At 63.4% G+C, this 57,671-nt stretch carries 48 protein-coding genes and 1 tRNA gene (2 of these 49 running past the window's edge); 28 read left to right on the top strand and 21 right to left on the bottom strand.

Annotated elements, in window-relative coordinates; all coding sequences use genetic code 11:
• The 4 genes from dnaK to I6J26_RS04815 all read right to left on the bottom strand — a co-directional run.
• Window positions 1-1,211, bottom strand: partial view of a molecular chaperone DnaK gene (gene dnaK, locus I6J26_RS04800; RefSeq protein ID WP_115023785.1) — the 5' portion only. 634 nt of this gene lie to the left of the window's left edge; only the first 1,211 of its 1,845 coding nucleotides appear in the window; the start codon lies at window positions 1,209-1,211; its stop codon lies off the left edge, out of view.
• Between the two features lie 229 nt (window positions 1,212-1,440).
• Window positions 1,441-2,238, bottom strand: a complete 798-nt coding sequence (locus tag I6J26_RS04805; RefSeq protein ID WP_115023788.1) for an ABC transporter ATP-binding protein — start codon at window positions 2,236-2,238, stop codon at window positions 1,441-1,443.
• Window position 2,239: 1 nt separating this feature from the next.
• The gene (locus I6J26_RS04810) at window positions 2,240-3,241 is read right to left on the bottom strand and encodes a FecCD family ABC transporter permease (protein ID WP_239121834.1); all 1,002 of its coding nucleotides are present in this window, start codon (window positions 3,239-3,241) and stop codon (window positions 2,240-2,242) included.
• 2 nt (window positions 3,242-3,243) lie between these two features.
• Window positions 3,244-4,269 carry a FecCD family ABC transporter permease gene (locus I6J26_RS04815; protein ID WP_115024483.1) on the bottom strand — a complete coding sequence of 342 codons (1,026 nt, stop codon included), beginning with the start codon at window positions 4,267-4,269 and terminating at the stop codon, window positions 3,244-3,246.
• A gap of 65 nt (window positions 4,270-4,334) precedes the next feature.
• Between I6J26_RS04815 and I6J26_RS04820 the strand changes: the two genes are divergently transcribed.
• From I6J26_RS04820 to I6J26_RS04830, 3 genes are all read left to right on the top strand, one after another.
• A complete protein-coding gene (locus I6J26_RS04820; protein ID WP_115023794.1) occupies window positions 4,335-5,447 on the top strand; it encodes an ABC transporter substrate-binding protein in 1,113 nt (370 codons plus the stop codon).
• A 402-nt stretch (window positions 5,448-5,849) separates the two neighbouring features.
• Window positions 5,850-9,296: a bifunctional proline dehydrogenase/L-glutamate gamma-semialdehyde dehydrogenase gene (locus I6J26_RS04825; RefSeq protein WP_115023796.1), complete on the top strand. Its 3,447-nt coding sequence runs from the start codon at window positions 5,850-5,852 to the stop codon at window positions 9,294-9,296.
• A gap of 35 nt (window positions 9,297-9,331) precedes the next feature.
• Complete coding sequence (locus I6J26_RS04830; protein WP_239121835.1) at window positions 9,332-10,597, top strand: AI-2E family transporter; 1,266 nt, start codon at window positions 9,332-9,334, stop codon at window positions 10,595-10,597.
• Window positions 10,598-10,723: 126 nt separating this feature from the next.
• On the opposite strand, the gene I6J26_RS04835 is transcribed toward I6J26_RS04830, so the two are convergent.
• Window positions 10,724-11,290: a nucleosidase gene (locus I6J26_RS04835; protein WP_115023799.1), complete on the bottom strand. Its 567-nt coding sequence runs from the start codon at window positions 11,288-11,290 to the stop codon at window positions 10,724-10,726.
• A 110-nt stretch (window positions 11,291-11,400) separates the two neighbouring features.
• Between I6J26_RS04835 and I6J26_RS04840 the strand changes: the two genes are divergently transcribed.
• Window positions 11,401-11,898 (top strand): LppP/LprE family lipoprotein, encoded by a 498-nt coding sequence (locus I6J26_RS04840; RefSeq protein WP_115023802.1) that lies wholly within the window; start codon window positions 11,401-11,403, stop codon window positions 11,896-11,898.
• Between the two features lie 59 nt (window positions 11,899-11,957).
• Window positions 11,958-12,587 (top strand): LppP/LprE family lipoprotein, encoded by a 630-nt coding sequence (locus I6J26_RS04845; RefSeq protein ID WP_115023805.1) that lies wholly within the window; start codon window positions 11,958-11,960, stop codon window positions 12,585-12,587.
• Window positions 12,588-12,618: 31 nt separating this feature from the next.
• On the opposite strand, the gene I6J26_RS04850 is transcribed toward I6J26_RS04845, so the two are convergent.
• The 3 genes from I6J26_RS04850 to I6J26_RS04860 are packed head-to-tail and all read right to left on the bottom strand — an operon-like array spanning window position 12,619 to window position 15,574.
• Window positions 12,619-13,896: a sulfate adenylyltransferase subunit 1 gene (locus tag I6J26_RS04850; RefSeq protein ID WP_115023807.1), complete on the bottom strand. Its 1,278-nt coding sequence runs from the start codon at window positions 13,894-13,896 to the stop codon at window positions 12,619-12,621.
• Window positions 13,896-14,792, bottom strand: a complete 897-nt coding sequence (gene cysD, locus I6J26_RS04855) for a sulfate adenylyltransferase subunit CysD (RefSeq protein WP_115023810.1) — start codon at window positions 14,790-14,792, stop codon at window positions 13,896-13,898. The genes I6J26_RS04850 and cysD overlap by 1 nt, the downstream gene beginning before the upstream one ends.
• Window positions 14,792-15,574: a phosphoadenylyl-sulfate reductase gene (locus tag I6J26_RS04860; protein WP_115023813.1), complete on the bottom strand. Its 783-nt coding sequence runs from the start codon at window positions 15,572-15,574 to the stop codon at window positions 14,792-14,794. Before I6J26_RS04860 ends, cysD begins: the two co-directional genes overlap by 1 nt.
• Before the next feature lie 160 nt (window positions 15,575-15,734).
• Between I6J26_RS04860 and I6J26_RS04865 the strand changes: the two genes are divergently transcribed.
• The 3 genes from I6J26_RS04865 to I6J26_RS04875 all read left to right on the top strand — a co-directional run bounded on the left by I6J26_RS04865 (window position 15,735) and on the right by I6J26_RS04875 (window position 19,907).
• Window positions 15,735-16,151 (top strand): methylenetetrahydrofolate--tRNA-(uracil-5-)-methyltransferase, encoded by a 417-nt coding sequence (locus tag I6J26_RS04865; RefSeq protein WP_115023816.1) that lies wholly within the window; start codon window positions 15,735-15,737, stop codon window positions 16,149-16,151.
• A 111-nt stretch (window positions 16,152-16,262) separates the two neighbouring features.
• A complete protein-coding gene (locus I6J26_RS04870; RefSeq protein WP_115023819.1) occupies window positions 16,263-17,981 on the top strand; it encodes an ABC transporter ATP-binding protein in 1,719 nt (572 codons plus the stop codon).
• On the top strand, window positions 17,982-19,907 hold the full coding sequence (locus I6J26_RS04875; protein WP_115023822.1) for an ABC transporter ATP-binding protein: 1,926 nt from the start codon (window positions 17,982-17,984) through the stop codon (window positions 19,905-19,907).
• Between the two features lie 9 nt (window positions 19,908-19,916).
• Here the strand turns inward: I6J26_RS04875 and I6J26_RS04880 are convergent, their stop codons facing one another.
• The 3 genes from I6J26_RS04880 to I6J26_RS04890 are packed head-to-tail and all read right to left on the bottom strand — an operon-like array spanning window position 19,917 to window position 21,541.
• A complete protein-coding gene (locus I6J26_RS04880; protein WP_147279350.1) occupies window positions 19,917-20,531 on the bottom strand; it encodes a hypothetical protein in 615 nt (204 codons plus the stop codon).
• Complete coding sequence (locus tag I6J26_RS04885) at window positions 20,524-20,937, bottom strand: DUF6114 domain-containing protein (RefSeq protein ID WP_239121836.1); 414 nt, start codon at window positions 20,935-20,937, stop codon at window positions 20,524-20,526. Before I6J26_RS04885 ends, I6J26_RS04880 begins: the two co-directional genes overlap by 8 nt.
• A 31-nt stretch (window positions 20,938-20,968) precedes the next feature.
• Window positions 20,969-21,541 carry a DUF6230 family protein gene (locus I6J26_RS04890; RefSeq protein WP_070673283.1) on the bottom strand — a complete coding sequence of 191 codons (573 nt, stop codon included), beginning with the start codon at window positions 21,539-21,541 and terminating at the stop codon, window positions 20,969-20,971.
• 114 nt (window positions 21,542-21,655) lie between these two features.
• Between I6J26_RS04890 and I6J26_RS04895 the strand changes: the two genes are divergently transcribed.
• The 4 genes from I6J26_RS04895 to I6J26_RS04910 are packed head-to-tail and all read left to right on the top strand — an operon-like array spanning window position 21,656 to window position 27,536.
• Window positions 21,656-24,397: a (Fe-S)-binding protein gene (locus I6J26_RS04895; RefSeq protein ID WP_115023827.1), complete on the top strand. Its 2,742-nt coding sequence runs from the start codon at window positions 21,656-21,658 to the stop codon at window positions 24,395-24,397.
• Window positions 24,398-24,442: 45 nt separating this feature from the next.
• Window positions 24,443-25,672: a cation:proton antiporter gene (locus tag I6J26_RS04900; protein ID WP_115023830.1), complete on the top strand. Its 1,230-nt coding sequence runs from the start codon at window positions 24,443-24,445 to the stop codon at window positions 25,670-25,672.
• A 36-nt stretch (window positions 25,673-25,708) separates the two neighbouring features.
• A complete protein-coding gene (locus I6J26_RS04905) occupies window positions 25,709-26,302 on the top strand; it encodes a DUF1707 SHOCT-like domain-containing protein (protein ID WP_115023833.1) in 594 nt (197 codons plus the stop codon).
• A 10-nt stretch (window positions 26,303-26,312) separates the two neighbouring features.
• Window positions 26,313-27,536 (top strand): pyridoxal phosphate-dependent aminotransferase, encoded by a 1,224-nt coding sequence (locus I6J26_RS04910; protein WP_115023836.1) that lies wholly within the window; start codon window positions 26,313-26,315, stop codon window positions 27,534-27,536.
• 43 nt (window positions 27,537-27,579) lie between these two features.
• Here I6J26_RS04910 and I6J26_RS04915 read toward each other — a convergent pair whose 3' ends face one another.
• The gene (locus tag I6J26_RS04915; protein WP_115024499.1) at window positions 27,580-28,887 is read right to left on the bottom strand and encodes an HNH endonuclease signature motif containing protein; all 1,308 of its coding nucleotides are present in this window, start codon (window positions 28,885-28,887) and stop codon (window positions 27,580-27,582) included.
• Between the two features lie 120 nt (window positions 28,888-29,007).
• On the opposite strand from I6J26_RS04915, the gene I6J26_RS04920 reads away from it, so the two are divergent.
• Window positions 29,008-30,234, top strand: a complete 1,227-nt coding sequence (locus I6J26_RS04920) for a YibE/F family protein (protein ID WP_070673293.1) — start codon at window positions 29,008-29,010, stop codon at window positions 30,232-30,234.
• Here I6J26_RS04920 and I6J26_RS04925 read toward each other — a convergent pair.
• Together I6J26_RS04925 and dcd are read right to left on the bottom strand one after the other, a co-directional pair.
• A complete protein-coding gene (locus tag I6J26_RS04925; protein WP_115023838.1) occupies window positions 30,164-31,510 on the bottom strand; it encodes a UDP-glucose dehydrogenase family protein in 1,347 nt (448 codons plus the stop codon). The genes I6J26_RS04920 and I6J26_RS04925 overlap by 71 nt on opposite strands.
• Before the next feature lie 54 nt (window positions 31,511-31,564).
• On the bottom strand, window positions 31,565-32,137 hold the full coding sequence (dcd, locus tag I6J26_RS04930) for a dCTP deaminase (protein WP_115023841.1): 573 nt from the start codon (window positions 32,135-32,137) through the stop codon (window positions 31,565-31,567).
• Window positions 32,138-32,242: 105 nt separating this feature from the next.
• Between dcd and I6J26_RS04935 the strand changes: the two genes are divergently transcribed.
• The 3 genes from I6J26_RS04935 (at window position 32,243) to I6J26_RS04945 (ending at window position 33,071) form a co-directional block, all read left to right on the top strand.
• Window positions 32,243-32,316: transfer RNA gene (locus tag I6J26_RS04935), tRNA-Gly, on the top strand.
• Window positions 32,317-32,408: 92 nt separating this feature from the next.
• Window positions 32,409-32,597: a hypothetical protein gene (locus I6J26_RS04940; protein WP_070673297.1), complete on the top strand. Its 189-nt coding sequence runs from the start codon at window positions 32,409-32,411 to the stop codon at window positions 32,595-32,597.
• 9 nt (window positions 32,598-32,606) lie between these two features.
• Window positions 32,607-33,071 (top strand): hypothetical protein, encoded by a 465-nt coding sequence (locus I6J26_RS04945; RefSeq protein ID WP_239121837.1) that lies wholly within the window; start codon window positions 32,607-32,609, stop codon window positions 33,069-33,071.
• Here the strand turns inward: I6J26_RS04945 and I6J26_RS04950 are convergent.
• Genes I6J26_RS04950 through I6J26_RS04960 form a run of 3 tightly spaced genes read right to left on the bottom strand, consistent with a single transcriptional unit; the run spans window position 33,068 to window position 37,673 of the window.
• Window positions 33,068-34,840, bottom strand: coding sequence for an ABC transporter ATP-binding protein (locus I6J26_RS04950; protein ID WP_115023843.1), 1,773 nt, complete (start codon window positions 34,838-34,840; stop codon window positions 33,068-33,070). The genes I6J26_RS04945 and I6J26_RS04950 overlap by 4 nt on opposite strands.
• Window positions 34,841-34,843: 3 nt before the next feature.
• The gene (locus I6J26_RS04955; protein ID WP_395858310.1) at window positions 34,844-36,547 is read right to left on the bottom strand and encodes a VanW family protein; all 1,704 of its coding nucleotides are present in this window, start codon (window positions 36,545-36,547) and stop codon (window positions 34,844-34,846) included.
• Between the two features lie 34 nt (window positions 36,548-36,581).
• Complete coding sequence (locus I6J26_RS04960) at window positions 36,582-37,673, bottom strand: glycoside hydrolase family 3 N-terminal domain-containing protein (RefSeq protein ID WP_181815404.1); 1,092 nt, start codon at window positions 37,671-37,673, stop codon at window positions 36,582-36,584.
• 58 nt (window positions 37,674-37,731) lie between these two features.
• Here I6J26_RS04960 and I6J26_RS04965 point away from each other — a divergent pair, with 58 nt between their 5' ends.
• From I6J26_RS04965 to I6J26_RS12975, 3 genes are read left to right on the top strand one after another with little or no spacing between them, the layout of a single operon-like run.
• Window positions 37,732-38,223: a universal stress protein gene (locus I6J26_RS04965; protein WP_115023846.1), complete on the top strand. Its 492-nt coding sequence runs from the start codon at window positions 37,732-37,734 to the stop codon at window positions 38,221-38,223.
• Between the two features lie 11 nt (window positions 38,224-38,234).
• Window positions 38,235-38,432, top strand: a complete 198-nt coding sequence (locus I6J26_RS04970; protein WP_039672548.1) for a DUF2613 domain-containing protein — start codon at window positions 38,235-38,237, stop codon at window positions 38,430-38,432.
• 2 nt (window positions 38,433-38,434) lie between these two features.
• A complete protein-coding gene (locus I6J26_RS12975) occupies window positions 38,435-41,701 on the top strand; it encodes an alpha-(1->3)-arabinofuranosyltransferase domain-containing protein (protein WP_115023849.1) in 3,267 nt (1,088 codons plus the stop codon).
• 280 nt (window positions 41,702-41,981) lie between these two features.
• Here the strand turns inward: I6J26_RS12975 and I6J26_RS04980 are convergent, their stop codons facing one another.
• Window positions 41,982-43,154 (bottom strand): acyltransferase family protein, encoded by a 1,173-nt coding sequence (locus I6J26_RS04980; protein WP_115023851.1) that lies wholly within the window; start codon window positions 43,152-43,154, stop codon window positions 41,982-41,984.
• 20 nt (window positions 43,155-43,174) lie between these two features.
• Between I6J26_RS04980 and I6J26_RS04985 the strand changes: the two genes are divergently transcribed.
• Window positions 43,175-44,179, top strand: coding sequence for a DUF3068 domain-containing protein (locus I6J26_RS04985; RefSeq protein ID WP_239121838.1), 1,005 nt, complete (start codon window positions 43,175-43,177; stop codon window positions 44,177-44,179).
• Window positions 44,180-44,190: 11 nt separating this feature from the next.
• A complete protein-coding gene (locus tag I6J26_RS04990) occupies window positions 44,191-45,696 on the top strand; it encodes a hypothetical protein (RefSeq protein ID WP_239121839.1) in 1,506 nt (501 codons plus the stop codon).
• Here I6J26_RS04990 and I6J26_RS04995 read toward each other — a convergent pair.
• Complete coding sequence (locus I6J26_RS04995) at window positions 45,620-46,711, bottom strand: glycosyltransferase family 4 protein (protein WP_115023853.1); 1,092 nt, start codon at window positions 46,709-46,711, stop codon at window positions 45,620-45,622. The genes I6J26_RS04990 and I6J26_RS04995 overlap by 77 nt on opposite strands.
• Before the next feature lie 24 nt (window positions 46,712-46,735).
• Here I6J26_RS04995 and I6J26_RS05000 point away from each other — a divergent pair, with 24 nt between their 5' ends.
• Window positions 46,736-47,491 carry a class I SAM-dependent methyltransferase gene (locus I6J26_RS05000; RefSeq protein ID WP_115023855.1) on the top strand — a complete coding sequence of 252 codons (756 nt, stop codon included), beginning with the start codon at window positions 46,736-46,738 and terminating at the stop codon, window positions 47,489-47,491.
• 54 nt (window positions 47,492-47,545) lie between these two features.
• On the opposite strand, the gene I6J26_RS05005 is transcribed toward I6J26_RS05000, so the two are convergent.
• On the bottom strand, window positions 47,546-49,366 hold the full coding sequence (locus I6J26_RS05005) for a phosphoenolpyruvate carboxykinase (GTP) (RefSeq protein WP_115024506.1): 1,821 nt from the start codon (window positions 49,364-49,366) through the stop codon (window positions 47,546-47,548).
• Window positions 49,367-49,720: 354 nt separating this feature from the next.
• Between I6J26_RS05005 and trmB the strand changes: the two genes are divergently transcribed.
• From trmB to I6J26_RS05035, 6 genes are all read left to right on the top strand, one after another.
• Window positions 49,721-50,494 carry a tRNA (guanosine(46)-N7)-methyltransferase TrmB gene (gene trmB / locus I6J26_RS05010; RefSeq protein ID WP_115023857.1) on the top strand — a complete coding sequence of 258 codons (774 nt, stop codon included), beginning with the start codon at window positions 49,721-49,723 and terminating at the stop codon, window positions 50,492-50,494.
• On the top strand, window positions 50,494-51,105 hold the full coding sequence (locus I6J26_RS05015; protein WP_070673316.1) for an NYN domain-containing protein: 612 nt from the start codon (window positions 50,494-50,496) through the stop codon (window positions 51,103-51,105). The genes trmB and I6J26_RS05015 overlap by 1 nt, the downstream gene beginning before the upstream one ends.
• A 7-nt stretch (window positions 51,106-51,112) precedes the next feature.
• Window positions 51,113-53,428 carry an MMPL family transporter gene (locus I6J26_RS05020; RefSeq protein ID WP_115023860.1) on the top strand — a complete coding sequence of 772 codons (2,316 nt, stop codon included), beginning with the start codon at window positions 51,113-51,115 and terminating at the stop codon, window positions 53,426-53,428.
• Window positions 53,425-54,435 carry a lysylphosphatidylglycerol synthase transmembrane domain-containing protein gene (locus I6J26_RS05025; protein WP_115023863.1) on the top strand — a complete coding sequence of 337 codons (1,011 nt, stop codon included), beginning with the start codon at window positions 53,425-53,427 and terminating at the stop codon, window positions 54,433-54,435. Before I6J26_RS05020 ends, I6J26_RS05025 begins: the two co-directional genes overlap by 4 nt.
• Window positions 54,436-54,783 (top strand): DUF3054 domain-containing protein, encoded by a 348-nt coding sequence (locus I6J26_RS05030; protein ID WP_115023865.1) that lies wholly within the window; start codon window positions 54,436-54,438, stop codon window positions 54,781-54,783.
• 157 nt (window positions 54,784-54,940) lie between these two features.
• Window positions 54,941-55,954, top strand: a complete 1,014-nt coding sequence (locus tag I6J26_RS05035) for an HNH endonuclease signature motif containing protein (RefSeq protein WP_115023868.1) — start codon at window positions 54,941-54,943, stop codon at window positions 55,952-55,954.
• A gap of 267 nt (window positions 55,955-56,221) precedes the next feature.
• Here the strand turns inward: I6J26_RS05035 and I6J26_RS05040 are convergent, their stop codons facing one another.
• Window positions 56,222-57,671 carry the 3' portion of an acyl-CoA carboxylase subunit beta gene (locus tag I6J26_RS05040; protein WP_115023870.1) on the bottom strand. Its footprint extends 98 nt past the window's final position, so the window shows 1,450 of its 1,548 coding nt (coding positions 99-1,548); its start codon lies beyond the right edge, outside the window — the gene reads right to left on this strand; its stop codon occupies window positions 56,222-56,224.

The raw sequence follows: 57,671 nt of genomic DNA on the forward strand, positions 1-57,671 counted from the left end.
TCATCAGCCGTGGTGAAGGTCTCGGACTTCTTGGTCGGGATGGTGGTGTTGCGCTCGATGAGCTTGGTCATCACGCCGCCCTTGGTCTCGATGCCGAGGGAGAGCGGGGTGACGTCGAGAAGCAGCACGTCCTTGACCTCACCGCGCAGGACACCTGCCTGCAGCGCAGCGCCGACGGCCACGACCTCATCCGGGTTCACGCCCTTGTTCGGGTCCTTACCGGTCATCTCCTTGACCAGATCGGACACGGCCGGCATACGGGTAGAACCACCAACGAGGACCACGTGGTCAACCTCGGAGAGGGACAGGCCAGCGTCCTTGATGACCTGGTTGAACGGAGCCTTGGTGCGGTCCAGCAGGTCCTGGGTAATCTTCTGGAACTCGGTACGGGAGAGGGTCTCGTCCAGGAAGAGCGGGTTCTTCTCAGCATCGACCGTGATGTACGGCAGGTTAATGTTGGCGGACTGGGAGGAGGACAGCTCAATCTTGGCCTTCTCTGCAGCCTCGCGCAGACGCTGCACGGCACGCTTGTCCTTGGTCAGATCCACGCCCTGGGAAGCCTTGAACTTATCGACAAGCCAGTCAACGATGCGCTGATCCCAGTCATCACCACCGAGCTGGTTGTCACCAGCGGTAGCCATAACCTCTACGACGCCGTCACCGATCTCCAGCAGGGAGACGTCGAAGGTACCGCCACCCAGGTCGAAGACCAGGATGGTCTGCTCCTGCTCGCCCTTCTCCAGGCCGTAGGCCAGAGCAGCGGCAGTCGGCTCGTTCACGATACGCAGGACGTTGAGGCCCGCAATCTGGCCGGCCTCCTTGGTGGCCTGGCGCTGGGAGTCCTCGAAGTATGCCGGGACGGTAATGACGGCATCGGTAACGTCCTCACCCAGGTAAGCCTCGGCGTCACGCTTCAGCTTCATGAGCGTGCGAGCCGAAATCTCCTGCGGGGTGTACTTCTTGTCATCGATGTCGATGGTCCAGTCGGTGCCGATGTGGCGCTTGACGGAGCGAATGGTGCGGTCAACGTTGGTGACCGCCTGGTTCTTCGCGGACTGGCCGACGAGGATTTCACCGTTCTTGGCAAAAGCCACGACGGACGGGGTGGTGCGGGAACCCTCGGAGTTAGCGATAACGGTGGCCTCGCCACCTTCCAGAACGGATACGACCGAGTTGGTGGTACCGAGGTCAATTCCTACTGCGCGTCCCATGATGTTTCTCCTTGCTTGTTGGGGTTTGTTCTTAAGTTGATAGTGCGCGACTCAACTTCTGCCGCGTTCAGTCAGCGACTGTAGCAGAAGCAGCACCCGAAGTCATCCAAACCTGAGCGCCAGTCACTCAACCTACACAACGCAGACAAACTCAAAGTTGTTCCCGATCGACTCAACTTTTTTATTTATTGCCAGCACGCTGGGAAAACAAACCCGCTTTAGTGGAGACTCACCCCACAGGGACAATTGCCGGCTCACCGTCCACATCTACAACGCGGACTGTCAGCCCATAGAGTTCCTCAATAAGAGCAGGGGTAATGACCTCGCGCGGCACGCCCGCGTCCCACACCGTTCCACCTCTCATCGCCACAACATGATCCGCATAGCGCAATACATGCGCCAAATCATGAATGACCGCAATGAGGGTTTTACTTCCTGCCAGCTGCCGCATCAGCCGCATGAAGGAATGCTGGTATCCAATATCAAGAGCGCTCGTTGGCTCATCCAAGAAGAGCACAGGCGTTTCCTGAGCGAGGGCCATAGCCAGCCAAGCACGCTGGCGTTGACCACCAGACAATGCCGCTACCTCGGCCGTCTCCAGTTCTTCAAGGCCTACCTTTGCTAGCGCACGACTAACGGCACGCTCGTCCTCCTGACTCCTCCACCCCATAAATCCTTGGTGGGCGAAGCGCCCGCGCGCAACCAGTTCCCTGACATTGATCCCTTCTGGAGCTATGGATTGCTGCGACATCACGGCGACGCGCCGAGCGTAACTCCGCCGCGAAAATGCGGCTGCATCTTCTTCGCCAATGCGCACCGCGCCCGCGTTCGGCGTTTCCAACCGCGCAAGCGCCTTCACCAGGGTGGACTTTCCACAGCCATTCGGGCCGATAATGGCTGAGAATCTCCCGGCCGGAAAAGACACATCCACCGAGTCGAGAATTAACGGGGCAGTCCTCCCATAGGAAATGCTCAACCCCTCAGCCCGCACGCTCGGCGCACTGCCACATACTTTTAGCTGGTTCACTTTACTGACCTTTCATTCCAGCAGCTCGGGATTGCCACAGCAGCAGACCCGCCAGGTAGATGCCACCGCCGCAGACCGTAATAAGACCGGCAGGCAGAGTAATTGGGAAAAACAGCCGCTGCCCTGCTAAGTCGGCAGCGAGCAAGAAAAGAGCACCGAGGACTCCAGAAAGCAACACCGGTGTCCTGTCTGGACGCGAGAGCAACCGAGCCATATGCGGGGCCGCGAGGGCGATAAATGAGATTGGGCCCGCTATCGCCGTCGATACAGCGACAAGAACTGTGCCAACCAGAACCATCACCACACGTGCACGATTCACGTTCAACCCCAACGCACTCGCCGTGCTATCCCCCAGGGCAAGCGCGTCGCACCAGCCACGCAGCAGCAACCCAGCGACGCACGCCACGCCTCCCAGCACCCCCAAGGAGATAACGTAGCCCCAGGACACAGCATTCAATGTTCCAGCCGCCCAAGTCGCCGCACCTAAGGATTGCTCCAACTCGCCGCTTAGAATCAGCCACTTGTTTATTGCTGAAAGAAAGAACGTCACTCCAATCCCCACCACAATCAGCCTTGCTCCCGTGAGCCTTCCGGCAAATGAAAGCCACATGATGAGTAACGCAGTGACAGTCCCACCCACCAACGCGCCTAGCGCAATATTGAATGCGGAGCTAAAGCCCGCCAAGGATACCGCGATGACACCGGTATAGGCACCGGTATTGAACCCGATGATGTCGGGCGAGCCCAGAGGATTATGGGTGAGGATCTGAAAGATGGCGCCCGCTATGCCCAAACACATTCCTACGACAATCGCGGCAACCACCCGCGGAGCACGCCATTGCCACACGACGGTGGCCGCAAAGTCAGTGCTATTGGGATTCGTAGCCACGGACCACAACGCTGCGCTATCCTGCCCGGCACCAGGCGAGAAGAGCGAATAGGCAGCAATAGCTAGCGCGACGATCACAATGCCTGCAATGGACAAAACACTTCTCACGCTCACAATCACAACCTCCTTCCAGCGCGATGGGACAACGCAATCAATACTGGGGCACCAATGAGCGATACCGCGACGCCAGCCGGCAACTCAGCCGCGGTGAGGAAGCGGCCTACAATATCGGCGCCCAACAAAAACAAAGGCCCCACCACGGCAGCGGCGACAAGCTGTGCCCGCTCTTCATATACCCCGCACAGCCTGACCACATGCGGGATGACTAATCCAACGAACACAATCACCCCCGCTGCTGCGGTAGCGGTAGCAGCCAACACCGTTACCGCCGCGACAAGCCCCAAACGAGTCAGTTTGAGGTTGATGCCGAGACTCGCCGCAACGTCATCCCCCAGAGCAAGGGGCGGCAAGTGGCGAGCAAAGACAATCAACAGCACCACGCCTACTACTAGTCCGCCGGAGGCAATCACCACTGGCGTCCACGAAGCAACGTCAACGGAGCCCGTCACCCAAGCACGGATTCTCGCAAAGGCGTGAGGATCTATCAGGATCAGCGCGGAGGACAGGCCCTCACATACCGCCCCGATGGCTACACCTGCAAGAATCAGTCTCAGCGGATCAACATCGCCCGCTCTGCCACGTCCTACCGCGGTGACCAACAACATGGTCACTGCCGCACCGATGAACGCTGCGAACGAAAAAGCAAAAGGTGATTGCCACCCCCACCAGCCCAGAGCAATGGCCGCGGCCAAGCTAGCGCCAACGTTGATGCCAAAGACTCCGGTATCTGCCAACGGATTGCGAGTCATAATCTGCAGGACTGCGCCAGCGAGAGCCAAAGCACAGCCCGCACACACGGCAACGAGAGTACGGGGAAGCCGCCTCTCCCACACGATCGAGGAAGCGATACCAGGCTGCCCTCGAAGGGCAGCCAACACGTCACTGAAAGGAATGCTACGCGCCCCCAACGCCAGCGACAGCGCAACGCCGATACCGAGAATGGCAACGCCAGCAACCACTACCCAACCAAGACGCCGGGCACTTCCTTTGCCGGCGTACACCCCCTGCTCAATCACCAACACCACCCAAATACCTTCATATGCTCACGTTTCCTTAGCTCGACCTAATTTAGGTTAGGCTACCTTTTATGTATATTCGAAAGAAAATCGTATCGCGCACCCCACTTCTCCGACTCACCGCTGTTGGTCTTACCGCAGCGATAGGTCTCACCGGCTGCGCCAGCCTCGAAAACACCAACTCAAACGCTGACGCTTCCAACTCTGCATCCTCACCGTCAGAGAAAAAATCAGGAAACTCCAATTCAGCCTCGGGAAATGACTCCGTGGCCACCGGAGGCGAAGGCTTTGCCGGAGCAGGACAGAAAAGCCAAACCTTTGGCAGCGATGCAGCCCCTGGTCAATTCCCACGCACGGTCACGCATGCACGTGGAACGACCGAACTCAAAGAAAAGCCGCAGCGGGTGGTCGTTCTCGAAAGCGGTGAACTCGATTCCGTCCTAGCACTCGGCATGAAGCCAGTCGGCATGACCACGTCCAAGGGTCAGAACCCCGTCCCCGATTACATGGCCGACAAAGCAAGTGACATCGAAACGGTAGGCACGATCAACGAAGTCAATATGGAAAAGATTGCTTCACTCAACCCCGACCTCATCATCGGCTCGCAGCTGCGCATGGATAAGTATTTTGACCAGTTCAATTCCATCGCACCTACCGTTTTCTCGATTCGCCCTGGATACACCTGGAAAGAAAACTTCCGACTCATCGGCGAAGCCCTCGGAGAAGAAGAGCGCACCGAACAAGTCATGGCCGTCTATGACAAGAAAATCGAAGAAGTAAAGAAGGCCATTAAGGACGGGCCGGCTAGCGAAGACACCACCGTCACCATCCTGCGCTTCATGCCGGGCAAGGTACGCCTCTACGGGCGCCTTTCGCTCATCGGAACGGTGCTTGATGACGCCGGCCTCGCCCGCCCCGCCAACCAGGACATCGAAGAGCTCGCTACGGAAATCTCACCGGAGAACATTGACCAAGCGGACGCTGACTACATCTTCTACTGCAGCTACGGCGATCCTTCCGCCACCGGCCAAGACACTGCCATTGCCACTGAAGCTTTCCAGCAGCTTCCAGCGGTCAAAGATGGCCATGCCATCGAGGTCAGTGATGACACGTGGGCTCTCGGCTTAGGACCTCTGGGCGCACAGAAGATCGCTGCTGATCTCGCGGAGTATCTCAGCCACTAACACGGGGGTAGCGACCTCCCCTCAAAACAACACCTGTGGGATTGACTCACCCCAACTTAAGGGGCTAGCTTTCATGTAAGCGAGATGGGTTACACGTCTACGATTTCTGTGCGGCGGGCCATATCAAGGTCACCGATTTCTCGCTAATCAGACCAGGCCGCTGCCTGGCTGCTCCCCACATACAAGAAGGGTGGTCGCACATGAATGCTCACTTCATTAGGCAGCGTCGTTCTTCCGACCGGCCACCGGTTGTGTACGCCAGCGTTAAATAAGCACCTCTTTTTCATACAGACTGAACGGCACGGCGCAGAGTGTGCGCCCGTGTTGGACTAGAAAGTCTGCATTTTCCGCTTCCCGCAAGGCCGCACCAGTGCGCCTTGAGACCCATAAAGGTTGTAATCCATGACTAACGATGCTCACACCCCCGTGCCCGAATCCACTGACATTGATGCCGCGCTTGTCGACGCCTCCGCGGCCCAAGCCCACTCCTGGCTCGCCTCCACCGCTGATGAGCAGGACCCCGCCACGGAACAGCTTGCGGACCTCCTCCGCAACCCCGATGGCGTGGCCTTTACCATGGACTTCGTCGACCGCGTCATGCGCCCGGAAGATGACAAGGTGGCTGCCCACGCACTGAAATCAGTCACCGCCAGCTACGATGCCTCCTTCCTCGGCCTCATCAACGGTTCCCTCGTAGGCCTCGGCGGCTTCTTCGGCCCTATCCTTCCTAACCTCGTGATGCCGCTGGCACGCATGCGTATGCGCCAGATGGTGGGCCACCTGGTGCTCGATGCCGAGGGCGAAGCCCTCAACAAGACCCTGGACAAGGCTGCAGAATCCGGCGAGCAGCTCAACCTCAACCTGCTCGGTGAGGCCGTGCTCGGTGATAAGGAAGCCCGCTCCCGCGCTGACCGCACCTTGAAGCTCATCCAGAACCCGCGCGTGACCTACGTGTCTGTCAAGGCTTCCTCCATGGTGGCCCAGCTCAACCCCTGGGACATCGAGGGCTCGCTGGTCCGCCTCAAGGAGCGCCTGCGCCCGCTGTATGAAGCCGCGGTCAAGCGCCCGGACAAGGTCTTCATCAACCTGGATATGGAGGAGTACCACGACCTCCACCTCACCGTGCGCCTGTTTACTGAGCTCCTCAGCGAGCCGGAGTTCATGCACTTGGAAGCCGGCATCGTGCTGCAGGCTTACCTGCCCGATACTTTCGACGCCTTGGTCCACCTCGCGGAGTTCGCACAGAAGCGCGTGGCTGACGGTGGTGCGCACATCAAGATTCGCATCGTCAAGGGCGCCAACCTTTCCATGGAGCACGTGCAGGGAGAAATCCACGGCTGGCCGTCCGCTCCCTACTCCACTAAGGAAGAGGTGGACGCCAACTACTACCGCCTACTCGACTACATCCTGCGCCCGGAATTCGCCGAGTCCGTGCGCATCGGTGTGGCTACCCACAACCTCTACACCGCAGCTTTTGCCCACGAGTTGGGCAAGAAGCGCGGCGTGCTGTCCATGATGGATTCCGAGATGCTCCAGGGCATGTCCCCGGCCCAGCAGGCAGCCGTGCGCAAGGCCTTTGACGGCCGCCAGATCCTCTACACCCCGGTGGTGCACGCGGAGGACTTCGACGTCGCCGTCTCCTACCTGGTGCGCCGCTTGGAGGAGAACTCTGCACCGCAGAACTTCCTCTACGCCCTTTTCGCCCCGGAGGAGCAGGCGCTCAAGGACCAAGAGGAGGTCTTCCGCGAGGCCGTCGACCAGCGCTGGGATACCTTCGCCGGCCCGCGCCGCACCCAGAACCGCCTGGAGGAGGCCGAGCAGGCAGCCGGCCGCCAGGCACCGCGAACCGGGCGTTTTGCCAACGAGCCGGATACCGACCCGGCTCTGGAAGCCAACCGCGAGTGGGCGCTCAAGGCCCTGGCCACCGATCCGGGTGAACACGGGGTGGAGGAAGTAACGGATGCGGGGGTCGTCGACAAGCACGTGTCCCGTGCCGCCGAGCTCGGCGCCGAGTGGGGTGCGCGCTCTGCCGAGGACCGCGCCCGCGCGCTCGAGGCCGTGGCCGATGAGCTGGCCAACCGCCGCGGCGAGTTCATCTCCGTCGCCGCCTACGAGGCCAACAAGACCGTCACACAGACTGACCCGGAAATCTCCGAGGCCATCGACTTCTGTACCTATTACGCACAGTCCGCGCGCCTGCTGGAGCGCTACTCCGCCGAGTTCACGCCCCACCGCGTGACCGTGGTGACCCCGCCATGGAACTTCCCAGTGGCCATCCCCACCGGCGGCATTGCGGCGGCACTCGCCGCGGGTTCGGCCGTCATCATCAAGCCCGCGCCGCAGGTCGTACACTGCGCGAAGCTCGTCGTGGAAGCCTTCCGCACCGCACTGGAAGCCCAGGGCCTGGACCCGGATCTGGTCCAGCTCGTCTTCACCGATGAGGGCGAGGCCGGCCGCGCGCTCATTTCCCACGCCGACGTCGACGCCGTCATCCTCACGGGTGCGTCCGATACCGGCCAGCTCTTCCGCTCCTGGAAGCCGGAGATGAACATCATGGCGGAGACCTCCGGTAAGAACGCGCTCATCATCACCCCGTCTGCCGACCCAGACCTGGCCATCCAGGACCTCTACCTGTCCGCCTTTGGCCACTCCGGCCAGAAGTGCTCGGCGTCGTCCCTGGTCATCTTCGTCGGCGCGGCCGGCGATTCCCAGCGTCTGCGCTCACAGCTTGTCGACGCCGTCGAGACCCTCATCCCCGGCCCCGGTCACGAGATCACCACCACGATGAACGGCCTGGCCGAAGCCCCGAGCGAGAAGCTCCTGCGTGGACTTACCCAGCTGGAGCCGGGCGAGTCGTGGCTGATTAAGCCGAAGAAGCTCAACGAGGAAGGCACGCTGTGGTCCCCGGGTATCCGCGATAACGTGCGCCCGGGCTCCTGGTTCCACGTCAACGAGTGCTTCGGCCCGGTCCTCGGCATCATGCATGCGGAGACGTTGGACGAGGCCATCGAGTGGCAAAACTCCACCGGGTACGGCCTCACCGGCGGTATCCACACCTTGGATAACGACGAAATCGATTACTGGCTCGAGCGCGTCGAGGTGGGCAATGCCTACGTCAACCGCGGCATTACCGGCGCGATTGTCCAGCGCCAGTCCTTCGGCGGCTGGAAGCAGTCCGTCATGGGGCCGGGTGCCAAGGCCGGTGGCCCGAACTACGTGGCACAGTTCGGTACCTGGGCCGATGGCGCGCTGCGCCCCTTCGACGTCGATATCACCCAGCCGGTGGTGTCCCAGCTGCGTGCCTTCGCTAACCTGTCCCTTTCTGATGAGGACACCGCCTGGCTGTGGCGCGCTGCCGAGCTCGACGAGCTGGCCTGGCAGCAGGAGTTCGGCCGCGACCACGACCGTGCTGGCTTGGTCTGCGAGGCCAACGTCTTCCGCTACCGCCCGCTGCTAAGCCCGCTGCAGGTGCGCATTTCTGAGGATGCCCAGCTTCGCGACGTCGCCCGCCTCACCCTCGCCGCCACCCGCACCAACTCCCCGGTTCGCTTCAGCGCCACCCCGGAGAAGGCCGCGGAGCTGCGTGAGCTCGGCTTTGGCGTCGACGGCGTGGCTCTCGAGGCGTTCCTCCGGGAGGTCTCCAGTCTCGAGTCCGGCCGTGTGCGCTCGATAGGCTCCGTGGAAGAGGGCGTCTTTGAGGCAGCGGTACAGTCCAACTCGGTGGTGCTGGACCAGCCTGTGCTTGCCGACGGCCGCCGCGAGCTCCTCCCCTTCCTCCTCGAGCAGGCCGTATCGGTGACCATGCACCGCTTCGGCATCATCCGCGAGGTGGGCAGCATCCGCGCATAGTTAATTTCCTGCGCTCATATGAGAAGATGTAGCGCATGAGTCAAAACACCGGTGATGCCACCGCTTCGGACGCCCAGCACACTGAGGCCTCCGACGCGGTGGCGAAGCCCATCAATGAAGAAGCCACCCTTCACCCCTCAGAAACCGACGACAAGTCCCGTGTCCTCGGCCGCGATGCCATTTCCCTGGCGAAGATCTGCCTGATCTTCATCATCGTGGTCGCAGGCGTGGGCCTGGCCGGCTACCTGCTGAAATTCATTTGGGTGGGCCTCCTGCCCGTGATCCTTGCCATCCTGGTCTGCACGGTACTTTTCCCGGTGACCGCCTGGCTGCGGGGCAAGAAATTCCCCCGCGCCCTAGCCGCCATCACCACCCTGCTCGGCTTCCTGGCCATCATCGGCGGTGTCTTCGCCGCGATGGCACCGGTCGTGTCCACGCAAGGCGCGGCTCTGGTCAATCAGGCCGAGGACGGTCTGAACAAGCTCGTCGTCATGGCTAAGGATCTCCCCTTCGAGATTGATGCGGCGAAGGTGCAGGAAGTGCTTGATGACGCCATGGCGTTCATCAAGGGCCAGGCCTCCCAGATCGCTACCGGCGTCATTTCTGGTGTCTCCATGGCCAGCTCCATCGTCATGGCCTTGGCCATCATGCTGTTCGTGTCCTTCTTCATCCTCAAGGACGGCGATAAATTCCTGCCGTGGCTGCGCACCTACACCGGCTACTCCGCCGGCTGGCACGCCACTGAGCTGCTGACCCGCGTGTGGAATACGCTGTCCGGTTTCATCCAGGCCCAGGCTGCCGTGGCGGCTGTCGACGGCCTCCTCATCGGCCTCGGCCTCTGGGCCCTGCAGGTCCCGCTGGCCCTGGTTATCGGCGTGGTGACTTTCTTCGCCAGCTTCATCCCCGTCATCGGTGCGGTGACCGCAGGCGCCTTGGCCGTCATCATTGCACTGGTGTCCGACGGCCTCACCAAGGCCCTTCTTGCCCTGCTGCTCATCATCGTGGTCCAGCAGGTGGAGGGCAACGTCCTCCAGCCGATGCTCCAGTCGAAGGCCATGGGCCTACACGCTGCCATGGTGCTGCTCTCCGTCACGGTCGGCTCCGCCCTCGCCGGCATCATCGGCGCTTTCCTTGCCGTACCGGTCGCCGCCACCATTGCCGTCGTCTTCCGCTACCACCAGGAGATGGCCAGCCTTCGCGCCGGCGAGATCGCAGCTAAGAACATCAAGATCTCCACCACCGAGGGCCATGACACCGTCATGAAGCTCTTCGAGCACCTTGAGGCCAGCGGCGCCCGCTAGCCACACAACCGGCGCATGGCTCGAGCTTTCTCGGCCGTGCAACTGCCCTAGTTGCCAAACTTCTCCCCCGCCACCCGCGGCGGGAGCAATGGTTTTGGCAACTAGGGCACTTTCCATATGTAGGGCCTAATCTGCGGTGACCGTGCCGAAAGCCTCGGCCAGTTCTTCCGCCGCGCGGTCCAGCACAGACGCCCACGTGCCATAGGACTCCTCATTGGCGGTGTCCGAGACCTGCTTGAGCAACGTGCACGGCACACCAAACTTCCGGCACACCGCCGCGATGGCATAGCCTTCCATGTCGCACAGCTCGGAATCCTGGGCAAGGCGCGTGCGGGTTGGGGTATCGGAGATAAAGGAATCACCCGTCGCCAGCGACGCCGTGGGCAACTTACCGGAGGTCTCCAGCTCGATGACCTCCGGAAGGAGATAGCGGGAGACATCGCTGAGCACGTCCAAATGGAAGTCGTGCTTTCTCACGTGGGAGATCTCGAAGACGCCAGAGAGGTCGTCGACAAGCGCGCCCGCAGTACCAATGTTGATGACGCGCTCCGGCAGCACCTCAGCCGAGGCCAGCGCGTTCGTCAGCTCAATCGCGGCGGGAACCGTGCCGATCCCCGTGATGAGCAGCGGCGCGCCTTCCGGGACGTGAGAGGCTTCAGCGTCAACGGCGGCAACAAACAAGACATTCTCCATGCCTGCGAGACTACCCGGTGACCCGAGGAATGTTCTCCACAGCTCTAGTCCGGGGCCCTGGCCGCTTGTAGGGTCTGGAACCACACCGAGACCTCAGAAAGGAGAACACCATGTTCACACCACGAGCTTTCGCCGGAGCAGCACTACTCTGCCTCCCCCTTATCGCCTGCAGCAGCCCCGAAGAAGTCCAAGCCAGCCCCGTCGCTGAAGTCTGCGGGGTAAGAAACGCCCAAGCGGCTGTCAACGCCAACATCGCGCAGGTTCCGCAGTGGAATGGCCACAACTGGAAGGTTGTCGATAGCTCCCACTTCGACCCGTGCGCGGATCTGAGCTGGCAGACCATTTCCGTCGAGGGCGGCACTGCCTCCTCGCCGCACCACATCATGCTCTTCCACAAGGGCCACTACCTCGGCACCGCGACCGCTGAGCCCTATGGCTTCTTCCCCAGCATCGAGCAGGTCAACGGTAACGAGATTTCCGTGACCTACCACTGGCCACAGGCAGGCGACGCCAATGCCGCGCCAACGGGCCAGACCCATGCCGGCTTCCGATGGGACGCCGCCCAGCAGAAGGTCATCATGAACGGCGATGTTCCCCCGAAGGCCTAGATAAGATAGAGCCAGTCGTGCGCCCCACAAGAGGCGCACAATGCGAGGAAGGAACATCAATGTTGAGGCGTAGCTGTGCACTTGTGGGCGCTGCCCTTCTCTGCCTCCCGCTCGCCTCCTGCTCCGGCGACGCGGCGCAGGATAATTCGCCAACGTTCGATACCGTCCACAACAGCGCGACGGACAACGCTCCGGATGACACGGAGAGCACCGATGACCCCGAAGCACCGACCGCGGGCGCCTCGCCGACGCTTCCTGCTGAGGCCCCGGCAGAAGAAGAGGACGCAGAATCCTGCGAGACTATTGACGCCCACGCGGCCTATGAATCAGGAATCGGCACGATTCCTCCGTGGCAGGACAACAACTGGACGCTGGTGGATTTCTCACAGTTCGATCCTTGTGCGGAGCTGAGCTGGCAGATCATCACTATCGAGCGCGGAACGGCCTCTTCGCCTTACCACATCATGCTCTTCCACAAGGGCGACTACCTGGGCACCGCGACCGCCGAGCCCTACGGTTTCTTCCCCACCGTCGAGCAAGTCAGCGGCACTGAGATTGCTGTGACCTACCACTGGCCGCGCGAGGGCGAAGCCAATGCGGAACACACCGGAACTACGGAGGCCGGCTTCCGCTGGGACGACGCCCAGCAGAAGGTCATCATGAGCGGCGACGTCCCGCCGGGAAGCTAAGCGCGGCGGTTCGGCCGCCGCAACGCAACCTTTAACGTAGCCGCTGGCCCACAAACCCTGCGGCCAGCGTGTTGCCGCTGGAGGCATCGATGAGCAAGAAGTTGCCCACCGCGCCACGCGCGGCATAGTCCTCCACCGGCAGCTCCGTCTGGGTCTGGATGGTGACGTAGGCGATGTCGTTGAGCGAGGCCTTCTCCGGCGACTCGTCGTCGGCCACACCGTCGAGGTCGAGGATGCGATCCACCGACGCGATACGGGCCTTGACCAGGTCGGTGCCGTAGCGCAGCTTGAGCATCTGGCCTGGTGTGAGGTCCTTGTCGGTAAGCACGACCGCAGTCGCGGCGAACTCGCGGACCGCCTCGGGGCGCTGCGAGCCGGCGAGGAGATCACCGCGAGCAAGATCGATGTCATCAGCCAACAACAGCACGACGGAATCCCCAGCCGTGGCCTGCTTGCCTTCAGCGAGCGGGCCATCAGCGGTATCGATACCCGTTACGGTGGTGGAACGCCCGCCCGGTGTTTTCACGGTATCCCCCACCGCCACGTGACCGGCCTTCACGCGGCCGGCATAGCCGCGATAATCGGAGGCGTGCTCACGGATGACGTACTGAATGGGGAAACGGAAGTCCAAGTCATCGGCGCGCCCGGTTGCCACGGGGACGGTCTCCAAAACATCCAGGACGGTCGGCCCGGAGTACCAGTCCATGTTCGTGGAGCGCTCCACGACGTTGTCGCCCTTAAGCGCAGAAATCGGAATAGCCACCGAATCGCTAAGCCCCAGGCGCGCGGCGAGTTCGGAGAACTCATACTCAATGGAGCGGAAGGTGGCCTCGTCATAGTCCACCAAGTCAATCTTGTTCACGCCCAGCACCACGTGGCGCACACCCAAGAGCGCTGCGACGTTGAGGTGGCGGCGGGTTTGCTCGACGACGCCATGGCGGGCGTCGATAAGCAGCACCACCACCTGGGACGTCGACATGCCGGTGACCGTATTGCGCGTGTACTGCACATGTCCCGGGGTATCGGCGAGGATGAAAGTGCGCTTATCAGTGGCGAAGTAGCGGTAGGCCACATCGATGGTAATACCCTGCTCGCGCTCGGCGCGGAGGCCGTCGACAAGCAGCGAGAGGTCCATACCGTCAAAGCCGCGGTCGGCGGAGGAGCGCTCCATGGATTCCACCTGGTCCGCCAGCACGGACTTGGTGTCATAGAGCAGGCGGCCGACAAAGGTGGACTTGCCGTCATCGACGGAGCCAGCGGTGCACAGGCGGAGGGTGTCGCGCTGCTTAAGCGCGGAAACGTTGCTCATCAGAAGTAGCCTTCCTTCTTGCGGTCCTCCATGGCGGACTCAGAGAGTTTGTCGTCGGCGCGGGTAGCACCCCGCTCGGAGAGGGTAGACACAGAAATCTCGGCGAGGATCTCATCCGTCGTGGAAGCCGTGGAATCCACCGCGCCGGTGCAGGACATGTCACCTACGGTGCGGTAGCGCACAGTCCGGGTCTCCAGCGACTCGTCCTCGCGGGGCCCGCCCCACTCGCCCGGGGTCAGCCACATGCCGTTGCGCTTGAACACCTCGCGCTGGTGGGAATAGTAGATGGACGGCAGCTCCAGGTTGCGGGCGCCGATGTACTCCCAAATATCGGACTCGGTCCAGTTAGAAATGGGGAACACGCGCACGTTTTCGCCGGCCATCTTGCCGCCGTTGTAGAGGTCCCACAGCTCGGGGCGCTGGCGACGCGGGTCCCAGCCGCCGAAGGAATCGCGGATGGAGAAGATGCGCTCCTTGGCGCGGGCGCGTTCCTCGTCGCGGCGCGCGCCGCCCAGGACGGCGTCGTAGCCGCGCTCCGCGATAGTCTCCACGAGCGGCACGGACTGCAGCGGGTTGCGGGTGCCGTCGGGGCGCTCCTGGAGCTCGCCGCGGTCAATCCAGTCCTGGACCAGGGCCACATGCAGGCGGGCGCCGGATTCCTCAATGAGGCGGTCGCGGAACTCGATGACCTCCGGGAAGTTGTGGCCGGTATCGACGTGGATGAGCTCAAACGGCACGGTGGCGGGGGCAAAGGCGCGGCGGGCGAGCTCGAAGACGACGACGGAGTCCTTGCCGCCGGAAAAGAGCAGTCCTACCTTGTCGAATTGCCCGGCGACTTCGCGCAGGATGTGGAGGGATTCGTTCTCTAAGTCTTTAAGGTGTGGTGAAAGAGTCATTATTCGTGCAACCCGCATTCTGTCTTGCCGTCAGCGAATACGCGCCCGGAGCGCGCGTCCTCACCTTCGCCCACCGGGAACGTCAGCGGCGCGCAGCCGATGGAACGGTAGCCCTGAAGGGTAAGGGGATGAATGATGAGGTCGTGGTCCTTGATGTACTTGTCGGTCTGGTCAAGATCCCACGTAATGATCGGGGAAATCTTCAGCCGGCCGGTGCGGTCCAAGCTCAGCGCCGGCGCGGTGGCGCGGTGCTCGGAATCGGCGCGGCGCAGGCCGGTGACCCACCCGACGTACGGGTCCATCGCCATGTTGAGCGGTTCCACCTTGCGCATGCGGTTATACGCCGCCACATCGCGCGCATACAGGCGCGGGCCGTAAATCTTGTCCTGCTCCTCGGGGCTCAGAATCGGCAGGACCCGCACCAAGGGAAGGTCCGCATAGCGCTTGGCGACGTCCCCCGCCACCCCCAACGTCTCCTCAAAGTGCCACCCAGTATCGATGAAGAGCAGGTCGGCGTCGAGGTGGGCGCGGTGAACGAGCTCTGCGAGGACGGTGTTTTCCATAGACATCGTCACTGCAAGCCGGCCCGGCGCGTGCTCGGCGGCCCATTCGGTGATGGTCTCGGCGGAGGCGTCGTACAGTTTGTCGGCCCAGGCGTCGACGAGTTCTTGGTTGCGCTGTGCCACTGAGGGGTCGAGCGGTGCGGTGTCTCGTGTGCCCTCGGGGCTGATGCTGGGGTCGCGGTAGTCGCCGCGGTCCAGCAGGTTGGTCGGTTCGGTCATGGCATCTCACTTTAGGGGTGATGGGTGCGGCGCGCAGCCCTTCCCGGGAGGCTTAGTGCCGTGAGCTTGGGCACTGGGGAGAATAAAAATTGGCCGTAGTGAACCGAGCGGACTAGATTTACAGACTAGACAGTCTATTCTTCGAACCGAAGGGGTTCTCATGCAGCGTGTTGCTATCGCCGGCGATAGCCCGGCGGCGCTCTCCACCGCGGAACGGCTCATTGCGGCCGGTTTGTGTGTGGACCTCTTCTGTGAGCGCCCCGCGCCCTTCGGTTTGCTGCGCCGCTTCGCTGGGCTTTCTGGTGCTGAATCTGCTCCTGCTCCGTGCCCGAAGGGAACAACGCCGAGGCTGCGACTCATCGGCAACGTCCGCGTGGGCACTGGCCCTGACGCCGATATTAGCCACACGGACCTCAATCAGCTCTCCGCGTCTGGCGACCGCCACCTCGTTTTGCTAGAGCTCATGGCACGTGGCGTGGCCATCACGACGTGGGAAGGCCTATGCCGCCCCACTGCCGACATCGAGGATTGGGCTACCGTCGCGGCCCGCGCCCAGCGCGCCCCGGTCTGCTTCTAGCGCGCGAGCTAGACGCTCGCGCGGGGAAACGGATAAACTTGCGCGGTCAATGCTCTTCAGCGGCCCAGCGCAGAAACCGCGCGGCCGCCCACACGTATGAAACGCTGGCACATGGAACTCGTTCGCATCCTTTTATCCCGCTCCAAGCCCTATACCGGCTACGTCATCGCGGTCCTGCTCCTCCAAGCGCTATCCACCGCGGCGACGCTCTACCTGCCGTCACTCAACGCCCGCATCATCGACGAAGGCGTCGCCAAGGTCGACATCGACTTCATCTGGCGCACCGGCGGCATCATGCTAGGCGTGGCCTTCGTCCAGGTCACCGCCGCCATCGCCGCAATCTGGTTCGGCTCCCGCACCTCGATGGGCCTAGGCCGCGACCTGCGCTCCGACATCTTCCGCCGCGTGACCCGCTACTCCGCCGAAGACATGAGCCACTTCGGCACCGCTACCCTCATCACGCGCGGCACCAACGACGTTCAGCAAATCCAGATGGTCTACATGATGATCCTTAACTTCATGGTCACGGCCCCCATCATGTCCATCGGCGGCATCATCATGGCCATCCGAGAAGACGCCGGCATGTCCTGGCTTGTCGTCGTGTCCGTCGTCGTGCTGCTCGCCGCACTCTCAGCGATCATCGTGCGCCTCATGCCGCTCTTCCGCGCCTGGCAGGACAAGCTAGACACCATGAACGGCACCCTGCGCGAGCAAATCGCCGGCATCCGCGTCGTCCGCGCTTTTACCCGCGAGGAGCACGAGTCCGAACGTTTCCGCGAGGCCAACCGCGACCTCACCAACCTCTCGCTCAAGGTGGGCCAGCTGTTCATCCTCATGTTCCCCATCATCACGGTCATCCTCAACGTCGCCACGGGCGCGGTCCTGTGGTTCGGCGGCCACCGCGTCGACGAGGGCCTGGTGGAGGTCGGCTCGCTTACTGCTTTCCTCCAGTACCTGCTCCAGATCCTCGCCGCCGTCATGATGGGCACCTTCATGGCCATGATTTTGCCGCGTTCCATCATCTGCGCGCGCCGCATCACCGACGTCCTCGACCACGCGCCCTCCATCGACGAACCCACCAACCCCGTCACCCCGGCACGTTCCGAGGGCGTCGTCGAGCTACGCAGCGTCACCTTCCAATACGCCGGCGCCGAGGAGCCTGTGCTTCGCGACGTCTCCTTCACCGCCACCCCCGGCACCACCACCGCGCTCATCGGCGCCACCGGCTCCGGCAAAACCACTGCGCTCTCCCTCATTCCGCGCCTCTATCTGCCCACCGAGGGCCACGTGCTTCTCGACGGCACGGATGTCGCCGAGATGAAGCGGGGGGACGTCGTCAAGCGTGTGGGGCTTGTGCCGCAGAAACCGTACCTGTTCAGCGGCTCCGTGGCCTCCAACCTGCGCCTCGGCGCCCCGGACGCCAGCGATGAGGATCTGTGGGCCGTGCTGCGCACCGCGCAGGCGGACTTTGTCGAGGACCTCGACATGCACATCGCGCAGGGCGGCACCAATGTATCCGGTGGTCAGCGCCAGCGCCTGTCCATTGCCCGCATGCTCGTTGCGCGGCCACTGGTGTACCTGTTTGATGATTCCTTCTCCGCACTCGATGTCGTCACCGATGCCGCGGTGCGCGACGCCATGCGGGAGTACACCGCGCAGGCGACGACGATCATCGTGGCGCAGCGCGTGAGCTCGATTGTGGACGCGGACCAGATTCTGGTCATGGATGCTGGGCGCATCGTCGCGCGTGGCACGCACGAGGAGCTGCTCGACACCTCCGAGACGTACCGCGAAATCGTGGAATCCCAGAAGACCGCGGAGGTGGCGTAAATGGCTGAACACGACGCACAAACGGCAGAGCTGGAAGAAAAGACAGGCGAGAACGCCCCGCGCAAGGCCAAGAACTTCTGGCCCTCTGCGAAACGGCTTTTTGGCCTGCTTGCACCGTTCAAGGTGCAGCTTTTTGCGATTGCCGCCATGAATATCGTGTGCGTGCTGCTGGCGGTAGCCGCGCCGAAGGTCATGGGTATGGCCACCGACGTTATCTTCTCCGGCGTTATTTCGCGCCACATGCCGGCGGGGATCTCGAAGGAGCAGGCCATTGAGGCGCTCCGCGCGGGCGGGCAGGACAAGTTTGCCGACATGGCCTCCGCCATGGACTTAAACCCCGGCTTCGGCATTGATTTCTCCAAGCTCGGCACCATCATCCTCATTGTCATCGCGATGTACGTGGTGTCCTCGTTCTTCCAGTGGTGGCAGGGCTTTTTGCTCAACTCCCTGGTGATGAAGGTGGTCTTCGACCTGCGCGGAGATATCGAGTCCAAGCTCAACCGCTTGCCGCTCAATTACTTCGACACGCAATCGCGCGGCGACCTGCTCTCGCGCACAACGAACGACGCCGACAATATCCAGTCCGCCCTCCAACAGGCCATCTCGCAGCTGTTTTACAACCTGCTCATGGTCGTGGGCATTACGGTCATGATGTTCTCCGTGTCCTGGCAGCTGGCCCTCGTGGCGCTGCTCGCGCTGCCGCTGACCGCCGTCGTGATTGCGGTCATTGGTTCTCGCGCGCAGAAGCAGTTCAAGGCGCAGTGGAAAGCGACCGGTGACCTCAACGGCCAGATCGAAGAGGCGTTCTCCGGCCACGACCTCGCCACCGTCTTCGGCCGCATCGATGCCATGACGGAGGACTTTGACAAGCGCAACGAGGAGCTGTTCCGCTCCGCGTCGCTGGCGCAGTTCCTGGCCGGCATGATGATGCCGATCATGCAGTTCATTTCCTACCTGTCCTACGTGGTCATCGCGGTGCTTGGCGCGCTCAAGGTGGCCTCCGGCTCCCTCACGCTGGGCGGTGCGCAGGCCTTTATTCAGTACTCGCGTGAGTTCAACCAGCCGCTGGGCCAGCTCGGTGGCATGATGCAGCAGGTGCAGTCGGGCGTGGCGTCGGCCGAGCGCGTCTTCGAGTTCCTCGACGCCGAGGAGGAGCCCCTCGAAGAACCCACCTCCCGCCTCGGCGGCCGCGCGAAGGGCCTCGTCGAGTTCGAGGATGTCGACTTCTCCTATGACCCCGACTCCCCGCTCATCCAGGACCTTTCCCTGCGCGTCGAGCCCGGCCAGACCGCCGCCATCGTGGGCCCCACGGGTGCTGGCAAGACCACGCTGGTTAACCTCATCATGCGCTTCTACGACATTGATTCGGGCACCATCCGCCTCGATGGCATCGACACCGCGGAGATTTCCCGCCACGAGCTGCGTTCCCAAGTGGGCATGGTGCTCCAGGACGCCATGGTCTTTGAAGGCACGATCATGGACAACATCCGCTACGGCCGCCTCGATGCCACCGACGACGAGGTCATCGCCGCGGCGAAGGCCACCTACGTCGACCGCTTCGTCCATTCCCTCCCCGAGGGCTATGACACGAAGATTGACCAAGACGGCGGCGCCATTTCTGCTGGCGAGCGTCAGCTCATCACCATCGCGCGCGCCTTCCTGGCCCAGCCGGCGTTGCTCATCCTCGACGAGGCCACCTCGTCTGTCGATACCCGCACCGAGATGCACGTCCAGCAGGCCATGAACGCCCTGCGCCAGGGCCGCACGTCCTTTATCATCGCGCACCGCCTGTCCACGATTCGCGACGCCGACGTCATCATCGTCATGGAAGAAGGCCGCATCGTCGAACAAGGCACCCACGCTGAGCTTCTCGACACCCACGGCGCCTACTGGCGCCTCCACCAGTCCCAGTTCCGCGAACCCTAGCCCCGCGCGCTAGTCCACGCTCACCGCAATCACCGGCGCGGAGAAACTATCCCCGGTGAGGTTCGCCAGTTCGAGGGTGACGTTGGTGAGGGAGAGGTGGTCCATGAGGGCGTCGGGAAGCGCGGCGTCCGGGACGGGGTGTGGCTGGGGAATGCCGAGCTGGTCGAGGACGTGATTGATATCCCCGGTCAGATCCACGGTGACCGGCACGGTACGCGCGCCTTCAATGGTGGGCGTAGCGGTCAGAGACGTCGCGACGATGCGTACGGACCCCTCCACCGTGGTCTGCGCACCACCGGTGGTGAGTAGTCCATCACCGGCGTTGCCGGGCAGCGTGATGGCGAGGTCCTGCACGTCAAGGCGGTCCCCGGTGAGTTCCAGGACGCGCACCTCGCCGTCGCCGGTCGGTGTCGTGCTGATGGTGGCGCCCACGTTGCCCCTCAACGTCACCTCCTTCGCGGTCACCGTGGAGAAATAAGGCTGGTCGGGGGCAACCTGCGCGCTCACGACCTCTACCCCGCCATTCGCGCTCACCGCGAGGGCCACAACGGCCGCGATCACTGTGCTCCGTGAGCGCGAAGGGCGGGGCGCGCGGCGCGGGGTGTTCGGGCGGTGTTTACGCATCGCTGGGCTCCCAAGCCAAGGTGAGTGCGCCGCCAACAATGCCGAGCAGCGAGCCAACGAGGAAGCCTCCCAAATTAGACGCCGGCAAGGCAATGACCGCCACGATGATGCCCAGCACGCCAAGATACGTCGCGGTGGCGGGGCGAAACCACGCGCCGAGGCCAAACATGACGAGAAGCGCGCCGATGAGCAGCGTGGATACGCCCGACACGGTGGAAATCATGACGAGCAGGTCCGAAATCTGGACCGTGAAGTAGGCGGGCATGGCAATGATGATGCCCGAAAGGATGAGCAGCAGCCCCGGGATGAAAGGCCGCTCGCGGCGCCAGGCTTTAAAGCGCGTCCACGCTGACGGTTTGGGCGCTACGGAGCCGGATTGGTCGGCATCGATTGAATCAGGTTCCACGGCGCTCGTTCCTGGAGCGCCACTAGCGCCATCAGCAGGCATGGCCACGGCCCCGCTCCACGGATACGCCCACGTTCTGCGCGGACAGGGTCTTCGCGCCGATGGAGGTGGCGCGGACGTCGTCGGCGGTCAGCGAAACCTGCTTGGAGTAGAGGCCCCAGGTGCCGGGGTCGGCGGCGTCGGAAAGCTGGCGGGCGTCAATACCCACGTTGGCGTCCTGCATGACCAGCGAACCTTCGATATCTGAGGCACCGACGAGGAGGTCGGTGGCCTCCACGCTGTTATCGCCCTTGGCCTTGAGCGCGAGCGTGGACTCCCCCACCGCGGGCAGGTCCGTGGTGACGTAAAGGCACAAGTCCGAGGCCACGGCGTGCTCCAGCTTGAGGCGCGCGGTGGGGACGTCCTCCTCACCCTTCTTGTCGCTATCGATGAAGAGGGAAAAGCCCTCGCCCTCCAAGTGGCGCATGTTGACGTTAAAGAACGTGCCCGACAGCGCCAGGTTCGCCGTCAGACCGCCCTGCGCCACCGCAAAGCCCGCCACGCCAAATGCCGCGAAGCCCGCTACTAGGCCCGCCGCGGCTTTCGGCACACTGATTCTGCCCACAACGCCTCCTGAAAAGTTGACCCTCAGAATGATAGCTGAATCCCGACTCCCGGAATTGAGCAGTAAGGCTTTAAGGTAGGAAGCAGCATTGAGCCAAGCAATAAAGGAGCGCGCATGTTCGGCTGGGTTGCCATCGCCGCATCGATCCCGGTGTGGCTGTATTTCTTCTACCGAGTCGGTGTGCTCTTCCGTTTCATCCGCTCCGGTGGGCCCACGCAGCTCAACCGCACCGACCGCCCGATGTCGCGCCTCGGCCGCGTCCTCGTCGAAGTCTTCGGCCATACCCACTTCAAGGGCCGCCCGTTCGTCAACGCCGCGCACTGGCTTGTCATGGTAGGTTTCCTCTTCGGCATTCTGGTGTGGTTTGAGGCCTATATCCAAACCTTCGCGCCCGATAAAGGCTGGCCGTGGCTCAGCGACTGGCCGGTCTATCACTTCATCGAGGAGGTCCTCGGCATCGCAACGGTGCTGGGCATTGGCTTCCTCGCCGCAGTACGCCTCAAGCTCGGCCACACTGAGCGCGGCAGCCGCTTCTACAATTCGCAGGTCTTCCCAGCGCACTTGGTGGAAGCCATCGTGTTTGTCGAGGGCCTCGGCATGCTCCTGGTCAAGGCGTCCTCCATCGCGACGTTTGACGGTGGGTCGCAGTGGGCTGATTTCTTGACGATTCATGTGGCGGGGATGCTGCCGACGTCGCCAAGCATGGTTCAATTCTTTGCCCTGGTGAAGCTGCTGACGGGTATGGCGTTCATCGCCTGCATCGCCCGCTACTTCCAGTGGGGTGTCATGTGGCACCGCTTCATGGCGTTCTTCAACATCTTCTTCCAGCGCAACGCCGACGGCGAGAAGGCGCTGGGCGCTGTTCCCACGCCGGACCTAGAGGACCTCGAGCCGGGGAGCTGGAAAATGCTTCTCGACGCCTCCTCCTGCACCGAATGCGGCCGCTGCCAGGACCTCTGCCCCGCGTGGAATACCGGCAAGCCGCTGAGTCCGAAAAAGGTCATGATGGACCTGCGCCAGGGTGCGCTGGATAATTACAACCCGCATGAGGGGCTAAACGTGCTGGCGATGGCGGGCACGATTGATGATGACGTCCTGTGGTCGTGCACCAACTGTGGTGCGTGCGTGGACCAGTGCCCGGTGGACATCGAGCACATCGACCACATCGCGGACCTGCGCCGTTTCAAGGTTCTGGCGGAGTCTGACTTCCCGTCGGAGCTGACCGGGCTGTTTAAGAACATGGAAACGAAGGGCAATCCGTGGGGCCGCAACGCCTCGGAGCGCCGCGCGTGGATTGACCAGGCGCGCGCCGACGGCATTGAGGTGCCGATTATCGGTGAGGACGCTACGGATTTTTCCGACCTCGAGTACCTGTTCTGGGTCGGCTGCGCGGGTGCGTACGACGACAAGGGCCGCGCTACGACACGCGCGGTAGTGGACATGTTGCACACCGCCGGCGTGAAGTTCGGCGTGCTGGCCACAGGCGAAACGTGCACGGGTGACCCGGCGCGCCGTGCCGGCAATGAGTTCCTGTTCCAGGTAATGGCGGAGCAGAATGTTGCCGCGCTTAACGACGCCTTCCACGGCGTCCCTCAAGGCCAACGCAAGATCATCACCACGTGTCCGCACTGTTTTAATACGATTCGCAACGAATACCCCGATTTCGACGGCCACTTTGACGTGCTGCACCACACGCAGCTGCTCAACCGTTTGGTGCGCGAAAAGCTGCTCGTGCCGGTGCCACGTTCGCCGGAGAATCGCCGCCCCGTCACGTATCACGATCCCTGCTTCCTGGGCCGTCATAACAAGGTTTTCGACCCGCCACGTGAACTCGTGGAGTCGACTGGCGCAACGCTTGCGGAAATGGACCACAACCGTGACGAAGCTTTCTGTTGTGGTGCCGGTGGTGCGCGTATGTTCATGGAAGAAAACCTGGGCAAGCGCGTCAATGAGTTCCGTTCGGAGCAGGCAGTGGCCACCGGTGCTTCTGAGATTGCAACCGGTTGCCCGTTCTGTAACGTCATGCTCACCGGTGGTGTGAAGTCCGTTGCGCCGGAAACCCAGGTCAGCGATGTAGCGCTTATGCTTCGCGACGCCATCGCCCCCTCCGGCACTCTCCCCGCCCCGCGCGAGAAGGCTTTCCTCGACACCCCGCGTCGTCTCTCCCCCGCCGCACCGTCCGACCCCACCGCTTCTTCGCGACCTAACGACTCGTCGGTGCCCGACACTTCCGCGCCCGCCGTTGCCGCCGATGCGCCCACCACCCCAGAGCCTCTAGAATCTCCCGCTCCGACGCCTCCAACCCCAGCGGCGACTCCTGCAGCTCCCGCCACCCCGCCAGCTCCATCTGCCCCTTCCGCGCCTTCGGCCCCTGCCACGCCAAGCGCACCAACAGCTCCGGCTGCTCCCTCCACTCCGTCGGTGCCCACAGCACCCAGTGCCCCCGCAGACTCTTCCACCCCGTCCGCACCTGCTACTCCGAAGCCACCTAGCGCTCCGGCAGCAACAAAGGCGCCAACCGCACCGTCCGCGCCCGCGGCCCCTGCAGCTCCCGCCACGCCGCCGGCTCCAACCGCCCCATCCGTGCCAAGCGCACCTGCGGTGCCGGAAGCGCCGAAGGCAGCGGAGACGCCTCGTGCGCCAGGAGCGCCGAAGGCTCCAGCAGCGCCCGCTGCGCCGGATGTACCGAGTGCCCCGGCGGCGCCGAAGGCTCCAGCAGCGCCCGCTGCGCCGGATGTACCGAGTGCCCCGGCGGCGCCGAAGGCACCAAGCGCGCCGAAAGCCCCCGAAGTGCCGGTGGCGCCGGGGGCGTCGGAAAGCGTGGCACAGGCCCCGAAGCCGCCGAGCCAGGACTAGTTTTTAAACTAGGCGCGATTGGGGCGGCACGGGTAGTCTCTAGACATGCATTTTGACGTGACGTACGTCCTCGCCGCTGGCGAAAGCAATTACACCGACTCGCTCGTATCCTTCGCGTGGATCATGGCGGTGGCCTTGCTGGCACCGCTGATCTCCCACCTGACGGGCAAAAAGATGCCGGCCGTGGCGCTGCTCATCTTCTTCGGCATGATTATCGGGCCCTCGATGCTGGGTTTGGCGCACGAGGATCCGGGTATCGGCATGCTAAAGGAACTGGGCGTCGGCGCGCTGTTCCTGCTGGCAGGTTTCGAAATCGACATTGCTGCGCTGAAGTCCAAAGAAGCTGTGACGGGCTTTTCGACGTGGGCCATCTGCATGGTGGCGTGTGGCGTCGGCGCGTATTTCCTCATGGACGACATCCCGGGCGCCATCGTGATGGCGATTGCCCTGACATCGACAGCGCTCGGCACGATTACGCCGATGCTGAAGCAGGACAAGCTACTCGGCACGCGCGTGGGCGATTCCGTGCTGATTCACGGCGCGATTGGTGAGGTCGCGCCGATTACCGCGATGGCGCTGCTTCTGGGCTCGCGATCGACGCTGGCAACGATGCTTATCCTGCTGGCTTTCATTGGTATTGCAGTGGCCGTGGCCTTCATGCCGTTTGCCATTACGACGCTCATGCCGTGGTTCAAAGATGCGTTCATCTCGGGGGCTGGCTCGACGAACCAGACCATCATGCGTCTCATCATCCTGATTCTGGCGATTCTCATGGCTGTAACGGCCGTGTTCGAGCTGGACATTGTGCTGGGAGCGTTCGCTGCGGGCATTATCCTGAACCGCATCATCCCGGATGAGTACCACAAAGGCCTGGAAAATCGCCTCGACGTGGTGTTTTATTCCATGCTCATCCCAGTGTTCTTCGTGATTTCCGGCATGGCGATTGACTGGGACGTCATCGTGAGCGAGCCCATCAAGGTGCTGGGTATCCCGTTGCTTATTGTGGTCACGCGTGGCCTGCCGGTGTTCCTACGTGAGAACCTCCATCAGACCGGCTCCGATGTCGAGACCACCCGCGAGCGCATCCAGGTTGCGCTCTATGCCGCGACGGGTCTGCCGATCATCGTGGCGGTGATGTCGCTGGCGGTGGCGTCGGGAATCGTCGACAACGAAATGGCGTCCATCTTCATCGCCGGTGGCGCGCTGACGGTGGCGATCTTCCCGTTCATCGCCAGCCTGCTGCGCGAAGAGGAGCCGGCTAAGTCGGAGAAATAGCCTGCTAGAATAGGTGCCGTGACTAATCCATTCAGTATGCGGCTTTCCGACGCCGAACGGACCGACGCCGTCAACGACCTCGCCCAAGCCTTGGGTGAAGGCCGTCTAACAATGGATGAATTCGAGGAGCGCACCGACGCGGTAATGCAAGCCACGACCCGCCGCGAATTGGCGGAAGTCTTCATGGATATTCCTACCAAGGCCAGCACGGAGCTCAAGATTTACTCCCACGGCGAGATGGAGCGCGCGTACCAATCCACGCGGAAGCCGCGTTTGGCCACGGCCATGGTGGGCACGCTGGGGCTATCTTTCGGAGCATTCGTCGCCTTCAACGCGCTTTCTGGTGTGGCGGCTGCGCTGACGGGAACGGGTTTGCTCTTCCTTATCCCCGCAATATGGATCATGCTCTACGTGGCCAAAGTGGGCCCGGAATCCTGGCACCGCCCCTCACCGCGGCAGATTGAGCGCCAGCGTATGCGAGAGCTCAAGGCGGCGACTGCGGAGGAACGCGCGCAGACGAGGGCGTTGGAGCAGGCGCAGTGGGCGGAGAGGCGTCGGCAAGCAAGTGAAATCACAGGGGATGCGATGAATCTGGCGAAACGTAAGCTAGACGAGTGGAACCGGAAGTAACATATCTCGCATGACTCACCACCGGATTTTTGATCAATCCACCAAACTACAAGACGTTGCTTATGACATTCGCGGCGAGGTTTCCGCGGAGGCCGAACGCATGGAGCTCGACGGGCACAACATTCTGAAGCTCAACACCGGCAACCCGGCGGTGTTTGGGTTCGATGCGCCGGATGTCATTATGCGCGACATGATTGCGGCGCTGCCGACCTCGCAGGGTTATTCCACGTCGAAAGGTATTATCCCGGCGCGGCGCGCGATTGTGACTCGCTACGAGCTGGAAGATTTCCCACCGTTTGATGTCGATGATGTCTACCTGGGCAATGGTGTTTCAGAGCTCATTTCGATGGTGACGCAGGCGCTGCTTGACGACGGCGACGAGGTTCTCATCCCCGCCCCCGACTACCCTCTGTGGACCGCAGCGACGTCACTGGCGGGCGGTACGCCGGTGCATTACCTGTGCGATGAGGAGGATGACTGGAACCCGTCAATTGAGGATATTCGGGCGAAAGTATCTGAAAAGACCAAAGCCATTGTGGTCATTAATCCAAATAACCCGACGGGTGCGGTGTATTCGCGCGAGACGCTGCAGAAGATTGTTGATGTGGCGCGGGAGAATAATCTGCTGATTTTGGCCGATGAGATTTATGACCGGATTCTGTATGACGGCGCGAAGCATATTTCGATTGCTTCGCTAGCGCCGGACTTGCTGACGATTACTTTTAATGGTTTGTCCAAGGCGTATCGCGTGGCCGGCTACCGTGCTGGGTGGATGGTGCTGACCGGCCCGAAGTCCCACGCAGCTGGGTTTATCGAGGGCATCGACCTTTTGGCAGGCATGCGCCTGTGTCCGAATGTGCCAGCGCAGCACGCGATTCAGGTGGCGCTGGGCGGGCGGCAGTCGATTTATGAGCTCACCGCTGAGAATGGTCGTTTGCTCAAGCAGCGCAACATTGCGTACGAGAAGCTCAACGAGATTCCGGGCGTATCCGTGGTGAAGCCGATGGGGGCGCTGTATTGCTTCCCGCGTCTGGATCCGGAGGTCTACGACATTCACGATGACTCGAAGCTCATGCTCGACATTTTGCGCGCAGAGAAGATCCTCATGGTGCAGGGCACGGGCTTTAACTGGCCTACCCCGGACCATTTCCGTGTGGTGACGCTGCCGTGGGCATCGCAGCTGGAAAACGCGATTGAGCGCCTCGGCAATTTCTTAGTGAGTTACCGCCAGTAGCGCGGATTCGACCGAACCTGCGAGAAATGGAGTCGGCGCAAGGCTAAGCGCCGCGGGGCGGGTCTGGTCCAGGCTCGGAGAGGGAAGTTGCGGTGGATTCGGCGGGGCCTGTCGACGAGCGCGGGTAATCACCGCGGCCGGCAGCAGGAGCGGCAGAGCCGGTGCTGCCAGCGACGCCGGCGGAGACAGTGCGGGCGTTGCGGAGGCGCTGGGAGCGAGGCGCGCGGTGTGGATGGACCGGTTCGCGCGGATCGCGAGGCCCTGGCGGCTGCCACTTAATGCGCCCGTTCTCCCGCACAATGCGGCCACGGCCGGGCAAGCCGTTGATGGCGTTGTGATATTCGCAGAGTGGGGTGAGGTTCTCGGGGTTAGTGTCGCCGCCGTTGCGCCACTCGGTGATGTGGTGAATCTGGGCATAGTCCGCTCCACATAGGCAGTCATGCCACGCGCAGATGGGCTGCTCACCAATGGCCATGGTGCGCTGTTTGTCGGAGGCGAGGCGCTGGGTTCGGTGCAGTTCGACGGGGCCTTTGACGCGGTCGACGAGCATGACGAGGCCCTCCTCGGCGAGCTCACGCTCGATGAGTTCCGCGCCGGTGATTTTCGCACCGTTGGAAAGCTGGATAACGATGTCTCCGAGGTCAGGTGCGGGGCCGGAGCTAGCTGCAGAAGTGGCTGACGCCCCTGCGGTGGTTGACGCGCCGGGGGCAGCAGTCGCGCCGGGAAGGTGGGAATCGGGACGCGGGGTGGCGGGGTCCCCGAGGCGGCCGAGAATCCGGGCGTACTCGGGAAGCTCCATAACAGCGAAGGTCTGGGCGACGGGGCGGGCGAGGCGTCCCTCGCGAAACGCGGCGGTGAAGGACCCCACAGGATCGTCCTCGTCGATGTTGTAGCGCAGGTCCTCGATGATGGAAGACGGGGCTGTCACCGTAAGCTTCGACATCTCCTTGCCGCGGCGAATCTTCACGCCCGGCTTCGGCGCGGGCGGAGGGAGGAGCTCGCGGATGCGAGTGCGGGCATGCCGAGCGACAGCCGCTTCATCGCCTTTGATGCTGCACAGCTCAATGCGCAAGTCCCAGGCCTCACGCTGTTTCGTGAGGCGGCGGGCAAAGCGCTCGATAAGCATCAGCGTGGGCAGGTCATGACTATTGGCGCGGGAAGCATCGACGGCGCGGGTTTGTTTGCGGGAAAAGGAGGTGTGGGAAAAGTAGACGTCGTAAAGCGCAAGCAAGGACCGCGCCACCGACTCCGGACCCCACGCCCGGAGCTGGTCAAGGCTGAGGCCCGCAACGGCGGCGACGAGCTCGATGCCTGCCGCCTGGCTGCGAAGATGCGCTTCAACAAGGTTCATGCCAACGACGCTATTGGGTGCCACGAGAGTTCACAATGGTTCAAGAAAAACCTGTGGACAACTTGTTGACCGCGTCAGCATAAGTTTTCATTCTTATGGCAATCGTTCACAATAGTAGGCATGACTAGCCTAAGCCCTTGGCGGACGGGACTTCTCGGATTCTTGGCAGTGGCAGCGCTCGCAACGGTGGCTGGCCTGCTTATACTCCGCCCCACCAGTGCACTAATGGAGCACACCAGCCCCGACTTCGCGTCGACGTACGCTCTCAACCAGCCGCAAGTTGAAGGTACGGTCACGACTGTGGATAACCACTTATGCAGCGACCCACACACGGGCAAAGCTTTCGACGAGGCACCGCTTATCCCCGCCTCAGGCGATGACACGTCCTGCACGCGCGTTCTCCTTGACCTCACGTCCGGCGACGACCAAGGCCGCTTAACGCAGCTCGTATTTTATGGGGTGGCGGGCGACCCCACGCTGAATCCCGGCGACGAGGTCATGCTCTCGCGCTCAGCGGACGGAACGTACGCCTTCGCCGACTATCGACGCGGCGGAAACCTCGCGTTGTGGGCCATCATCTCAGCACTCATCATCGTGGGCTTTGCCGCGTGGCATGGCCTGCGCGCGCTGGTGGGTTTGGGGATTAGCCTGGCTATCGTCCTGTTTTATCTGGTGCCTTCGCTAGTGGAAGGGCACGCGCCGCTGCCGCTGGCGATGGTGGCCTGCGCCGCGATCATCTTCCTCGTCGTACCACTCGTCCACGGAGTGAATTGGAAATCCGCCTCAGCGCTGGGTGGCGTCTTGGTGGCGTTGGGGGTTGCGGGGGCGCTGGGGTGGGCGTCGATAAGCAGCACGGCGTTGACCGGCGCCAGCTCGGAAGACAACCTCAAGTTACTGCTCTACATGCCCGGGGTGCCCGTCGTCGGCGTGCTGTTGTGCGGGTTCATTGTGGGCGCACTGGGCAGCCTTAACGACATCGCAGTGGCGCAGGCCTCGACCGTGCGGGAGCTGCACGCCGCCGACCCTTCGGCGGGCCCCGGAAAGCTATTTGCATCAGCAATGAAGGTGGGACGCGACCACATCGCGTCCATGGTCTACACCATCGTGCTGACCTACACCGGTGCCACGCTGCCGCTGCTCATTCTTATTGCGGCGGCGCAGCGCCCAGCGGGTCAGATTCTCTCCAGCGACCTCGTGGCGACGGAGGTCATGCGCTCGCTACTCGGTGCCATGGCCTTGACCCTCGCGGTGCCACTGACCACGGCAATTGCGGCGTTTACGATGCCGGAAGGACGCGCCCCAGGGCGTCGACAGTCCAGCCGGCGGCACGCCAAGCATCGACGTTGAGCACATTACGGCCGTCAATGATGTGGCGGCGGGCAACAAGCTCGCCGGCGACGGCCGGGTCCAAATCGCGGAACTCCTGCCACTCGGTGGCCAGGATGACGAGCTCGGAGTCCTTGAGGGCGGCGTCGGCAGTCGGCGCGTAGTTGAGGGTCGGGAACACCTTCTTGGCGTTCTCCATGCCCTGCGGGTCGAAGACCGTCACGGCAGCGCCGGCGAGGGAGAGCGAACCTGCGACGGACAGCGCCGGCGAATCGCGGACGTCGTCGGAGTTCGGCTTGAAGGCAGCGCCCAGGACGGTCACGCGGTGTCCTAGAAGAGAGCCGTCGAAGGCCTGCTTAGCCAGGTCCACGACGCGGTCGCGGCGGCGCATGTTGATGGCGTCGACCTCGCGCAGGAAGGTCAGCGCCTGGTCCGCGCCGAGCTCACCAGCACGCGCCATGAATGCGCGGATGTCCTTGGGCAGGCAGCCGCCGCCGAAACCCAGGCCGGCGCCGAGGAATTTGCGGCCGATGCGCTCGTCGTGTCCGATGGCGTCGGCAAGCTTGACGACGTCCGCCCCCGCAATCTCGCAGATTTCAGACACGGCGTTGATGAAGGAAATCTTGGTGGCCAAGAAGGCGTTGGCGGAGACTTTGACCAGCTCGGCGGTCTGCAGGTCCGTGACGATGAACGGGGTATTCTGCGCCAGCGGCTGGGCATAGACCTCGCGGGCGACCTCTTCGGCTCGACTCTCACCGCCGGCGAGCCCTGCCTCGCCGACGCCGAGGACGATGCGGTCTGGGGTGATGGTGTCCTTGACAGCGTAGCCCTCGCGCAGGAACTCCGGGTTCCAGGCGATTTCCACGCTGGTGCCCTCCGGGGCAAGCTCATCGGCCATCTGCTGCAGATCCGCCGCGGTGCCCACCGGGACGGTGGACTTGCCGAAGATGATGTGCTCGCCCTTCAAGCGCGGCACGAGCTCCGTGATGACGGACTTCACGTATGTCAGGTCCGCGGCATAGGAACCGTGGGCCTGCGGCGTGCCGACGCCGAGGAAGTGCACGTTCGCGAACTCTGCGGCATCGTCATAGCTGGTGGAAAAATCCAAGCGGCCGGCCTCGATGTTGCGCTCGAGGACCTCCGGCAGGCCAGGCTCATAGAACGGCACGCGGCTGTTCTTGAGAGCCTCAATCTTGTTTACATCAACATCTACGCCGAGTACCTCGTGGCCGAGCTCCGCCATACAGGCGGCGTGTGTCGCACCTAGGTAGCCGGTACCAATAACAGTCATACGCATAACCGGCTATTTTAGGCGCAGTGGTGTCGGCTTGCCTGACGCGGGTAGAAAAGTTTAACGGAAGTTCAGATAGGACTTCGACGGCGTCGGCCCGCGCTGGCCCTGGTACTTCGAGCCGAGCACGCCGGAACCGTACGGCGCCTCCGCCGGCGAGGACATCTTAAAGATGGCCAGCTGCCCCACCTTCATTCCCGGCCACAGGGTAATGGGCAGGTTCGCGGTGTTGGATAGCTCCAGCGTGATGTGTCCAGAAAAGCCCGGATCGATAAACCCGGCCGTGGAGTGCGTCAGCAACCCCAAGCGCCCCAGGGAGGACTTGCCCTCCAAGCGGCCCGCTAGGTTGGCCGGCAGGGTGAACTTTTCCAAGGTGGCACCCAGCACGAACTCGCCTGGGTGCAGGACGAAGGCATCGCCCTCGGCCACCTCCACCTCGCTGGTGAGGTCCGGCATCTCTTCCTTCGGGTCAATGTGCGTATAGCGCGAGTTATTGAACACGCGGAAGAACTTGTCGAGGCGCACGTCGATGGAGGACGGCTGGACCATCTCGGCGTCGTAAGGCTCGATGCTCAAAGCATCAGGACCTTCAGAGGCGATGGCGGCACGAATGTCACGATCAGAAAGAAGCACGGCTATCAGTCTACGCGGCCACAGCCCCACTCCCCTCCTACAGGGCCGTTTGCGAGCGCGCGCTACAGCAGTGCTAAGCTTTTATGAGTGCATAATCTGCATTGTGCCGACGTAGTTTAATGGTAGAACTGCAGCTTCCCAAGCTGCTGGCGCGGGTTCGATTCCCGTCGTCGGCTCCACTTATTCACCCAGCTCAGGCTGGGTTTTCTTAGCTCCACCGCACGTGTCCACTGTTGCGTCTATGCTTAGAGCCACGAGGAAAGGAGTCACAGTGTCCGCACCTATTTTCACCCCACGCACTACCGCCGAACTCTGCTTGGAACGCGCACAGCTCCTTCAGGATTTGAGCCCGCGCACTATCGATGAGCTTTACGCGTTGCGCGCTATCGACGAAATCACCATTGCGGACGAGGACATTCTCAACCGCTACGAAGCCCTCTCATTCGTTATTGGAGATTAGCTCTGAGATATGGATGCAGACCGTCTAGCTGAATTAGCTAACACGTTCGCTTCCAGAGCCACAAAACTTTTAGATGATTGCCTGCCCGGACCAACCGTCATCACAGGCGAGGCCTTTAACTCTGAGCTCAAGAGGTTCAGTTTTCAACTGTCGAAACCACTGCAGGCACAAACCTCAAATGCTAAACCCGCACTGCTCGAAGCATCTTACGCAATGTGCGAGAACAGCTCAGGCGAGCATCTGGCTGTAGCATCAAGCAGCTTTAAGATTTGTTACCGCCAATCAAAAAAGCGGCCTCCTATCGTCCGCTTTGAATACGAACGGGACGCACTTAATAAACCCGTTTCCCATTTCCATTTTCATTCTGACTCCGTTGCTCTTGGACTTTTACTGGCTTCAACTGGGCAGAAGGACAAGGCTTTCCAGATGAGGATGGAAATAGCCCGAAAGCAAACCTTGCCGAACGGTAACTAGGCGTCGGAGGCGGCGCGAAGGAGCGCGGCGTAGGCGCCCTCGCGGGCGAGGAGCTCGGTGTGAGTGCCGCGCTCGACCACGCGGCCGGCATCGAGGACGATGATCTGGTCAGCGTCGTAAATCGTGGATAGTCGGTGCGCGATGACCACACGGGTCGCGTCCGCACCGAAGACAGCCTCCTGAATAGCGCGCTCGGTTTCGTTGTCGAGGGCGGAGGTGGCCTCATCGAGGATGAGGACCTGCGGGCGGCGCAGCAGCGTGCGGGCCAGGGAGAGGCGCTGTTGCTCACCACCGGAGAAGCGGTAGCCGCGCGAGCCGACGAGGGTATCGAGGCCGTCGGGAAGCTCTTTGACCACGTCGGCCACACGCGCCGCATTCAGGGCCTTCCACATGTCCTCCTCCGTGGCATCGGGTTGTGCGAAGAGGAGGTTCTCGCGCACGGTGCCGTGAATCAGATAGGTCTCCTGGGAGACCACGCCGATGACCGCCGAGCGTTGATCGGCAGGAATGTCGCGCAAGTCGACTCCACCTAAGAGCACGGAGCCTTCGGTCGGATCCGCCAAACGCGCCAGAAGCGCGGCCACCGTGGACTTGCCGGAACCGGTATGCCCCACCAGGGCCGTGGTGGTGTGGGCCGGGATGGAAAGGGAGACGTCGGAAAGCGCGTCGGTGTCAGTGCCGGGGTAGCGGTAGGAAACGTGCTGGAGGGTGAGGGAGGCGTCGGCAAGCTGGGCGGGCTGGGTGGCTTCTGTGAGTTCGGGCTCCAGGTCCAGGTACTCGAAGATGCGGCTAAACAACGCCATCGACGCCACCCACTGCGCGCCCACGTTGAGCAGGCCAGTGATGGGGCGGAAAATCTGGGTCTGCAGGGTAGAAAAGGCGATGAGCGTGCCAATCGTAATCCCCGGGCGCAGGCCGGCAACCAGGTAAATCAGCGCCGGCATCACGCCGAAGATGATTTGGGTCAGCGCCATGCGCCAGCGCCCGGCCAGCTGAGACTCCAGCTCCAGTCGGATGAGGGAGCGGGAGGTTTTCTCAAACGCGCCATAGACGCGATCCTGCGCTCCCAACGTGGTGGCCAGGCGCATGCCGGAGACGGACAGGTTCTCCGAAATGGTCTGTTGCAGTGTTGCCTGCGCGCGGCTGTTTTTCTCCATGAGGCTGCGGCGCAGCACGGCGGCGCGGCGCGTGAGCCACACGGCGGGAGGCAACACCAGAAGGGACAGCAACGAGAGGGTCGGCGAGAGCGCCACCATCGCCACCAGCGTGGCCACCGTCATGGTGAGGTTACTGGCCACGGACGTCGCGGTGGTGGTCACCATGCCGCGCATCGCCGCGATGTCGTTAGTCAAACGGGATTGGATTTCGCCGCCGCGGTTAGTGGTGAAGAACTGCAGCGATTGGCGCTGCAGGTTGGCAAAGACCTGCGTGCGCAGCTCGTGCATGATGGTGTGCCCCACCCGCGCGGATAAAAAGGACTGGATAACGCCGATGGCCTGGGAGACTACGGTAATGGCCAGCATGCCGCCGACGAGCCACAGAAGCAGCGAGGTGTCGTGCCGTGGAATGGCCTCATCCACGGTGCGGCGCACGAGGAACGGCTGCACCACCGTAAGCCCCGAAGTCGCCACGATGAGCGCAAGCACAAGCAGCAGCGTGCCGCGGTGCGGAGCAAAGAGACCTGCCACGCGGCCAAACTTCACTGGGTGCTGGGCCAGCTGATCGACGTCCGCGGGGTCCTTCACCGCGGTATGCATCGGCCGCGTCATAGTTTAACCGCAGGTGACGATGGGCTGCGGGTCGTAGACAGTGGTGGTGGTCTCCCGGGAGATTTCCTTGCCGGAGAGGTCCTTGATAACGCGGGTATCGGACGTCGTGAAGCCCGGCGCGCCAGACGACGGCGAGCAATCCTCGCTCACCGACTTGCGCTGCGGCTCGGTCTTGGCCCAGCGGCCGTTGTTGATGGACTCAACCTCAACAGTCTTCACTCCCTTGAAGCGCACGGTGATCTCGCTGCCAAAGCTGGTTTCGATGCGCACCGGGTGGTTGGAGGTATTCGTGAACTGCAGGTCAATCGCACCTTCGTACACCGTGGCTTCGCGGCCGGCCGGGTAGCGGGAAATATAATAGGAGTGCGGGGTGTGCGCGGTATCCTCCATGCCGGCGAAGTACGCGGCGTTGTAGAGGGTGGTGGCGAACTGGGAGATGCCACCGCCCACGGCCTTGCCGGCGTGGCCGTCGATGATAATGCCGGATTCCACGTAGCCCTGCGCGGTGCCGCGCGGGCCGGTGTAGCCGTTGAGGGAGAAGGTCTCGCCTGGGTTGACCACGGCACCGTTGACCTGCTGGGCCACCAGGCGGATGTTGGTGCCGGATGCCCCGGAGAAGCCACCGGTGGAGAACTCCGATACGGTGTCATCGAAGGTGGCCTTTTCCGCCATCTCGGTGGTGAAGTCTGCAGGGTCCGGCTTGTAATCGGCGTCCCACTCGCGGTCATCTTCGCTGCTCACGCGGTCCTCGAAACCATCGAGTGTCTTCTCCCAATCGATGACGGAGCCATCCACTGAGGGCGTGATCTGCTTGTCATTGCCGCTGAAGGAAATCTTGGCGTTGGTGCCGGGCACCTCGGAGCCTTGCATACGCTCTTGGAAAAGCTCGCGCGCGCGGTCCTTGTCCACCTTGAGGTGCAGCTCGCCGTCCTCGGCTGCGATGGAAACGAACTGGGAAATCTCCGGCTTGCGCAGGGTGCCGGCGGTGTTGTTCTCGCCTTTCAGAGTGAGCGGATTATCCAGCGCGCGGGCGGCATCACCGGTGCGCATGGCCTCAATCGCCGCAGCGTTGATCTGTGGTTCCACCACCATGGGCGTAACCTCCACTCCGTCGGGGTCGAGCCAGTGCTTCTCGACGTCCCCCCTCAACACCTCTTTCTCCACCGCCTGGCCGAGTACGGGTTTGGTCTCTTTGAGGGAGCCGTCGACAAGCTCGAGGTTTCCGTCCTCCGGCTCGATCGCGAGCTCTTCGCCTACGCGATCCAGCGCGCCGTCAAGCTGGGCATCGTCGACGTCGACGGCGACTGGGATTTCCTCGGTAGGTTTAATGAAGCTGTAGAGGCGGGCAAAGGGATTGAGCGAGGCATCCGGGATGCCGTCGACAGCCTTCTGGTAGTTCAGGCTAAGCCCCGAATCCTGCGGGATGAGCTCGGAGGTTTTCTCGCCTGCGCGCACGATGACGGGCCGGGTGGCCACGTCACCGAGTTCACTTTCCAGCTTTTCTACCGCGGCGGTGCGCTCCATGCGGGAGATGTCCACGCCGCCCACTGACGTCGCGCGCGGCACTTTGTGCTGATTAGCCATGACATCCCACGCGTAGGCGATGCCGGCGATGAGCACGAGGCCGACGAGCACGCCGAGGGTGACCTTGAGTCCCCGACGGTTGCGGTCGCGTCGGTATTGGCTGTGTCCGATTGCCTTTTTCACGTGTATGAGATTAACGTCTGCCAGCTAGTTTTTCCTAGTCGGCATCCTGCTGTGCCACTACTTCCACCGCCGCATCAATCACCGCGTCAATGTCGTCATCGGTGGACCACAGCGGCATGTCAGCACCTGCGGCGAGGGCGGCGGCCACGGCTTCCGGCACACTGAAGTTCTCCGAAATCGAGGCCATTCCTCCCAGGTCATCGGTATAAATGGTGCCTTCAAAACCAAGTTCTTCGCGGGCCAGCTGGTAGGCCCGCGGGTTGAGGGAGGCAGGTTCCTCACCCAGACCGGGGACCACGAGGTGGCCCATCATGAGTGCTGCCTCGGGCGCCTGCGGAAGAGCTGCGTGGAAGGGCACGAACTCGTGGCCGGAAAGTTCCTCCAGCGGCGGAGTAACGGCCTGGCCCAGGTGCGTATCCCCGGAGGCGCGCCCATGGCCGGGGAAGTGTTTGAACACGGCCTTGACTCCTGCTGCCTTAAGCCCGCGGGCAAAGGCCGCGCCATAGTCGCCCGCAGCCTTCGGGTCGGTGGAAAAAGCGCGGTCGCCGACGACCTCCAAGCCTCCCCCGTCTACGTCGAGCACCGGGGCAAAGTCCACCGTCACGCCGTGCGCGCGGAGGCTGTGCCCAATCTCGGTGGCCATCTGCTCCACCTCTTCTGGGGAGTGGCCCTCCGCCATGACCTGCGGGGAGGGATACTCCCCCAAAATCTCAGAAAAGCGCTGCACGCGGCCGCCCTCGAAATCGATGGACACTTCGAAGTCACGGCCCACCTCCTCACGTAAAGCGTTGATTCCCCGTGGGCCATCGCTGAGCAGTTCCGGGTCAGCCCAGCTCGGGATAAACAGCCCGCCGACGCCTGCGTCCAGCTTCGCGCGCGCATCCTCGTAGTTCAGTGCCGGCGGCATGAGCTTTGCTGCCGCACGGGCCCGCACGTCCTCAAGCGCTTCGGACGCGGGTGCTTCGGACGCGGGTGCCTCGGCCTCGCTGGTCTCGTCCGCGGCGCTGGGTGTGGCGGACGGCGTTGAGGGGGAAGGGGGCGGGGCGTCGGAAAGCACAGGCTCCGAACCGCACGCACTGAGGACGCACGCGGTACTCAACAGGAGGGCGGAAGTTGCTTTTCTCATACCCACCAGTCTGCCTGAAGGGCCCGCGCGGGCAACATCCGATTGTTAGGATGGTCACATGAGCAACGGAGAAACCCTGCTAATCGCCTACGACGGCTCCGACCGCGCAGACCGCGCTCTCGAATACGCCGCGCACTTGCTACGCCCCACCGACGTCGAAATCCTCACCGCGTGGGAAACCTCCGCGCGCCAAGCCGCGCGCGCCGTGAGCCGCACCGGCCTGCACCAGTCCACCGTGTCTCCCGAGCACGTGGAGGAGGACCCCGCGTATGAGGAAGCAGTGGCGATTTGCCGCCGGGGAATCGCCAAAGCGGAATCCCTGGGCCTGCGTGGACATGCCCACCTGGTGGAGTCGGTGACGTCGATTCAGAGCGCGATTGTCGACGCCGCCCAGGAACTCGACGTCGACGTCATCGTCACCGGCACCCGCGCGCTGACCGGCTTCCGCTCGCTGTGGACGAACTCGACGGCGGAGTACATTGTGCGCAACGCCGGCCTTCCGGTCTTTATCGTGCCGCCGGAGAACGACGACGAAGACGACGACTGCTAGAATCTGGCGCCATGGCATTCGATAGCGATTCCCTCAACAAGCGCACCCTGGGCCCGGCCCTGGGCAGTGCTGTCGTTGGCGTGGCGTTGGGAGTCGTCACCATCCTGGGCATTGCCCAGTTCTCGCAGGCAGACGCCGTGCCGAGCGATAACTCTGTCAAAGCCTCCGACGCCGTGATGGGCGGGCCGGAGTACGGCTCCCGCGAGTAAGCGTGCGCGCACGCATCGGGGGGCTTTTCTTTCTAGCCCTCGTGGTTCTGGTGCAGCCATGGGGGCTGACCGCCGCCGATACCAAACATGATCTGGTGGCCAACCCGGCAGGCTTTCTAGCTGGTGCGCTGCATGCTTATACCGATACTTTCACGCTGGGCCAGCTGCAGAACCAGGCTTATGGCTACCTCTTCCCGCAGGGCTTGTTCTTCCTGCTGGCGGACCCGCTGCCGGATTGGATAGCGCAGCGCGCCTGGTGGTTTGTGGTCCTGTCCGTGGGCTTTCTGGGTTTCTTCCGCCTATTCCGCGCAGTACTTCCCGCCGCGCCGGATTATGCCGCGCTGGCGGGCGGAGTGCTCTATGCGCTCTCACCGCGCACGCTAACTACGTTAGGCGCGATTTCCTCGGAGACCTGGCCGGTCATGCTGGCACCTTGGGTACTGCTGCCCTTCCTGCGGCCGGGCCGGCTTTGCTGGCGGGATGCAGCACCTTCGGTGGTGGCGGTGGCATGCATGGGCGCGGTCAACGCCACGGCCACACTTGCCGCTTGCCTGCCGGCGGGTTTGATCCTCTTGTGGCGGCGCGCGGGCAAGACCGGCCTAGTGTGGTTGGCCGGATGCGCGGCGGTGTCCGCGTGGTGGATTATCCCGCTGCTCATCCTGGGCCGCTATGCCCCGCCTTTTACCGAGTTCATCGAATCCGCTGGCGTGACCACGCGCTGGCTCAACCTGGCGGAAATCCTGCGCGGCACCACCAGCTGGGCGCCTTTTGTCGATACCGAGCGCATCGCCGGCAATGAGCTAGCCACCGAGCCGGTCTTCGTGCTGTTCACGGCCGGTGTGGCCGCCCTGGGTCTTATGGGGTTGTCCCGCCTGCCGCGCGTGTGGAGTGTCATGCTGCTGGTGGGCGTGGCCGTGCTCGGCACGCATGCCGCGTGGTACCTCGATGCGCTCGACGGGCCGTTGGCCGCGCTGCGCAATGTGCACAAATTCGACCCGCTGGTGCGCATCCCGCTGGTGCTCGGCGTGGCCGCGATTGCCGCCCGCGTGAGGTTGCCGCGGACGTTGTCCCCGGGGCGTCGTGAAGCAGCGGGCCTTCTGGTGTGCCTCGTGGTGATGGGGGCGACCGCTCCTGCGTGGGCAGGCCGGCTGCTGCCCAAGGGCGCATACGAAGAGGTGCCTGACTATTGGCACGAAGCCGCCTCCTTCATGAATACTCTGGACACGCGCGTGCTCATCTACCCGCCGGCCTCCTTTGCACGGCAGGATTGGGGCTGGACGCGCGATGAACCGGCGCAGCCGCTTCTCGACGTCCCCTGGGCCGTCCGCGACGCCGTTCCCCTCATCCCGCCCGAAGCCATCCGTGGCTTGGACGGAGCGATGGCGCAGATTTCCCGCGACCCCGCGTCCGCGCCTTTAGTGTTGCAGCGCCTCGGCATCGGCGCCGTCGCGGTGCGCCATGACCTCATCTCTGGTTCTTCGGCCCACATCCCGGGCGAGGTCCACACCTTCGGGGAGGTCGACGTCGTGGTTTTCGACGCAGACCTCTCCATGAACCTCGCGCCTGCGGATCCGCCGCGCGTGGCGGGCGGCGGGGAATCGCTCGCACTCCTGGAAGGCCCCCACGAGCTGGTCTCCTCCAACGCGGACATCGTCACCGATACACCCACCCTGCGCGACCGCAACTACGGCACGCTCACCGGCCCAGTCTCCGCGCCGCTGGCCCCTGATGACCCCTCCACGGTGCGCAACCGCCTGCGCGACTATCCCTCCGCCGGCCCGCTGACCCAGGTGGTGGAGCACGATGGCCGCGTCACCGCGTCGTCGTCTGCCGCGGATGCTTCGGCTTTCGGCGGGGCGAACCCGGCGCGCTCTCTTACTGCGGCCGTCGACGGCGAGAACTCCACTGCCTGGTGGCCAGCGCCTGGCGATTCAGGCCGGCTGGAGCTGCATTCTTCCTCCACGTGGGCCTCGCCTACGCTGCGACTGATGACCACCGGCACGACTGAGGTGACCATCCACAACGGTGATTCTCAGGTTACGGTCACCATGGAGGCCTACCGCGCCCGCGATATCCGCGTGCCCGGCGCGCATGCCTCCACCATCCGCATCGAGCCGCAACGCCGCACCGGGATTGCCGAGGCCTCCATCGTGGACCAGCCCACCCCGCGCCGCCTCGTCACCGTCCCCGATACTTCACCGGATGCCGAGCAGTTCCTCTTCCAGCAGGACAACGAACGCATCCTCATCCGCTCCTTTACTTCCCCGCGCGATATGACCGTGCGTGTGTTGGGTGAGAAGCCCGTGCTTATCGACGGCTCCCCCCACTCCCCCGGCTCCACCTTCGACCTGTCCGCCGGACAACACCTCGTGCGCACCACCGGCGATTGGGCGGCCCTGACAGATACCGCGTCCTCCTTGCCCGCGCCCCTGGCTGCCTCGTCTCCTGACATATCCGGTTCCGCCGCCGACTCGGCCACCGCATCCGGCGCGGACCATGGCTATGCCCCGCTCGCTGCTGGTTCCCCCATCGAGCCCGCCGACCACGACCGCCTCCTTATCACCGGCCGCGCCTTCAACGAGGGCCTGCGCGGCGAGCTCCGCTCCCCCAGCTCAGCCCCGGACTCGGCACAAGATTCCGCGCCAGCCTCCAGCTCGGAACCTCTAGCCCTCAAGCCGCGCTCCATCGATGCCGACACTCAGGCCTTCCTCATCCCTGCTGGCGCTAGCGGCACCTTCCACATGACTTTTGTTGCTGACCGCGCCTACCGCGTGGGCCTCGGCCTCGGCGGCGCGCTCGCCGCGCTGACTACCGCGCTGTGCCTGCTCGTCATGGCCCGCGGCCTCCGTTCCCAAGCCACTGCCCCTGCCTCATCCGCGACAAACGCAGCACACGATTCAGCCGCAACCGGCCCAGTCGCCGATGCTGCCCTCCGGGCAACCTCCGCGGCTTCCGAAACGGCCTCGCCCGCCCGTGTTGCCCACTCGTCTCTCTCGGCGCGTGTCCTTCTGGCACTACTCGTCGCGGCAACGATGGCGCTCGTCGCGGGTATGCCCGGTGTGGCCGCCGCTGCCGCGGCGTGGGTCATCACGCGCTGGACCACGCTGCGCTCCGACTACTTGGCGGGCGCGCTCACCTTGGCCGCGGGCGCGATGCTCGCCCGCGCACCCTGGCCCTCGGAGGGCTACGCCGGTGACTCGCTGCTGGTCCAGCTGCTCTGCGTCGCGGCTATCACGTGTGCCTGCCTCCCACCCCGCCGCGCCTCTTAGGGACGCAGCCGCGCTGTACATAGCTGTCCGCCCCTGCTGCTTCCTTTGGGGCCGCTGGTTTCGACGCGGACCCGCTACGCATGGTGCTCCGAGCAAAGCGCCTCTCAAAGGGCATCCCACAGATGGCTCCCCACAGAAGGCATCCCACAGACGGCATCTTCAGCGCTAAAAACGCCATCTAGAAGGGGCAAATGGCGTTCTTAGGAGCAAAGACGCCTTTTGACTGATGCCTTGTACAAGATGCCTGCTGCGAAATCGGAGGCGAGGCCAAGAAGGCTAGTTAGGAAGCAGAATCAGTCGAGCCAGCGGCGCTGGCAAGGGATGCGGACCCCACGGTAGCGGAATGGGAAGCGGAGCCGGCAGAGCTATCTGCCTGGCGCGGCAGGGAACGCGGGACGACGATGCGGCCGCGGGCAAGGGAGCGGATGAGGTCGCGGCCGGGGACCTCGACAAGCACGTAGGTCGCAGCAGACAGGACGCAACTGACCACCACTGTAAAGACCAGCACCACCGCGAAATCCCAGGCAGAACCGGAGAAGGCCGACACGCCTAAAAGCGGAAAAGCGATGGCCAGCACCGCCACATGCCACATGAAAACCCCATAAGACCAGCGGCCCAGCGCCCGCATCACCGCCGAGGAGAGCCAGCTTTCCCGCGGGGCCAGCGCCACCGGCACGACGATGCACGCCCCGCACACTGCGCCCACCGCGATGCGGCGCGCAAACTCACTAGGCTCTGGATGGACCAATCCCTGCGGCCCGAACCACTCGCGGCTAGCCAGCCACACACACCCCGCGGCCACCGCCCAGCACACCGGACGCACGGTGCGCCCAGCACGCACACGCATGCCGGCCGACTCCGCCTCCGCAGCCACCATGCCCACCGCGAACCATGAAAAATACGCCGGTGGCCAAATCTGCGTATTGACATCGCCGGATTCATACCCGGCCACAAATGGCAGGAAACCCCAGAACAGACTCAGCACGCCAGCACCCACAATGAGCACCACCCGCGGGCGCGCCGAAAACTTATCCAACATCCACACCAAAAGCGGCAACACCGCATAGAAGGCGAACTCCACGCTCAGCGACCATAATTGCGTCAGCCCAGGCACCAGCCCATCGGCGATATACAGCTGTGTACCGGTCAGGTTGGTGAGGAGTTGAGGGAGGGTTAAGGGGGAGGCGTCGGGAAGCAAGGCGAGTACCGCCACCACGCACACCAGATACAGAGGCGCCAAGCGCGCCACGCGGGAGAGCGCATACTGCCGCGCCGTATGCGCGTGCCGCCGGCGCCACAGCAAGAACCCACTGAGCACGAAGAAGACCGCCACGCCGTAGTCCAAGCGCTCGGCCCAGGCCCAGCCGGTAGCCGTCTGGAAGGACACGTGCGTGACCACGACCGCCATTGCTGCCAGCGCACGCACGCCTTCGAGCTCAGGGAGAAAGCGCATGGCCCACTACGATACTATTTTTGCAGTACATCCCTCGACCGATCGGAGCTGACGTGTTCCTTCGCTCGCGCCTAGCGCAGGTGACGATTGCCGCCGCGGTCTTCCTCATCCTCGGGTCCATCCTGCCGCCGCTGTACAACAACCAGTCGAGGCCCCTAGCCACGGACCTGGCCTTCGAGGTCCGCGCGGAACAAGACGGCGCCGCGTTGACCCGGCACACCGCAACCGCACCTGTGGACAAGGATTCGGTGGCACGCACACAGTCCACCATGGACCTCACCGTAGATGGCGAGACCGTCGTGCACATCACCGAGGATTCCCTGCTCAACCGCGAATCCACCTATCCGGTCGCCGGCCCGAACACGACGCAGCACATCGAGATCCCGGCTTTTGACCTGCACGTGGACAACGAGATCGAGCGCGATGGCATGAGCTATTTCTTTCCCGCCGGCGCGGAGCAGCGCTCTTATCCCTTTTTCGATCCCCTGACGCAAAGCGCCAAGCCCATCGATTTCCTTCGCGATGAAAAGCTCGACGGCATCCCCACCTACGTCTTCCACCAGGACGTCGCGCCGGTCTCGCTCCTCCAGGTCTTTGGCTTTGATGCTCACCGCGCCGGCCCCGCGGGTGACTTCTACTCGCCGGAATCCCTGGAGCGCTACCACCTGAAGCCGGCTTCGCACGTCATCCTTGAGCCCTTCTACGCGGTGAGCCGCACGGTGTGGGTGGAGCCCACCACGGGCACCATCGTGAAAGAGGTGCAACACCCGCGCATCTTCTGGGCCACCGACGCCACCCAGGCCCAGGCTATGGTCGACGCCGATGACACTAAGGAGCGTGCGCTTCTCGACGTCCCCCTCACCTGGTCCCCTGACACCCTCACCGAGCACCTCGACTCGGTGCGCCGGGTGATCGACACTGTGAAGGTCTTGGGTATCGTCGGCTGGCTGGGCAAGGCCATCGGCGTGGTGTTGTTGGCGGTAGCGGCCGCGATGTTCATGCGTGGCCGTGGCCAGAACGCTTAAGGGCGTCTGCTGTGTCCTCCTCGCAGTGCTCTGTTCCTCCGGTGTCCGGTTCCCGTGCGGTGAGCTGGGCCCTTGGGCTCTGGGGCGGGGTGCTCGTGCTTGCGGTGTGCTGGCCTTTTCTGCTGCCGGGTGAATTCGTGTGGCGCGATATGGTCCTGCTTGACCGGCCAGCTTTGAGCGCTTCTGCCTTCGGCGCCGGCGACCTGCCTGCGCGCAATGCCCCGCAAGATGGCGTGCTCGCTCTTCTCGGCGGTGCGTGGCTGGCTCGAGTTTTCATCCTTGCCGCTGCGAGTGCCTCGGCGTGGGTAGCGTGCCGGTGGGCACGCACGTCTGGCCCGTGGGCCGCATCCGCGGCGATGGCGTGTGCCGTGGCCAACCCCTTCGTCATTGAGCGCCTCCTGCAGGGCCAATGGTCCCTGGTGGTGGCCGCATGGTTAGCACCCGTGATCGCGTGGGGCTGTCTGCAAGGTCGCCCCCGTCTAGCGTGGCTGGCATTGTGGGCCGCGTCCTTGACGCCCACCGGCGGGCTCTTCGGGGGACTCATCGCGGTTGTCTGTGAGCGCGAAGGGCGAAGAAGGTGGCTTTTTGCGGGCGGCTCGGTGTTGTTGTGGCTGCCGTGGTTGGTTCCAAGCCTCGTGGCTGGACATCCAGCCGCCTTTGGGGACCCCGCCGCCCAGGCCGCGGCCTTCGCCCCGCGCGCAGAAGCCTACGTGGGCACGGTCGGCTCGCTTCTCGGTTTCGGCGGCATCTGGAATGCCGCCGCCGTGCCGGCTTCCCGTGAGAACGGCTTCGCCGTGGCGGGACTAGCGGTCGCCGCCCTCGCCGTCTTGGGCGCCACTCGCCTTCCTCGGCGCGAGCTGCGCCCCCTCGCAGTTTTGGCAGTTGCCGGCATGGGCCTGGCCATCCTCGGCGCGCTGGCGCCTGGGTTGACTGCCTTCGCCGTCGAGCACATCCCCGGTGCGGGTTTGCTGCGCGATTCCTCCAAGCTCACTCTTCTGGCTTTGCCGCTGGCCGTCGCGGGAATCGGGGCCCTGCGCCACCTACCGGCCGCGCTCGCACTATGCGCCTGCCTGCTCCAAGCCCCTGATGCGCCGCGGGAGCTCGCCGTGTTGAAGCCGCGCGAAACGGGCATCGACCGCCAACTCGTCGAGGAACTCGACGGGCGGCTCACCTTCTTCGCCGACCGCCCCGCCATGGTGCCGCTCGACGGCGGCATTGCCCTCGACCCCTACTCCAAAGCCGCGAACAAGCTCGACTCCGGCGAGCTCACCGTCGACGGCGTGACCGTGGATGAGCCATCTCCGCGCTACCTGGCGGCCGCCGAAGCCTGGACCACGCGCGACCTCGCCCGGTTGGAGGAACTGGGCGTGGGCGCGGTCGTCGAAAAGGGAAGCATCGTTGCCACCACGAACGCCCAACCGGCACCCGTACCGTGGGGGCTTAGCGCCGCCTGGTGCGCACTTCCGCTTCTAGCAGCTCTTCGAAACGCGCGCCGGTTTTCTCCCACGAAAAGGTAGCCGCCAACTCCCGCGCCGCGTGGCCTAAACGGCGGCGGAGAGAGGGGTTGCCGACAAGCGCGCGCACCGCCGGCGCGAACTCTTCCTCGCGCTGCACCAGCACACCAGTCTCACCGTCGATGACGCTGTCTTGCAGGCCAAACTCATACCCCACCGTGGAAACCCCATGTTGGGCCGCCTCCATGACTGCCAACCCCCAGCCCTCTTTGCGAGACGGCATGAGGTGGACGTCGGCACGCGCGAGCAACGCATGTTTATAGTCCTCGGTGACCTGACCGCGGAAACGCACGCGGTCCTCCACCCCGTGGGCTCGCGCATACTCGCGCAGTTGGGATTCCCACCAGCCGGAACCGATGACGTCGAGAAGCGCGCCCGGAATCCTAGCCACGGTGTCCATGGCGTGCTCAATCTGCTTGTGCGGCACCAGGCGCGACAGGGTCACCAGGTGAATCTCGGCCTCGCGCTCTAGGGTAGGCACGTGCTTCGGCAGGGGATCCACGCCGTTCTCAATGATGCACGCGCCACGAATGCCCAGCTTCTCCAGGTCACGCTTCGAGGCCTCCGAGACCGTCACCCACGTGTTCTCGCGATACAGTGCGGGCACCACTCGGGATTCCAGGAACCACCCCAGCCGCGCCAGGACAGGGCCGGCCACCGGCCACTGCTCGCGGTGACAGTGGTGCGTCAGGATCACCACGGGCGCACGAGTAGCCAGGCGCGCGAAAAAGGGGATGCCGTTGTGGGTATCCACCACGACATCAAAGCCGCGCATACCGGGCGCGCCGAACAACATCGCCAACAACGCGCGCGGGTAGACGCTGAATTTGGCCCCAGCGCGCGAGTAGAGCACGCCGTTGCGGCGCTCGCGCTTCGCGGCGTTCATGTGGCGCGCAGTACGAAAGACCACCTCGTGGCCTTGGGCAGCGAGGTACTCGCCGACGCGCTCGAGGTAGCGCTCCGAGCCACCGCCTTGCGGGTGGGTGGAATCGCGCCAACAGAGTAGAAGGATTTTCATGTCGAGGAACTAGCCTAGTGGGTTATGAAACGCACCCGTGCCTTGGCCACCTTGCGCCGCTCCTGGCGGCTGCTGCGCTCTTTCCGCTTCGAGCAGACAGCGCCCGCCATCTTTTATGGCGGTTTGGCTGAGGACACCGCTGCGCTTGTCGACGCCCTTACCCACGACCACTCCCTCTCCCTCACCGGCGCGCGCGTGCTCGACGTCGGGGGCGGGCCCGGCTATTTCGCTTCCGCCTTTGCCCAGCGCGGGGCCAGCTATGTGGGGCTGGAGCCGGACGTGGGTGAGATGGCCGCTGCCGGCATCGAGGTGGCTCAGGCCGTGCGTGGCGACGGCACGCGCCTGCCCTTCGCAGAAAACACCTTCGACATCACGTATTCCTCCAACGTAGCCGAGCACATCCCCAACCCGTGGGTGATGGGGGAGGAAATGCTGCGCGTGACCAAGCCCGGCGGGCTGGTGCTCCTCAGCTACACAGTGTGGCTGGGGCCTTTCGGCGGGCACGAGACCGGCCTGTGGGAGCACTACGTGGGCGGCGAGTTCGCCCGCGACCGCTATATCCGCCGCCACGGCCACCCGCCGAAGAACGTCTTCGGCACCTCACTCTTTGCGCTCTCCGCCCGTGAGGGTCTGGACTGGGCGCAGGGCGTGACGTCGCAAGGCTCGCAGCTCGTCGCCGCTTTCCCGCGCTACCACCCGTGGTGGGCCTGGTGGGTGACAAAAGTACCGGTTGTGCGCGAGTTCCTCACCTCCAACCTGGTCCTCGTCCTGCGCGCTTAACCCCCGTAAAACGCCGAATGCTCCCCCGCAGGGGAGCATTCTTAACAGTAAAGGTTAGGAGGCAGCCTCAACGCGCTCCTTGAGCGCCTTGAACTGGTCCCACACCTCAGACGGCACGCGGGAGCCCAAGAAGTGCAGGTACTCCTTGTTGTCTTCCATGTCGCCAGCCCAGTCCTCCGGGTTGACGGCAAGGGCCTCGCGGACGTCTTCGATGTCGAAGTCGATGCCGGTGAGGTCAATATCCTCCGGGCGGGCGGTGTGGCCCACGACGGTCTCAACGGCCTCGACATTGCCCTCGATGCGGTCCACAATCCACTTAAGAACGCGGGAGTTCTCGCCGAAGCCCGGCCACAGGAAGCGACGGTCCTCGCCACGGCGGAACCAGTTGACCAGGAAGATCTCCGGCATGCGGTCGCCGCCCTTTTCACCCATGTCGATCCAGTGCTGCAGGTAGTCACCAGCGTTGTAGCCCATGAACGGCAGCATGGCCATCGGGTCATGGCGCAGAGCGCCGACCTTGCCCTCAGCGGCAGCGGTCTGGCCAGAGGACAGCAGGGCGCCAATCATGGTGCCGTGGTTCCAGTCGAAGGCCTGGGTCACCAGCGGGACGGTGTCAGCGCGGCGGCCGCCGAAGAGGATGGCATCAATCTTGACGCCCTTCCAATCATCGAATTCCGGCGCAGCGGACGGGCACTGCGTAATCGGCACGCAGTAGCGGGAGTTCGGGTGCGCAGCCTTGGTGGTCGAAGCCGGAGTCCAGTCGTTACCATGCCAATCGATGAGGTGCTCCGGGGCCTCGCCCATTTCCTCCCACCAGACATCGCCGTCGTCGGTCAGCGCGACGTTGGTGAACAGGGTGTTGCCCGGCTCCATCGTCTTCATGGCAATCGGGTTGGAGTCGTAGTTGGTACCCGGTGCCACACCGAAGAAGCCGTTCTCCGGGTTCACGGCGTACAGGCCATCCTCGCGCAGCTTCATCCAGGCAATGTCATCGCCCACAACCTCAGCCTTCCAGCCCGGGATGGTCGGGGTGATCATGGCCAGGTTGGTCTTACCGCAAGCAGACGGGAAGGCGGCTGCGATGTGGTAGTTCTTGCCCTCCGGGTTGGTGAGCTTGAGGATGAGCATGTGCTCTGCCATCCAGCCCTCTTCCTTCGCCATGACGGAAGCGATACGCAGCGCGTAGCACTTCTTGGCCAGGATGGCGTTTCCGCCGTAGCCGGAGCCGTAGGACCAAATCTCCTTGGTCGCCGGGAACTGCGTGATGTATTTCTTCTCGTTGCACGGCCACGCGACGTCCTCCTGGCCCGGCTCCAGCGGGGCACCGACGGAGTGCAGAGCGTGGACAAAGTCGCCATTCTCACCAATCTTGTCCAGAGCCTGCTGGCCCATGCGGGTCATGATGCGCATGGACAGCACAACATAAGCGGAGTCAGTAAGCTGAACGCCCAGCTTCGGGTCCGGGTCGCTGATGGGGCCCATGCAGAACGGCACGACGTACATGGTGCGGCCCTTCATGGAACCTCGGAAAGCCTCGGTCATCTCTTCCTTCATGGCTGCCGGCGGGGCCCAGTTATTGGTCGGGCCTGCGTCCTCGGCAGTCTCGGTGCAGATGAAGGTGCGGGACTCCACGCGGGCGACGTCCGAAGGGTTGGAGCGCGCCAGGTAGGAGTTCGGGCGCTTCTCCTCGTTGAGCTTGATGAGGGTACCCTTCTCTACGAGCTCGGCAGCAAGGCGATCGGCCTCCTCCTGGGAGCCGTCAACGAACACGACCTCTTCCGGCTGGAAGAGCTCGACGCTCTCACTGATCCACGAAATGAGCTTCTCATTCTTCGTGGGCAAGTCACCTACAAGGCCTGGAATAGTTGCGGTCATTTCATATTCTCCTGTGTTCGGTGGGCCAGGGCACTTCTTAGCGTCGGTGGGGATCTTCTCCACCATCGACGTCTCGCCTTCCAGAGTACGGACGCTGGTGATACCAAGATGTGTAATAAGGGCCACCCTGGTTATATCCACCCAGCTCACGACGACTATCCCAAGGGTATAGGGCTGTGAAATACAGCACTGCAAGGAAAAATTCCCCCCTGGACGGGGGTAAACAATGCCCCATCGGCACGTACCGTACGGCCGTACTCCTACCCCCGACTCGCCCGATCGGGCATGACCGGGACCTCCTGCACGGCGCGGCACGTTGCCTCAAACCCCTGCTTAAGGGAAAGATATAAGCCGATGAATAGCGCAGACTCTTCCCACAACCCCGCCGCCGAGTTGCCCCATGGCCGCGGCCTCCAGACGGACTTCAATGCCGAGTTCAACAACGATCTGGACTACCCACGCCTTGGCAACGTCACCTTCCGCCGCGGCACCCTGACTGACAACCAGAACGCCCTCTTCGAGGAACACTGGCCCAAGCTGGGGCAGATGCTTGCCGACGTCCCCCTCGACATCCCCGCCTGGTTCGGCCGCGAGGGTGCGAAGACCATCGTGGAGATCGGTTCCGGAACCGGTACCTCAACCGCAGCCATGGCGCCACTGGAGCAGGACACCAACATCATCGCAGTGGAGCTCTACAAGCCGGGCCTGGCCAAGCTGCTGGGCTCCATCGTGCGCAATGATATTGAGAACATCCGCATGGTGCGCGGCGATGGCATCGAGGTTCTTATGCGCATGTTCGCGCCCGAGTCCTTGGATGGCATCCGCATCTTCTTCCCGGACCCGTGGCCCAAGGCCCGCCACCACAAGCGCCGCATTATCCAGTCCGGCACACTCAACTTGTTCGCCTCCCGCCTGAAACCCGGCGGCGTGCTCCACGTGGCCACCGACCACGCCGGCTACGCCGAGTGGATTGATGAGCTCGTGGAGGTCGAGCCCTCCCTGGATTACAAGGGCTGGCCCTGGCCGGAATGCCCCATCCTCACCGACCGCCAGGTCATCACCAAGTTCGAGGGCAAAGGCCTGGATAAGGAACACGTCATCACCGAGTACCTGTGGGAGAAGAAGTAATGGCCGGCACCTATCTTCTGGTGTGGGATGCGCCCAACATGGATATGGGGCTCGGCGCCATCCTCGGCGGGCGACCCACCTCCGCACACCGCCCGCGTTTTGATGCGATTGGCCGCTGGCTGGTGGAGCTGGCCTTCGACAACGACGCCACTCCCGAAGCCGCCGTCTTCACCAACGTCACTCCCGGCGGCGCCGACGTCATCCGCCCTTGGGTCGAGGCCATCCGCAACGTCGGCTTCGCCGTCTTTGCCAAGCCAAAGCTGCACGAGGACGATGACGTCGACCCCGACATGGTCGAATACATCAAGGCCAACCGCGAGAACCTCTCCGGCGTTATCGTGGCCTCGGCCGACGGCCAGAACTTCCAGCACCTGCTGGAACAGCTCTCTGCTTCCGGCCTGCCCACCTGCGTCCTCGGCTTCCACGAGCACGCCTCCTGGGCTGTGACCCATCCGGAGATTGAGTTCGTCGACCTCGAAGACATCGAGGGTGTCTTCCGCGAACCGCTGCCACGCGTTAACCTGGATAATCTGCCTCCAGGCGGCGCCTGGCTGCAGCCTTTCCGCCCGCTGTCCGCGCTGCTTCCGGACCGCGCGCCCGAGCACAGTTAGGAGCCGCATGTTTTATTCTTGGGGCCGCTTCTCCTATGCCCACCGCAAGGTCATTCCGCTTATTATCGTCGGGCTCATCCTCGGCCTCTTCTTCGGCTTCGGCACCCGCCTGGGTGACCGGATGAGTCAGGAGGGCTGGGAGGACCCGGGGGCGGCGTCGACAAGCGCTGCACAGATCGAACTGGAGACCTTCGGCCGTGACAATTCCGGCGACGTCATCCTGCTTTTCGACGACCCCGAAACCCACGCCGCCGAGGCCAAGGCCTTCCTGGATGACCTCAAGGCTCAGCATCCGGAACAGATTGACTCCGTCACCAGCTACTTTGATAAGCGCAACCCGAACCTCATCACGCAGGACCACTCCACGGCATTCGCCGCCATCGGGCTCAAAGGCGACGGCGAGCAAACCCTCAAGGACTTCCGCGCCATCGAGGATTCCTTGCACGCCAGCGACCTGCCCGTGCAGGTAGCGGGCGCCACCGCGGTGGCCGATGCGCTCGACGAGGGCATGGCCGAGGACATCTCCCGCGCTGAGAAAGCCGCCCTGCCGCTCGTCGGTCTGCTGCTCCTCGTGGTTTTCGGCTCCGTCGTCGCGGCCTTCATGCCGCTCGTGGTGGGCGGGCTGTCCATCCTGGGCTCGCTAGGTATTCTTTCGATCCTGGCTGGCTTCCAGCAGGTCAACGTGTTTGCGCAGGCCGTGGTCACGCTGCTGGGCTTGGGTCTGGCCATCGACTACGGCCTGTTCATGGTGTCGCGCTTCCGCGAGGAGCTGGACAAGGGCCGCGATACGAAAGAAGCGGTGGCGATTACCACCGCTACTGCCGGCCAGACCGTGGTTTTCTCCGCCGCCATGGTGGCCGTGTCCCTCTCCGGGCTTTTCCTCTTCCCGCAGGCCTTCCTCAAATCCGTGGCCTACGGCTCCATCTCCGCGGTGGGGCTGGCGGCACTGCTGTCGGTGACGGTGCTGCCGTCGCTCTTTGGCATGCTGGGTCCCAATATCGATAAGTGGACCGTGCGCAAGACCTCGCGCCGCGGGCGCCGCATCGAGGACACGTGGTGGTACCGGATGCCGCGCTGGGCCATGGGCCGCGCCGGTGTGATGACCACCGCCATCTGCGCGCTACTCATCGCGCTGACATTACCGGTGCTGGGCGTGAAATTCGGCGGCATCAACGAGACCTACCTGCCGCCCAACCAGGACGCGCGCGTGGCGCAGGACCAGTTCAACGAGCAATTTCCCTCCTTCCGCACCGAGCCGGTCAAGCTCGTGGTGAAGAATGCGACGAATGAGCAGCTTGTCGACGTCGTCATGCAAGCCCGCTCCATCCAGGGCCTTACCGAACCGATGGGCCCGAAGACCGCGACTGTCGACGGCACCACCGCCCTCGGCGCCGGCATCCAGGACCGCGAGGACTACGCACGCATCGTCCACGAACTCGAGGACATCGAGGCGCCGGAGGGCGTGGAGCTCTACGTCGGCGGCACCCCGGCCATGGAGGTCGAGTCCCTCGATGCGCTCTTCGATACCCTGCCCTGGATGGCCCTCTACGTGGTGCTGGCCACCTTCCTTCTCATGGCGCTGGTCTTTGGCTCGTTCATCCTGCCGCTCAAGGCCATCATCATGACGCTGCTCTCCCTGGGTGCCACGCTGGGCATCTTGACGCTCATGTTCGTCGATGGCCTCGGCGCCGGCCTGCTCAACTACACCGCCGGCCCGCTCATGAGCCCGATCCTGGTGCTCATCATCGCCATCGTCTTTGGTCTCTCCACGGACTATGAGGTCTTCTTGGTCTCGCGCATGGTGGAAGCCCGCCGCCGGGGTGCGTCCACCGATGAGGCCATCGCTGCTGGCACCGCGCACACGGGCGGCATCATCACGGCAGCCGCGCTCATCATGATTGTGGTCGCAGGCGCCTTCGGTTTCTCCGACATCGTGATGATGAAGTACATCGCCTTCGGCATGATTTTCGCCCTGCTTATCGACGCCACCATCGTCCGCATGCTCCTCGTCCCCGCCGTCATGCACCTGCTTCGCGAAGACAACTGGTGGGCCCCGCGTTTCCTCACCCGCCTTACCCACCGCCTCGGCGGCGACAACACTCCAGCTGCCGAGCCGGCCCTAGCCACCGCATCCGCTGCCGCGCCGGCTGAGCAGGCAGAGCCGCACCCCTCCCCCGTGATTCCGGCTGAACAGGTTGAGGAGGCGTCGGCAAGCAAGGCTCCCGAAGCCGCCGTACGTGGTGACCGCAGCGCCGACACGGATGAGGAGCTCATCCCCTTCACCGAACTGATGCAGCGCCTCAACTCGACGGATAGACGATGAACAAGAGGTGGCTCACCTGGATAATCTCCCTGGTTATCCTGGCCGCGCTGGCGTGGTTCTTTCGTGACCAGCTCGACTTCATCACCGAAGGCCTACGCCGCCTGCGCCACGCCGAGCCGCTGCCGGTGGTGCTCGTCGTGGTGTTTGCGCTGCTCTCCATCGCGGGCATGGCCGAGGTGATGAAGCGGCTTATCGCCGCCGGCGGCGTCAACGTCCCGCTGCGCGAGACCTACGCCATCACGCTGGCCTCCAACGCGTGGTCCACGACCCTGCCAGCGGGCCCCGCCTTTTCGGCCCTGCTCACCTTTCAGGTGCAACGCCGTTGGGGCGCGTCGGTGGCGCTGTGCAGCTACTTCCTCTTTTTATCCTCAATCATTAGCTCGATGTTCCTCGCGCTCATTGGGCTCGGCGGGGTGTTTTTCCTCAACGCGGATATGGCGCTGGGTTCGCTGATTACCACGGTCATCCTGATGCTTGCCGCACTCGGCGGGATCTTTTGGCTGACCTCGCACCCTGAGACCCTCGAGGGCTGGCTACGCAAGCTGCGGCCCGGGCCTAAGCGGGACCGCGCAATCCAGGAGGTACGCAATCTAGGCGAAGTCCACCTGTCGCGCGGCCCCTTTGCCGTGGTTGCCGGGGCGTCGCTGGTGCACCGCTTAGCAGATATGGCCGCGCTGTGGGCTTCCGTGTGGGCGGTGACCGGGGAAATCCCGTGGCTGCGTGCGGGCGCTGATGACACTACCATTGCTGGCGTGGCCTTGGCTTTCCTCGCCGCGAAGCTGGCCGGTTCCGCGCAGGTCACCCCGGGCGGTGTGGGCACGGTTGAGGCCGCCCTCATCACCCCGCTGGTGGCGACGGGCCTCACCGTTGTGCACGCCACCTCCGCCGCCATCATCTACCGGCTTATTTCCTTTGCGCTCATCACTATTATTGGCTGGGTCATCTACTTCATCCACTACGCCCGCGATGGCTTTTCTTACGCGGCGTTGAATCGGAAGGAATCCTAAATGCGCGTTGCCCCGCTTATCGACGTCCTCGCTCTCGCCCTCTTCGCCGTCCTCGCCCGCCTAGCGCATGGAGGACTGAGCTTCAGCTCCTGGCTTGATGCCTTCTGGCCGTGGACCGTGGGCGCGCTGGTGGGCTGGGTCATCATCATGGCCACGAAGCTTGGCGGCCTGTGGAAGGAAGGCGCCGTGGTGTGGGTCAGCGCCATCCTTGGCGGCATGGCCCTGTGGGTGCTGGTCAATGGCCGCCTGCCACACTGGTCCTTCCTCATCGTGGCCACGGTGATGTCGGCGCTGCTGCTCTTTGGCTGGCGCGCCATCGCTGCTTTTACCTCCCGCTCCCGCGCCTAAAACTCGCTGCGGACCCGCTGCGCTGAATCGCATACTCTGATTCCCTCGGCCTTACTCATCTATCTTCACCCCGAGTGAGCCTTGAAGGATGGATATTTGAGCTGGGAGTTTGCTGTTCCGGTTGCGGGGTGGGTGGAGCGGGTTTAGTGTGTGAGCCATGAAGTTGGGGGACTTACTCGGGGTACTCGCTCGCGGCATGCACGTCGTTTCTTTGTGCGCGGGCCACACGCTCGATGAGATGATCGCACTTGGCGCGACTCCTCGGGTGGCACGGCAGTTAGATGCGCTCCGTCGCGTCTATTTCGGGCAGACTGCCTACACCGCCAAGCAGCGCCGCGCGCGGGAGACCACTCACGCGCTCGATACGTTGCTCACCATCGAGCGTCACGTCGCGCGTGTGAAGGATTCCCGCAAAGCCTGGGACCTGCGGGTGGAATTGTGCGAAACACCAGTGGGAGAGATTGCGGGTGTGGCGAAGCGCCGGCTTGCCGAGCTCACCCCGAAGCCCAGCCCTGGTGTCCGTGTGCGCCGCAGCGCTACCGGTCTGCACAGCATCACGATTACGGACCGTCCACGAGCGATCGCCGACATGGTGGGCACGCTTCGGGCGACGAACGACGACCTGCTCAAAGCTGCCCACGAGGTCTTTAAGGGCGAGGGCGGCTCCGCACCGGCGCTGCATGCCCATGTCATCGTGCGCCTCGACGAGCTGGAAAAAATTGCGCGCGGCGAAGGCGATGACATCATCCTGCAGGCCACCGACGGCGGCACCATGACCGGCGCAGAGTTCGTGCGCGCGAAGTTTGCCGAGCGCGGCTTCGTCACTCTCGTCCACCCCACCCAGGGCCCAGTGAATCTCTACTTCACCAGTCGGTTCGCAAGCGACAAGATGCGGCTCATGTTGGGCGCGGAGCATCCGATGTGCGCGTGGTTTGGATGTAATAAACCCGTCACGGAATGCCAAATGCACCACATACAACGCTGGCAGGATGGCGGGCCTACCAACATCAGCAACCTGGTGCCCTTATGCCAGTATCACAACGCAATTAACGACGACGACCCCACTCGCCCCACCGGCCGGGGTCGAGTCGACCGCATCAACGGCAGAGTCCATTGGTTGCCGCCCGGTGGCGGTCCTCCAGTTCCTAGTCCCAGTCCTGCTTGGCCCTAAAGCACGGATCGAAAAAGCCCCTCCACGAGGAGGGGCTACAGGCGCTGGTTTACTTCGAGCTCAGGGAAGAACCGGAGACGGTAACACCGGCGCGGTTGAGCAGCATGATGACGAGGTTGATGATGTCGCCACCGAGGTCAATAACGCTAGACAGCATGAGGATTCTCCTTTATTCGATTACCGAGACTTAATGTTTATCGTGCGAGGATGCCCTTGACGTTACGCCCCTGCAAGAAAACCGGCATACAGTTTGGGGCACAACCGGCGCTAGAGCGGGGAGATGGTGTGCTTCTTGGGCAGGTCCTTCTCTTGTTTATCGGCAAGCTGACGCAGCGCACGGCGCAGGGCTAGACGCGACTCGGTGGGCTTAATCATGCCATCGAGGTAGCCGCGCTCCGCGGCGACATAGGGTGCGGTCATGGTCTCGTCGTAGAAGTCCATGAACATCTTCTTCGTCATGGCGCGCTGCTCCGGGGTCTCGGCGGCCTCGAGCTGCTTGCCGGCAATCATGACCACCGCGGCGGCCGATCCCATCACGGCGATCTGGGCCGTCGGCCACGCCAGGTTGATATCTCCCGTCAGGTTCTTCGAGCCCATCACGGCATAAGCACCGCCATAAGCCTTGCGCACGATGAGCGAGACCTTCGGCACGGTAGCCTCCACCACGGCGAAAGCAAACTTCGCGCCGCGGTGAATCAAGCCCGCCTTCTCCTGGTCCACGCCCGGCAGGTAGCCCGGCGTATCCACTACGAAGACCAGCGGGATGTTGTAGGCATCGCAAATACGGATAAAACGCCCACCTTTATCGGCGGCGTCCGCATCGATACAACCCGCCGAATGCATCGGGTTATTCGCCACAAAACCCACGGCTTTGCCATCAATGCGGCCAAAAGCAGTGATGACGTTGGGGGCGTAGTTTTCCTGGATTTCGATGAGCTCGTCGTCGTCGCCAAGCTGCGTCAGCAGGTCCATCATGTCGTAGCCGGCATTCGTGTCATCCGGCATGAAGGAATTCAGCTCGGTGTCCTGGGCTACCTCCTCATCAGATGGCGCGTCAAAGACAGGCGCTTCATCGAAGCAGGTCAGCGGCAGGTGGTCCAGCAAGTCACGCACGAGGTCGAAGGCATCATCCTCCGAGGGCACCACGACGGAGACGTTACCGTTGAGCTCCTGCTGGCGGGCGGAACCTAGGTCGTGGGAAGAAATCTCCTCGCCCGTGACCTCCTTGATCACGTTCGGGCCCGTCACGTACATTTCCGCCTCACCATCGACGGCGATGATGAAGTCCGTGGTCACCGGCGCATACACCGCACCACCAGCGGACTTACCCATCATGATGGAAATCTGCGGGCTGCGGCCACTAAGCGGCAGCTGGCGGCGGGCAATCTCGGAGTACATGGCCAGAGACGTCACCGCATCCTGGATACGCGCGCCACCGGAATCCTGGATACCGATGACCGGGCAGCCAATCTTGATGGCCAAATCCATGATGTCGGTAACCTTCTTACCAAAGGTCACGCCCACGGATCCGCCGTAGACGGTCTTATCGTGTGCGTAGATGCACACCGGGCGGCCATTGATGCGGCCGTGGCCGGTGACCACGCCGTCGGAGTAAATCGCGTCCGGGTCACCGGGGGTCTTGCCCAGGGCGCCGGTTTCGACGAAGGAGCCTTCGTCGAGAAGCGCGGCGATGCGTTGGCGCGGCGTGGAACGTCCG

This window comes from Corynebacterium minutissimum, assembly GCF_016889765.1.
Classification (GTDB): Bacteria; Actinomycetota; Actinomycetes; order Mycobacteriales; family Mycobacteriaceae; genus Corynebacterium; species Corynebacterium minutissimum_B.

Bases quoted from the DNA above. Each gene is read 5' to 3' on its own strand.
- I6J26_RS04820 (WP_115023794.1), top strand. From the start codon at position 4,335: ATGTATATTCGAAAGAAAATCGTATCGCGCACCCCACTTCTCCGACTC.
- I6J26_RS04825 (WP_115023796.1), top strand. From the start codon at position 5,850: ATGACTAACGATGCTCACACCCCCGTGCCCGAATCCACTGACATTGAT.
- I6J26_RS04830 (WP_239121835.1), top strand. From the start codon at position 9,332: ATGAGTCAAAACACCGGTGATGCCACCGCTTCGGACGCCCAGCACACT.
- I6J26_RS04835 (WP_115023799.1), bottom strand. From the start codon at position 11,290: ATGGAGAATGTCTTGTTTGTTGCCGCCGTTGACGCTGAAGCCTCTCAC.
- I6J26_RS04840 (WP_115023802.1), top strand. From the start codon at position 11,401: ATGTTCACACCACGAGCTTTCGCCGGAGCAGCACTACTCTGCCTCCCC.
- I6J26_RS04845 (WP_115023805.1), top strand. From the start codon at position 11,958: ATGTTGAGGCGTAGCTGTGCACTTGTGGGCGCTGCCCTTCTCTGCCTC.
- I6J26_RS04850 (WP_115023807.1), bottom strand. From the start codon at position 13,896: ATGAGCAACGTTTCCGCGCTTAAGCAGCGCGACACCCTCCGCCTGTGC.
- cysD (WP_115023810.1), bottom strand. From the start codon at position 14,792: ATGACTCTTTCACCACACCTTAAAGACTTAGAGAACGAATCCCTCCAC.
- I6J26_RS04860 (WP_115023813.1), bottom strand. From the start codon at position 15,574: ATGACCGAACCGACCAACCTGCTGGACCGCGGCGACTACCGCGACCCC.
- I6J26_RS04865 (WP_115023816.1), top strand. From the start codon at position 15,735: ATGCAGCGTGTTGCTATCGCCGGCGATAGCCCGGCGGCGCTCTCCACC.
- I6J26_RS04870 (WP_115023819.1), top strand. From the start codon at position 16,263: ATGGAACTCGTTCGCATCCTTTTATCCCGCTCCAAGCCCTATACCGGC.
- I6J26_RS04875 (WP_115023822.1), top strand. From the start codon at position 17,982: ATGGCTGAACACGACGCACAAACGGCAGAGCTGGAAGAAAAGACAGGC.
- I6J26_RS04880 (WP_147279350.1), bottom strand. From the start codon at position 20,531: ATGCGTAAACACCGCCCGAACACCCCGCGCCGCGCGCCCCGCCCTTCG.
- I6J26_RS04895 (WP_115023827.1), top strand. From the start codon at position 21,656: ATGTTCGGCTGGGTTGCCATCGCCGCATCGATCCCGGTGTGGCTGTAT.
- I6J26_RS04900 (WP_115023830.1), top strand. From the start codon at position 24,443: ATGCATTTTGACGTGACGTACGTCCTCGCCGCTGGCGAAAGCAATTAC.
- I6J26_RS04905 (WP_115023833.1), top strand. From the start codon at position 25,709: ATGCGGCTTTCCGACGCCGAACGGACCGACGCCGTCAACGACCTCGCC.
- I6J26_RS04910 (WP_115023836.1), top strand. From the start codon at position 26,313: ATGACTCACCACCGGATTTTTGATCAATCCACCAAACTACAAGACGTT.
- I6J26_RS04915 (WP_115024499.1), bottom strand. From the start codon at position 28,887: ATGAACCTTGTTGAAGCGCATCTTCGCAGCCAGGCGGCAGGCATCGAG.
- I6J26_RS04920 (WP_070673293.1), top strand. From the start codon at position 29,008: ATGACTAGCCTAAGCCCTTGGCGGACGGGACTTCTCGGATTCTTGGCA.
- I6J26_RS04925 (WP_115023838.1), bottom strand. From the start codon at position 31,510: ATGCGTATGACTGTTATTGGTACCGGCTACCTAGGTGCGACACACGCC.
- I6J26_RS04945 (WP_239121837.1), top strand. From the start codon at position 32,607: ATGGATGCAGACCGTCTAGCTGAATTAGCTAACACGTTCGCTTCCAGA.
- I6J26_RS04950 (WP_115023843.1), bottom strand. From the start codon at position 34,840: ATGACGCGGCCGATGCATACCGCGGTGAAGGACCCCGCGGACGTCGAT.
- I6J26_RS04960 (WP_181815404.1), bottom strand. From the start codon at position 37,673: ATGAGAAAAGCAACTTCCGCCCTCCTGTTGAGTACCGCGTGCGTCCTC.
- I6J26_RS04965 (WP_115023846.1), top strand. From the start codon at position 37,732: ATGAGCAACGGAGAAACCCTGCTAATCGCCTACGACGGCTCCGACCGC.
- I6J26_RS04970 (WP_039672548.1), top strand. From the start codon at position 38,235: ATGGCATTCGATAGCGATTCCCTCAACAAGCGCACCCTGGGCCCGGCC.
- I6J26_RS04980 (WP_115023851.1), bottom strand. From the start codon at position 43,154: ATGCGCTTTCTCCCTGAGCTCGAAGGCGTGCGTGCGCTGGCAGCAATG.
- I6J26_RS04995 (WP_115023853.1), bottom strand. From the start codon at position 46,711: ATGAAAATCCTTCTACTCTGTTGGCGCGATTCCACCCACCCGCAAGGC.
- I6J26_RS05000 (WP_115023855.1), top strand. From the start codon at position 46,736: ATGAAACGCACCCGTGCCTTGGCCACCTTGCGCCGCTCCTGGCGGCTG.
- I6J26_RS05005 (WP_115024506.1), bottom strand. From the start codon at position 49,366: ATGACCGCAACTATTCCAGGCCTTGTAGGTGACTTGCCCACGAAGAAT.
- trmB (WP_115023857.1), top strand. From the start codon at position 49,721: ATGAATAGCGCAGACTCTTCCCACAACCCCGCCGCCGAGTTGCCCCAT.
- I6J26_RS05015 (WP_070673316.1), top strand. From the start codon at position 50,494: ATGGCCGGCACCTATCTTCTGGTGTGGGATGCGCCCAACATGGATATG.
- I6J26_RS05020 (WP_115023860.1), top strand. From the start codon at position 51,113: ATGTTTTATTCTTGGGGCCGCTTCTCCTATGCCCACCGCAAGGTCATT.
- I6J26_RS05025 (WP_115023863.1), top strand. From the start codon at position 53,425: ATGAACAAGAGGTGGCTCACCTGGATAATCTCCCTGGTTATCCTGGCC.
- I6J26_RS05030 (WP_115023865.1), top strand. From the start codon at position 54,436: ATGCGCGTTGCCCCGCTTATCGACGTCCTCGCTCTCGCCCTCTTCGCC.
- I6J26_RS05035 (WP_115023868.1), top strand. From the start codon at position 54,941: ATGAAGTTGGGGGACTTACTCGGGGTACTCGCTCGCGGCATGCACGTC.